At 39.3% G+C, this 48,806-nt stretch carries 38 protein-coding genes, 1 tRNA gene, 1 other RNA gene and 2 pseudogenes (1 of these 42 cut by a window edge); 33 read left to right on the top strand and 9 right to left on the bottom strand.

Annotated features, from left to right (window positions below; translation table 11 throughout):
• Positions 1-162: 162 nt before the first annotated feature.
• Both ACTNDS_RS06360 and ACTNDS_RS06355 read right to left on the bottom strand, forming a co-directional pair.
• On the bottom strand, positions 163-498 hold the full coding sequence (locus tag ACTNDS_RS06360; protein ID WP_441034500.1) for a hypothetical protein: 336 nt from the start codon (positions 496-498) through the stop codon (positions 163-165).
• A gap of 385 nt (positions 499-883) precedes the next feature.
• On the bottom strand, positions 884-1,168 hold the full coding sequence (locus ACTNDS_RS06355) for a helix-turn-helix domain-containing protein (RefSeq protein ID WP_441034499.1): 285 nt from the start codon (positions 1,166-1,168) through the stop codon (positions 884-886).
• Positions 1,169-1,292: 124 nt separating this feature from the next.
• Between ACTNDS_RS06355 and ACTNDS_RS06350 the strand changes: the two genes are divergently transcribed.
• The 3 genes from ACTNDS_RS06350 to ACTNDS_RS06340 all read left to right on the top strand — a co-directional run bounded on the left by ACTNDS_RS06350 (position 1,293) and on the right by ACTNDS_RS06340 (position 3,988).
• Positions 1,293-1,844, top strand: coding sequence for a hypothetical protein (locus tag ACTNDS_RS06350; RefSeq protein WP_441034498.1), 552 nt, complete (start codon positions 1,293-1,295; stop codon positions 1,842-1,844).
• Between the two features lie 15 nt (positions 1,845-1,859).
• Entirely contained in the window at positions 1,860-3,260 is a 1,401-nt protein-coding gene (locus ACTNDS_RS06345) for a hypothetical protein (protein WP_441034497.1), read from the top strand.
• Positions 3,261-3,445: 185 nt separating this feature from the next.
• Positions 3,446-3,988 carry a Uma2 family endonuclease gene (locus ACTNDS_RS06340; protein ID WP_441034496.1) on the top strand — a complete coding sequence of 181 codons (543 nt, stop codon included), beginning with the start codon at positions 3,446-3,448 and terminating at the stop codon, positions 3,986-3,988.
• A 166-nt stretch (positions 3,989-4,154) separates the two neighbouring features.
• Here ACTNDS_RS06340 and ACTNDS_RS06335 read toward each other — a convergent pair whose 3' ends face one another.
• Positions 4,155-4,376 (bottom strand): helix-turn-helix domain-containing protein, encoded by a 222-nt coding sequence (locus ACTNDS_RS06335; RefSeq protein ID WP_441034495.1) that lies wholly within the window; start codon positions 4,374-4,376, stop codon positions 4,155-4,157.
• 367 nt (positions 4,377-4,743) lie between these two features.
• Between ACTNDS_RS06335 and ACTNDS_RS06330 the strand changes: the two genes are divergently transcribed.
• From ACTNDS_RS06330 to ACTNDS_RS06285, 10 genes are all read left to right on the top strand, one after another.
• Positions 4,744-7,350, top strand: coding sequence for a hypothetical protein (locus ACTNDS_RS06330; RefSeq protein ID WP_441034494.1), 2,607 nt, complete (start codon positions 4,744-4,746; stop codon positions 7,348-7,350).
• 575 nt (positions 7,351-7,925) lie between these two features.
• A complete protein-coding gene (locus ACTNDS_RS06325) occupies positions 7,926-10,109 on the top strand; it encodes a Z1 domain-containing protein (protein ID WP_441034493.1) in 2,184 nt (727 codons plus the stop codon).
• Between the two features lie 46 nt (positions 10,110-10,155).
• Positions 10,156-11,238: a zf-TFIIB domain-containing protein gene (locus ACTNDS_RS06320; protein ID WP_441034492.1), complete on the top strand. Its 1,083-nt coding sequence runs from the start codon at positions 10,156-10,158 to the stop codon at positions 11,236-11,238.
• A 233-nt stretch (positions 11,239-11,471) separates the two neighbouring features.
• Positions 11,472-11,834 carry a DUF3848 domain-containing protein gene (locus ACTNDS_RS06315; protein ID WP_441034491.1) on the top strand — a complete coding sequence of 121 codons (363 nt, stop codon included), beginning with the start codon at positions 11,472-11,474 and terminating at the stop codon, positions 11,832-11,834.
• Positions 11,831-12,304: a JAB domain-containing protein gene (locus ACTNDS_RS06310; protein WP_441034490.1), complete on the top strand. Its 474-nt coding sequence runs from the start codon at positions 11,831-11,833 to the stop codon at positions 12,302-12,304. The genes ACTNDS_RS06315 and ACTNDS_RS06310 overlap by 4 nt, the downstream gene beginning before the upstream one ends.
• A 32-nt stretch (positions 12,305-12,336) precedes the next feature.
• Positions 12,337-13,269, top strand: a complete 933-nt coding sequence (locus ACTNDS_RS06305; RefSeq protein ID WP_441034489.1) for a DUF932 domain-containing protein — start codon at positions 12,337-12,339, stop codon at positions 13,267-13,269.
• 47 nt (positions 13,270-13,316) lie between these two features.
• Positions 13,317-14,252 carry a YqaJ viral recombinase family protein gene (locus ACTNDS_RS06300; RefSeq protein ID WP_441034488.1) on the top strand — a complete coding sequence of 312 codons (936 nt, stop codon included), beginning with the start codon at positions 13,317-13,319 and terminating at the stop codon, positions 14,250-14,252.
• A gap of 24 nt (positions 14,253-14,276) precedes the next feature.
• Entirely contained in the window at positions 14,277-15,008 is a 732-nt protein-coding gene (locus tag ACTNDS_RS06295; RefSeq protein ID WP_441034487.1) for a hypothetical protein, read from the top strand.
• A 25-nt stretch (positions 15,009-15,033) separates the two neighbouring features.
• Entirely contained in the window at positions 15,034-15,951 is a 918-nt protein-coding gene (locus ACTNDS_RS06290; RefSeq protein ID WP_441034486.1) for a DUF5688 family protein, read from the top strand.
• Between the two features lie 246 nt (positions 15,952-16,197).
• Positions 16,198-16,392 carry a hypothetical protein gene (locus ACTNDS_RS06285; protein WP_320813874.1) on the top strand — a complete coding sequence of 65 codons (195 nt, stop codon included), beginning with the start codon at positions 16,198-16,200 and terminating at the stop codon, positions 16,390-16,392.
• A 97-nt stretch (positions 16,393-16,489) separates the two neighbouring features.
• Here the strand turns inward: ACTNDS_RS06285 and ACTNDS_RS06280 are convergent, their stop codons facing one another.
• Both ACTNDS_RS06280 and ACTNDS_RS06275 read right to left on the bottom strand, forming a co-directional pair.
• Positions 16,490-18,037 carry an ASKHA domain-containing protein gene (locus ACTNDS_RS06280; RefSeq protein ID WP_441034485.1) on the bottom strand — a complete coding sequence of 516 codons (1,548 nt, stop codon included), beginning with the start codon at positions 18,035-18,037 and terminating at the stop codon, positions 16,490-16,492.
• A 44-nt stretch (positions 18,038-18,081) separates the two neighbouring features.
• A complete protein-coding gene (locus tag ACTNDS_RS06275) occupies positions 18,082-18,255 on the bottom strand; it encodes a hypothetical protein (RefSeq protein WP_441034483.1) in 174 nt (57 codons plus the stop codon).
• 358 nt (positions 18,256-18,613) lie between these two features.
• Between ACTNDS_RS06275 and ACTNDS_RS06270 the strand changes: the two are divergent.
• A pseudogene (locus tag ACTNDS_RS06270) lies at positions 18,614-20,117 on the top strand (IS1182 family transposase).
• 361 nt (positions 20,118-20,478) lie between these two features.
• Positions 20,479-21,078, top strand: coding sequence for a recombinase family protein (locus ACTNDS_RS06265; RefSeq protein ID WP_441034481.1), 600 nt, complete (start codon positions 20,479-20,481; stop codon positions 21,076-21,078).
• Positions 21,079-21,273: 195 nt separating this feature from the next.
• Here ACTNDS_RS06265 and ACTNDS_RS06260 read toward each other — a convergent pair whose 3' ends face one another.
• A complete protein-coding gene (locus ACTNDS_RS06260) occupies positions 21,274-22,965 on the bottom strand; it encodes a hypothetical protein (protein WP_441034479.1) in 1,692 nt (563 codons plus the stop codon).
• A gap of 157 nt (positions 22,966-23,122) precedes the next feature.
• On the opposite strand from ACTNDS_RS06260, the gene ACTNDS_RS06255 reads away from it, so the two are divergent.
• The 6 genes and pseudogenes from ACTNDS_RS06255 (at position 23,123) to ACTNDS_RS06230 (ending at position 31,623) form a co-directional block, all read left to right on the top strand.
• Positions 23,123-24,802: a hypothetical protein gene (locus ACTNDS_RS06255; protein WP_441034477.1), complete on the top strand. Its 1,680-nt coding sequence runs from the start codon at positions 23,123-23,125 to the stop codon at positions 24,800-24,802.
• Positions 24,792-25,838 (top strand): ATP-binding protein, encoded by a 1,047-nt coding sequence (locus tag ACTNDS_RS06250; RefSeq protein ID WP_441034475.1) that lies wholly within the window; start codon positions 24,792-24,794, stop codon positions 25,836-25,838. Before ACTNDS_RS06255 ends, ACTNDS_RS06250 begins: the two co-directional genes overlap by 11 nt.
• Positions 25,831-26,064 carry a hypothetical protein gene (locus ACTNDS_RS06245; protein ID WP_320813859.1) on the top strand — a complete coding sequence of 78 codons (234 nt, stop codon included), beginning with the start codon at positions 25,831-25,833 and terminating at the stop codon, positions 26,062-26,064. The genes ACTNDS_RS06250 and ACTNDS_RS06245 overlap by 8 nt, the downstream gene beginning before the upstream one ends.
• 56 nt (positions 26,065-26,120) lie before the next feature.
• On the top strand, positions 26,121-27,803 hold the full coding sequence (locus tag ACTNDS_RS06240) for a recombinase family protein (RefSeq protein ID WP_441034472.1): 1,683 nt from the start codon (positions 26,121-26,123) through the stop codon (positions 27,801-27,803).
• A pseudogene (locus ACTNDS_RS06235) lies at positions 27,793-28,383 on the top strand (peptidoglycan-binding protein); the annotation flags it as partial. The gene ACTNDS_RS06240 and the pseudogene ACTNDS_RS06235, both read left to right, overlap by 11 nt.
• A gap of 312 nt (positions 28,384-28,695) precedes the next feature.
• The gene (locus ACTNDS_RS06230) at positions 28,696-31,623 is read left to right on the top strand and encodes an EAL domain-containing protein (RefSeq protein WP_441034470.1); all 2,928 of its coding nucleotides are present in this window, start codon (positions 28,696-28,698) and stop codon (positions 31,621-31,623) included.
• Between the two features lie 128 nt (positions 31,624-31,751).
• On the opposite strand, the gene ACTNDS_RS06225 is transcribed toward ACTNDS_RS06230, so the two are convergent.
• A tRNA-Leu gene (locus tag ACTNDS_RS06225) sits at positions 31,752-31,836 on the bottom strand.
• 202 nt (positions 31,837-32,038) lie between these two features.
• Between ACTNDS_RS06225 and ACTNDS_RS06220 the strand changes: the two genes are divergently transcribed.
• The 7 genes from ACTNDS_RS06220 (at position 32,039) to rnpB (ending at position 39,685) form a co-directional block, all read left to right on the top strand.
• Positions 32,039-33,046, top strand: coding sequence for a deoxyguanosinetriphosphate triphosphohydrolase (locus ACTNDS_RS06220; RefSeq protein ID WP_441034468.1), 1,008 nt, complete (start codon positions 32,039-32,041; stop codon positions 33,044-33,046).
• Between the two features lie 15 nt (positions 33,047-33,061).
• Positions 33,062-34,855, top strand: coding sequence for a DNA primase (dnaG, locus tag ACTNDS_RS06215; protein WP_441034466.1), 1,794 nt, complete (start codon positions 33,062-33,064; stop codon positions 34,853-34,855).
• A 39-nt stretch (positions 34,856-34,894) separates the two neighbouring features.
• Positions 34,895-36,022: an RNA polymerase sigma factor RpoD gene (gene rpoD, locus ACTNDS_RS06210; RefSeq protein WP_173743864.1), complete on the top strand. Its 1,128-nt coding sequence runs from the start codon at positions 34,895-34,897 to the stop codon at positions 36,020-36,022.
• A gap of 10 nt (positions 36,023-36,032) precedes the next feature.
• Positions 36,033-36,740, top strand: a complete 708-nt coding sequence (locus ACTNDS_RS06205; RefSeq protein WP_441034463.1) for a tRNA (adenine(22)-N(1))-methyltransferase — start codon at positions 36,033-36,035, stop codon at positions 36,738-36,740.
• A complete protein-coding gene (locus ACTNDS_RS06200) occupies positions 36,727-37,509 on the top strand; it encodes a Nif3-like dinuclear metal center hexameric protein (protein ID WP_303242388.1) in 783 nt (260 codons plus the stop codon). The genes ACTNDS_RS06205 and ACTNDS_RS06200 overlap by 14 nt, the downstream gene beginning before the upstream one ends.
• A 109-nt stretch (positions 37,510-37,618) precedes the next feature.
• On the top strand, positions 37,619-39,286 hold the full coding sequence (locus ACTNDS_RS06195) for a nucleoside kinase (RefSeq protein WP_441034460.1): 1,668 nt from the start codon (positions 37,619-37,621) through the stop codon (positions 39,284-39,286).
• A gap of 48 nt (positions 39,287-39,334) precedes the next feature.
• Positions 39,335-39,685, top strand: an RNA gene (gene rnpB / locus ACTNDS_RS06190) — RNase P RNA component class A.
• Positions 39,686-39,770: 85 nt separating this feature from the next.
• Here the strand turns inward: rnpB and ACTNDS_RS06185 are convergent.
• Together ACTNDS_RS06185 and pyrB are read right to left on the bottom strand one after the other, a co-directional pair.
• Positions 39,771-40,208: an aspartate carbamoyltransferase regulatory subunit gene (locus tag ACTNDS_RS06185; RefSeq protein WP_173743860.1), complete on the bottom strand. Its 438-nt coding sequence runs from the start codon at positions 40,206-40,208 to the stop codon at positions 39,771-39,773.
• Positions 40,202-41,125, bottom strand: a complete 924-nt coding sequence (gene pyrB, locus ACTNDS_RS06180) for an aspartate carbamoyltransferase (protein WP_186994433.1) — start codon at positions 41,123-41,125, stop codon at positions 40,202-40,204. The genes ACTNDS_RS06185 and pyrB overlap by 7 nt, the downstream gene beginning before the upstream one ends.
• A gap of 266 nt (positions 41,126-41,391) precedes the next feature.
• On the opposite strand from pyrB, the gene ACTNDS_RS06175 reads away from it, so the two are divergent.
• The 5 genes in view from ACTNDS_RS06175 to ACTNDS_RS06155 are tightly spaced (at most 32 nt apart) and all read left to right on the top strand, a layout consistent with a single transcriptional unit that may run on beyond the window.
• Positions 41,392-42,705, top strand: a complete 1,314-nt coding sequence (locus ACTNDS_RS06175) for a bifunctional folylpolyglutamate synthase/dihydrofolate synthase (RefSeq protein ID WP_441034457.1) — start codon at positions 41,392-41,394, stop codon at positions 42,703-42,705.
• A complete protein-coding gene (gene pheA / locus ACTNDS_RS06170; RefSeq protein WP_441034455.1) occupies positions 42,698-43,828 on the top strand; it encodes a prephenate dehydratase in 1,131 nt (376 codons plus the stop codon). Before ACTNDS_RS06175 ends, pheA begins: the two co-directional genes overlap by 8 nt.
• A gap of 26 nt (positions 43,829-43,854) precedes the next feature.
• The gene (locus ACTNDS_RS06165; protein ID WP_173743856.1) at positions 43,855-45,162 is read left to right on the top strand and encodes an ATP-binding protein; all 1,308 of its coding nucleotides are present in this window, start codon (positions 43,855-43,857) and stop codon (positions 45,160-45,162) included.
• A gap of 32 nt (positions 45,163-45,194) precedes the next feature.
• On the top strand, positions 45,195-46,733 hold the full coding sequence (locus ACTNDS_RS06160; protein ID WP_441034453.1) for a Ppx/GppA phosphatase family protein: 1,539 nt from the start codon (positions 45,195-45,197) through the stop codon (positions 46,731-46,733).
• Positions 46,734-46,745: 12 nt separating this feature from the next.
• Positions 46,746-48,806 carry the 5' portion of an RNA degradosome polyphosphate kinase gene (locus ACTNDS_RS06155; protein ID WP_441034451.1) on the top strand. It continues 87 nt past the right edge of the window, so the window shows 2,061 of its 2,148 coding nt (coding positions 1-2,061); the start codon lies at positions 46,746-46,748; its stop codon lies beyond the right edge, outside the window.

Genomic DNA, 48,806 nt, shown 5'->3' with positions numbered 1-48,806 from the left:
GCATAATCATTAATTCGACAGCAAAATTTTACATATCTATTTCTTATCAGAAAGATTTACTTTCCATAGACACAAGAATTTTTACACCCTCAAAATGACAGGAGGAAAGGCAGATACCTTTCCTCCTGTTGTCGTCATACATATTTTATTTTTTGAAGTTTATTAGCAAATGACAAGTCCCAATGCCTTGAAAAAACGGTATGAATCTATAAATGCTGCAAGATACAATACGGCATGAGATTCATCATCTATTTCCGTAGATAAATCAATAAAATGATCTACAGCATTTCTGGTTTCCACAGACATCTCTTGTTGGTTCAGCTTTTTCTCGGCTTCATCTGTTTTAGTAAGAAGCGATTGATAATATTTATCTCTATTAAGCAAAGAATAATAGGTTTTCTTCATGGCCTCTCCATAGATTGACCTGACAAGTTCGTAAATTTCCTCATTTGTAGCACCGCTTTTAATAGCGTCAACCAGTAGTTCATTAGATAACATTGGCTTACCTCCTCGAATTTTTTATGAAGTTGATGCCACGTCTACTACATTCATTTATAATAGTAAGATTATTTTTATGCCGCTTTAATAAAAGAGACATATGGTTTTGTTCAAAATATGTGAATATATTTCCGAGACACATGCACAGGCATGATTTATTTAAGTATTGTTTATAAGGGTATTATATAAACGTAAGGCACCAAGTTATCTTTTGTAGGGTATATAGCTATAATACTTATAAGAACTTACAGTTCTATTATAAAAGATTTTGATGGATTTTGCAAGGAAGAAGAAAATCGAATGTTCTCGAATTGTTATGATTTCGAATAAATTTTTATGATGCTATGCGAAACATATCGTAATACATATTGCAAAATCTGACATATTATTGCTTTTCAGAAGAATCTTCAGCAGGAATATATTCGATCAGATCATGCAGATCGCAGTCGAGGACATAGCATAAACGTTTCAGTATATCAATATCAAGTCGCTGGATTTTATTGTCTCTATAGTTTCTTAACTGAGTACGCTGCATTTCAGCTCTGAAGGACAATTGATTCAGAGAAATATTGCGTTCTTCTAATATTTCTTTCAAATGAATCCTGATTTCACCATAGTCACTAGAATTAACAGGAAGCTGGCGTAAAGGGTTTTCTTTTTTTACTCTCATTAAATGGCTACCTCCTTATATTCTGATTATATTTTTATTATCAGTATATTGTAAGGCGTATTAATATATGGTATATTTATATATAGAGTAGATATATACTCATATCTAAAGGAGGAAATATTCTATGGGTGATTATATTACAAAAAAATCAGATATGAAATTTCAGAGTCAGGAAGCATTGAAATCAGTTCAGTCAGTTATTGATGATGCAGATGCTGCATTACATGATAAGTCAAGAAGAATTGAGGATTCTCCGATTGGAGATGCAGTTGCAGGCGCTGTTGGAGTCGGCGTAGGAGCTGGCATTGGATTTGCCGGATTATATTTAGGTGGTTCTGTTGTTGGCTTAAGTGCAGCCGGGATTACTAGTGGTTTAGCTGCAGCTGGTGGAATTATTGGAGGCGGAATGGCAGCTGGTGTTGCCGTTTTAGCTGCACCTGCTGTTTTGTTGGGAGGAGCTGGTTTATTAATGGCTTCTCATAGTAGAAATGAAAAATTGCGCAGGTCTAAAGAATTATTATATAAAAATGCAATTGCTAAACAGACGGCAATTATTAAGGCTTTGAAAGAAGAGAGTAATGCGGATAAAGAGAGAATAGATTATCTAAATGGATTGAATATATTATTACAGGCGGCTATAAAAGATCTGCAGCATGATCTGGGCATTGCTGCATAATGTGGAGAGAATGATATGAGCAGGTTTAAGTATTCAAGTGATGAACTGGATATTAATAAGGTTCTGAAAATGAATAAAGATGTTTCTAAATCATTGCTTGGGGACAGTGAGTTAAAAAAAACAAGAAATTCTGCTGATAAAAATATAGACTCTTCGTTAGAACTGCTTCGTTCCTTGGGAAAGAATAAAGATATACTTAAGCTTTCTACAGAGATAGAAGCATCTAATAAGAATAGATCTTTGGAACATAAACCGAAACTTGAATCATGGGAGAAAATTGTAGAACAGGCAAATTTGTATGAACCAGATACTGTTGTTTTGGAAGATATTATGACAGAAAGTGAAATACAAAGTGCTTTTGATGAACTAGAAAAAATTAACAATCAGTTTTCAAGAAAAACAAGTATTGTTAATAAAACAGATTTATCATTTCTTGCAATAGCTACTGCACTTCAAGTGGCAAAAACACTTATATTTCCTTATGTGGCAGAAAAATTTAATTATGGTAAGAGTTTTGATCCATCAGAACGTTTAGATCATACTGATAAATCTATAAAAAAGGCGCATAAAGAAGCAAATGATAATTTTAGAGATAAGCATATGGAAAGACATGGAACTGGTCAGTGGATAAATATTTTATATCAAAGCGTTCCATATGATATTGTAGGAAAAAGTATGAGTGGAAAAAACCATCGGCTGCATACTCTTGGACATGATCCTATATTAGGGTGGATTTTTGGAACTGCCAATATCTTAACAGACTGTATTACTTTCAATGATTTTCATACGAATAGGATAAGCAGGATAGATCCGATTACAGGTGGGAGAAAAATGGTTATTACTCCAGAAACTGTATTCGCAGGGCAGATGTTTAAAGAATGCTATGACATGATAAGAGCAGATTTTTTAAATTTGCCGGCGGCATTGTTTGCACAAGCACAGCATCTTAAATCTGATGAATATACTAAATTAGGTCTTCCTGTACCTTTACTTTCAAGTATAAATGAGAATTTTGCAAGTAAGTTATACAGTGAAAATTATGATGCGTTGTGCTTGGCAAGGGATACTAAGATAATTGGAGCATCATTTGTTGTAACAAAAATAGTTGATATTATTATATCATTAGCACATGGATTGTTCAGAAAAAACGATGAAGATAAGGATTTGTATGAGGTAAGAACTCGAAAAATTTTATTAATATCAAATTCCATAGCGTCAACTAGTACAATAATCAACACTGCTATAACAAAGAATCCGAAAAACTTAGATATAGGAAGTTTGCTAAATACGATAACGCATTTATTTTCAGATGTCCGTTTCATTATGAGAATAAAAAAAGAATTTGTTGAAAGTGAAATTTCCAATAAACTTATGAAAGAAGTTGCAGATATAGATGATTTGTATGAATCCATATAAATATCTTTGAAAAGAAATGGCTGTTTAGTGTGAGGTATAATTTTGAGCCTGTGGAAAGTTTCAGATATTATATTGTAAATAAAGAACCGGATTGAGTAGAACAGTTCAATCCGGTTTTTTCGTTGATTATTCTAAGGCAATCGACTATAATACAACTATAGAAAGCAGGAAGGGAGCGTGATAACATGGCTTTACCAAAAGAGCATACTTATACAATAGCTGATATTTATGCACTTCCGGATGGCGAACGTGCAGAGCTGATTAATGGACAGATTTATTATATGGCACCACCGAGCAGAAAACATCAGGATTTATCCATGGAGCTTTCCGGTACTATCAGAGAGTATATACGTTCCCATAAAGGCAGTTGCAAGGTATATGCGGCTCCATTTGCAGTATATCTGGATGAAACATCTGATACCTATGTTGAACCGGATATTTCCGTTATCTGTGATAAGAATAAGCTGGATGATCGGGGATGCAAGGGTGCTCCAGACTGGATTATCGAGATTGTTTCTCCGTCCAGTAAACAGCTTGATTATCTTGTAAAATTACTGAAATATCAGGCATCAGGTGTCAGGGAATACTGGATTGTAGATCCGATGAAGAATCGGATAATTGTATATAACTTTGAGCATAACAGTATTGATGAATATTCTTTTGAAGATACTGTACCGACAGCAATATACAAGGATTTGTCTATTGATTTTAAAAATTTGGATTTATGAGCATTATGACAGATTACAATAATGCTTATCTAAATTGGATACACATGAAAAATAATGGCCGTAGAGACATGCTATCTCTACGGCAGTATTATATGGAAAATGGTAGCAATAAAAAATGATACCGGATTGAGCATGATAAAACTCAATCCGGTATTTTGCGTTACTATTACAATCCTGATGCTTCTCTAATATAAGCTTCTAATGCCAGTTTACTGATCTTCCAGGTAGATCCCATTCGGAATCCTTTAATAGTTCCCTTGTTAAGTAATTCATAAATACGGTTCTTCCCGACACCGAGAAATGCAGCAACTTCAGCAACAGTCATAATGTCTATTGGATCACTGCAGGAATCAGAGGTGCTTTTATAGAATGGAAATGAATTTGTCAAGATTTCGTCCTCCCTTATTTTCTGCTATTTTTTATGAATATGTTTCTTGGTTATATATTTTTTACATTTATAGAAAAAAACACAGAGCTAAACAAAGCTGTAAAAAATATAAGAGATAAATATACAAGTTGAAAAAGTTTTTGCAAGTAAAAGAGTGCTGTTCGACACAGATACGTTTTCTGGAGAGTCTGGCAAAGAAAAAACGAAGTGTAAAAGTTTGAATTGTATATAATAAGCGTGTGGAACACACGCATTATATACAATTCTAACAAAATCACAAAAACTTCGTTTTTTGCCACAAAAGTATCTCAGATAATGTATTTTGCATGCCTGACAAATAAATTTGTGTATTTATAGAAAGAGGCATATGATGGACAAATTTGAGATTAATATTGACAAGCACCAAATAAGAAAGAAACCACCGAAAGGTGATAGGATTTTTGGAAGAATCAGTAATCGTGTTGCAAAAAATAAAGAGGTACTTTCGATAGAAGAGATCATATATGAAGTGGGAGAACATTATAAAGCATTTACCAGAGCTAATATGTGTAATAACACGCGAAATGATAACAGTTTTGAGAAGCAGATATTTTTAGTGCTGGATTTTGATGAGCATCCTAACTATGAAAAATTTAAAGAAAAATGTCAAAAATATGGACTTAATTATACATTTACATACCGTTCATTGAGATGGTCAAAAGAAAATCCAAAATTCCGGGCAGTATTTGTGTTAGATGACTGGATAAAGGACAGTCGTATCGCAGATGCGGTAAATAGACTGCTTTTAATAATGTTTGATGACACCGATGGGAACGATTTAAAGGCAGATCAGAAATGCAAGGAACTTAGCAGAATGTTTCTTGGAGGGAAAAAGGTGATCGAAGCATTTCCTGAAAACAGAATATCCATAAGGGGTGTCTGTTATGCATTCCATGAATATCTCAGAGAAAAAAAGAGAGATAACTACGGTGCAAGGTTGAAAACGGTTGCCAAGGATCTGAATGTTGCAATTATTAATAATAAACTGGCGATTTATGAGGCAGCACAGGCAAATGCTATGCAGATTGATCTGGAAAGAGTAGAAGATGGTAACATTGTAATGTTTCTTCCGAAAAACAATAAAAAAATAATTAACCATAAGAACAAAACCGGAAAAAATAATACTGAAGCTTCAACATTAAGAACTATTACGATTAATAAAGAAACACTAATGGAAATGTGTCTGTTGTTTAAAGAATTTACAGAAGAAACAAGAGATCTGGAACATGACGAGAAATTTATTCTTGCAACGAATCTGAGATTCATAAAAGGTGGGAAAACATGGTTTTTTGAAGCATTGCCAGAGCATCATTCAAAATGGAAAAGTGATTGGAAGTATAACGTGGACAATGATTATATGCCTTCTGGGTGTAATAAGGGATGTCCATATGCAGAGCAATGTGGCAGTTCAACTATTTATTCAAAATGTGGATCAAAAATCAGAAAGCTTTCCAATCTCGATACATATTTGCCATTGGCTAATTGCCAGGAACAGTTAAAAACTTGTTTACGTGAAGCTGTAGATGCAGAAGATGATAATATCTATGTAATCAAGGCCCAGACAGCACTTGGAAAAACGGAGGCTTATTGTAATATCATACAGGAAAGCCCAGACAAACAGTTCATTATTGCAGTTCCAACCTGTAAATTACAGGCAGAAGTGGTCCAAAGACTTAAATATAAAGGAATCGAGTGTACGCAGACAGAAAGCGTTTATGAAACTATTAAAAAACTTGACCTGCCAGATTTGGAAGAAATGGTAAAAAAACTTTATGAAAATGGATATGGTCGATTTGTGGTAAAGCAGATCAGGACATATAAGAACGAAAATTATAATAAGTTAACAAAATACCAGTGCCAGGAATTAGATCATCTGACGGGAAAAAAGCAGGGACTGGAAACATCAAGATGTATCGTGACAACTCATGCTTATTTTCAGATGATGAATATGGATACATTAAAGGATTATGAGATCATTATAGATGAAGATTTTCTGATAACCCTGTTTAAACGAAACTGGTCTCTGTCATTAGGAGATGTAAAGAAAATTATCGAAAAGAATATGCTTTCTTCAAATGACAGAGAAAAATTGAAGTTAATCCTTGAGATGGAAGATCAGGAAACAAAGCAGATTTCATTTACGAAACCTAATATCTGTAAACTGGAAAAACTCTATAAACGTGCTGATGAAATAAGCGGACCTTTGCCAATGCTTCTGGAAAGTTCGTGTGTAGTCATGGATCGTGTACATGAGGAAATCATGTTCTGTAAAAAAATTGAACTTCCTCCAAGAAAGATGATTATTTTGTCAGCTTCTGTTAATGAAAAATTATATGAAGATGTACCGGGTGGAGGTGAGAGGGTACGCTTCTGGAATGTCCCGGATGCAAAATATAAAGGGCATGTTATCCAATATACAGCACACACTATGAGCCGCAAGTGTATAAAAACTGCAGGAACTGAAAAGGTTCAGGAGAAAGTTAAAGAAATTGCAGGCGATGTGCCTGTTATATCTTTTAAGATGATAGATACTGATCTGGATATCCATTTTGGCAAGACAGAAGGCTTTGACAATCTGAAAGGTAAAGATATTGCAATTGTGGGTACACCACATAACAGACCTGCTCTGTATAAGTTGTTGGGTGAAGCACTGGGTTATAATACTGCAGGAAACATCACCAATCATAGAGTAGAGCGAAACAATTACGAATTTCGCATCATGACGTTTGCTGATAAATCCATGCGGAATCTCCAGTTATTCCTTATCGAAACAGAACTAGAACAGGCTATTGGAAGAGCAAGAGTATTAAGAGAGGACTGTACTGTTTATGTGTTTTCTAATTATCCCTGCAAGCAGGCAGAACTGAATATGGAGCCTTATCTTGATATTACAGTGGAAGAAGAAACCGAAGATGAGGAGGAGATTAAAGAATAATAAGAGAGTAACATATATGTGACGGAAGCTTCTGGAAGCTAACAGAAGCTTTCGCCACATCCTAATTTTTTTTAATTTACTAAAGTCGCAGGACAGAAAGAGGTGGGAATTGCAAAAATATCCCTTTAAAATTAATGAATGTATGCGTAATGAGAATGATAGAGAATATATGAAATTAGGAATGTACACCCAGGGTGCAGATATCGGATAAAACCGGCTGATATCTGCACAAGCTGGATATTATTGCTTTAGAAAAACAGTAATATCCAGCTGGGTGGGAATCCGTGTTTTACTGAATGGTAGAAAAAACACGGATTGTTGCATTATCTGAAAATTAACAGGTAATGCAAGGGTGGTGTATATTATTTGCATAACGAATACGGTTATCCTCAAATGCTATTTTAAGGCATTTGAGGATAAAATGTAATATATAAAAAGATGAATAATAATGTGTTTAGGATGTATTTCGCATTTTTTTTGATTATTATCAGATTAGATATTAAATTCAGGGAAAATGTGATACAATATATGGTATGTAAAGATGTAGCTTATACAAAGAAAGGAGCCGCAGACTTATGGAAAAGAATGGGAAATTTTATAGTTTTAAAAAGAAACAAGGCGCTGGCTATAATAATGAATTAAGGGAATGTATAGAAAATACGTGTCAATATTGTATAGAAAGTACAAATAAAAATAGTGAAGATAAAATTAATAAACCAGTTATGATGCTTGGGAAAATCCAGAGTGGGAAAACTAGAGCTTATACAGGACTTATTGCTCTAGCATTTGATAATGGATTTGATATGGTATTTATATTGTCTAAAAATAGTAAAGCATTAATAAACCAAACTGTTTCAAGAATGAAAAAAGAGTTTCAAGAATTTATATATAATTATGAAGTAGTCGTATCAGATATTATGAAATTTAATACACGGATTAGTGGTTATCAATTAGAACAAAAAAATATTATTATTGCAAAAAAAGAACAAAATAATATTAATAGATTGATAGATTTTATTAATAGTTATTCTATTAACGAAAAGAAATGTTTAATTATTGATGATGAAGCTGATACAACAGGAATTGGATATAATAAAGTAAAAGGAAAAGATGAATATACTTTGCGTATGGTTTCCTCAAAGGTAAATGAAATGAGAGGAACGCTTGATGGCTGTGTATTTGTAGAGGTAACGGCGACACCGTATGCATTATATTTGCAACCTGAATTTAAAGAAAATGATGAAATCCATCCGATTAAGCCATTAAATACTATATTGGTTCCATGGGGAGAAGATTATATTGGTGGGGATTATTATTTTATCAAAAGTAAGGATATAAATCATCCCGCATCAATGTTGTTTGAACCAGTGGGAATAAAGGAACATGAAATTGTTTCGAATCAAAAGAGAAAAGGAAAAAAGTCTAAAATAGAAGATAAACGGATATTTAGAATAGAAGAAATTTTATCTGATGAAGATAAAATTCCAATGTTTAAAAGGGGAATAGTAAATTTTTTGGTTGGTGTAATCGTATTAAAATATAAAGAAGAAAAAAATACACATTATGCATACGTTATTCATACCGCGACACAGAAAGAAAATCATTTTAGTTTACAGAATGTAGCAGAAGTCTTTTTGGAAAAAATAAAAAACAGAAATAGAGACGAGGAAAATATTATTGAAAAAATGTTGATGCAATCGTATGAAGATATAAAAAAATCAGTGCTTGCATATGGTAAGTTTATGCCATCTTATGACTATATAAAGACACAGTTCTATTTGGTAATAGATAAACGGTATTATAGTATTGATACTGTAAATAGTGATAATGATGTAGAAGCTTTATTAAATGAAGAAGGGGAACTTAGATTAACCACTCCATTTTCAATTTTTGTAGGGGGACAAGTACTGGATAGAGGAGTAACAATTCCTAATATGATAGGATTCTATTATGGGAGAAATCCTAAAACAATGCAACAGGATACAGTTTTACAGCATTCACGAATGTTTGGATATAGAAAGCATTTATTACCGGTAACTAGATTTTATACGACAGAAAGAATTTATAGCAATATGGAAAAAATAACAGAAATTGATATTGCTCTTAGAGAAGATATAGAAAGTAAAAAACAGGGTAATGGAGTATATTTTATAACTAAAAAAGATCAGAGTATAAGACCATGTTCACCAGATAAAATTCGTGTTTCAGATATTGTTTTTTTAAAAGGGTATAAACGTTTACTACCAGTAGGCTTTTCTCCAGTTTGTAAAACAATGTATGATAAAGCAAGTGGAAAGATTGAAAGAATATTGAATACGGGAAAAAGTATAAATGAAAATACATATTTGTTTAAAACAAAACAAGTAGAAGAGCTAATACTGGAAGTGTACAAAACATTTGAAGAAGATAGAGAAACAAGTAGATTTATCACTGCAGATGAAATGATTACATCATTGAGATATTTTTCAAAAAGTGATAAAGTTTTTTGCGTAGTTTATAAAAATGTAGATGTTGGAAAATATAAAAATAATGAATTGAAATTGCAGGATTCTCCTGATACAGGACAGTCACATTTGAAGAGAGCAAAAGAATTGGCAATAGAAAATCCATGTTTGATGTTATTCCAGGAAAAAGGAACAAAAGAAGGGTGGAATGGAAGAGCTTTTTGGTGGCCGGTTTTGGTAGCGCCTAAAAATGTTCCTAAAACAATATATGCATCTAAAACTGTAAATGAGAGAATTATTGCTGCAAATTCTTAAAACTAATACAAGAGAAAAAATTAATACGAGGAGATAAGTGATAAATATGGGGAAAATAAAAAAAATGAATTTTTATTATGGGGCAATTTTAACTTCTATTTTACAAAATAATCCGGATGCATCACCAACGTTAATTTTAAATGATGAAGAAACAAGACAGGCGTATAAAATACTTACCAATACATCAAATCAAGAGAATATATTGTTTTTTAAATATGCTTCGAGTAAACAAAAAATGGATGCAGATGAAGATAAACAGTATACAAGTTGGTTGTTTTCTTTTTCATCAGACGATAAAGAAAAGTTAAAAATGTATTATGAAAAAACAGGATTGCCAGTTTTTATATGTTTACTATGCTTACGGAGCAAATTACATAATAGTGAAATTGCTATTTTAAAATATGAAGAATATAAAATGGTTTCACAAAATCAAACAGTAACTATCGGGTTAGATCCTGGAAAACATAACTTTTATCTTTTTTTAGGAAATTCGAAGTCTAAAAGTATGGCATACAAAATACCGACTACGCGTATTAATAGAACATTTGATGAGTTAGCCAAAGAAGTATTACAAGTTGATTTAAAACATAATGAAATTCAGAGTATTTTAGCATCTGAAGAAATTCCAGAGTATGAAAATAGTAAAATATGTCCCATGTGCAAGAGCATACTTGAAAATATAAAAATTTCTGATGAAAAAACAATTTTTGATGCAAAAAGATGTATGCACTGCGGTAGAGTATTTTTATCCCGAAAACAATATGAAATAATATGCAAAAAGACAGGTGCAAAACATTTAAAAGAAAATGTTCTGTTAATGGATTTTAAATCCCAACTATCCGACGCTGAAGAAATTGAACAAAGAAAATTGAAACCGTTATTAATTGATGAAAATACAATTTTTGTAATAGATTATGAGGGGACAGTATGCCCTATTCATAAAATAAAGTTTCAAACTAAAGTAATAAATTTAGGAAAAAGAAAAAGGGATACGGTTTTATATTGTAGCCAATGTAAGAAAATGATCATTGGAGAAGAACATAAAAAAAGTTTTATAAATCTAATGAATAGCCAAAAATGTTTCAAAAATTATAATTTTAAACCTTTAAATACTGAGTTAAGTCATTAAAAACTCATTTTCATAGAAAGTGAGCAATATTATAAAAATAAATATTTTGAATTATATATTATCATAGTGAAAGAGAGAAGTAGTTATAACGGACTGCTTCTCTTTTTTAATCTTAGGAAAGGAGAAAATCTGCGAATGAACTGGATAGAAAGTCTATTTAAGATTGCCGGTGAAGTTTTCCGTATGATCGGCGAAGCAATCAATGAAAACAGAAATGAGTGAGGGGTGAACGAATGGTGGAGAATGCACAGTCTACAGAGAAAAAGGAACTGACGGAGATCTTCTGCCTGCGTCTGAATCTGGAACAGAAGCGCTACAAGAAGAGAATGCTGAAAATGAATCCTGAAGCGGTGTTTGGTAAGGCATATGAGATCAACTGTATGCTTTCCATTTATGAAACGCTGATCGAGAAGTCAGAGAAGATGGAAACAGATATCCTGAAATGCCTGTTGGCGATTCCGGATATCCTGCATTTCTTTTACCGCAGGTGGATGAAAACAGAGGATTCGTTTCAGATGGAACTGGAAAGCAGCATGGAGCAGGGATTGAAAGAAATTGAAGCTATGTTAAATACCACAGAGGAGAAGGCTGCATGAAAAAGCGTGTCATTTGTGTACGGACCTGTATAGTGAGGGAAGGCTCTGTATTATATGGGAGTAAGGATGGAAAGAGAACAATCACATCACCAGAAGAGGCGGCTGAATTTGCTGCCTCTTTTTTCAAAGACTCGGATAAGGAAATGATCTATGCGTGTACTTTGAACGGGCATGATGAGCCGGTGGCAATGGAAATGGTTGCAAAAGGCGGTGTGAATTACTGCCATGTAGATATGGCACAGATTTACAAGACTGCGATCATCAGCAATGCTGCAGGTATCATCTGTTTTCATAACCATCCGTCGGGCAGTATAGAGCCAAGCAGGGAGGACAGACTGCTTACGGAAAAAATGAAAACAGCAGGAAGATATCTGGACATCCCATTGCGGGATCACATCATTATTGGCGGGAATGGAGCATTTTACAGCTTCAATGAAAATGAAGAAGAAACAGAAAACAGTTATGAATAAATACAAGATCAGAAAAACAGGAGGAAAAGATTATGGCAGCTAATATTGAAACAATGTTTTATGTAAGAGAAACCCCATGGCATGGATTAGGAACAAGAGTACTTACAGCACCAGCATCTAAAGAAGCTCTGGAAGTAGCAGGGCTGAACTGGAAGGTAATCCAGGAACCGGTATATACCGAAGCGAATGAACTGATTGAGGGATACAAGGCAAATGTAAGGGACAGTGACCGCAAGGTGCTGGGAGTGGTAACGAACCGATATAAGGTCATCCAGAATGAAGAAGCATTCAGCTTTACAGACGGTCTGCTTGGTGAAGGTGTACGTTACGAGACAGCAGGTTCCCTGCAGGGAGGAAAAAAGGTATGGCTCCTTGCCAGAATGCCACAGGATTACATTATCACGGGGGAAAGAATCAGTCCGTATCTGGTATTTTCCAATACCCATGATGGTTCCGGTGCGATCAAGGTGGCACTGACACCGATCAGAGTCGTATGCAACAACACGCTGAACCTTGCGTTATCAACTGCAAAACGTTCCTGGTCTATGATTCATACCGGAGATATACAGGGAAAACTGGAAGAAGCCAAAGATACGCTATTTAAGGCAGAATCTTATATGGATGAGCTTGGAAAGGAAATTGAGGACCTGAGAATGAAGAGAATGTCAGATCAGCAGGTGCTTGATTATATTGAGATTTTACTGCCACTGGATGAGAATATGACAGCACAGCAGAAGAAAAACATTATCCGTTTGCAGGAAGATATGAAGATACGTTATTTCGATGCCCCGGATTTAAAGGGTGTAGGAAAGAATGCCTACCGTTTTATCAATGCAGTATCCGATTTTGCCACACATGCAGCCCCTTTGAGAAAGACAGCGAATTATAAGGAAAATGTATTTTCAAGAACAGTGGAAGGCAATCCGTTGATTGACAAAGCGTACCAGATGGTATGTGCCGCATAGGGAGAATGTTATTAGAATAAAAGAAGAGAATCAGGAGGAACAGGATTATGAAACGGAATACAATACCAACAGCAAAAATGACAAGGGAAGAATGGTTACAGCTTAGAAGAAAAGGAATCGGAGGTTCGGATGCTTCGGTCATTATGGGGAAGAATCCATACAGAAGCATCTTGCAGCTCTGGGAAGAGAAGACTGGGAAACTGCCAGTCACAGATGATGGGAATGAGTATACCTACTGGGGAAATGTGATGGAGCCGATCATCCGTAAGGAATTTATGAACCGTACCGGATTGAAGGTACGTCAGAAACATGCAATGATCTTTCATAAAGATTATCCATATCTGTTTGCAGATGTAGATGGGATTGTTACGGATGAACGTGGCGAGAAATGTATCTTTGAAGCAAAGACAGCAAGCCAGTATAAGGCAGAACAGTGGGAAGACAGGGTACCGGAAGAATACATCTTACAGGTACAGCACTATCTGGAAGTGTGTGGGATGGACAAAGCATACATTGCAGCACTGATCGGCGGCAATAAGTTTGTGTTTCATACTATTTACAGGGACGATGAACTGATAAGGAACCTTGTCAGCAGGGAAAAAGATTTCTGGGAAGGCTGTGTGCTTACAGGTACGGAGCCTGTCATGGATGACTCCGATGCTACCAGGGATTATCTGAATCAAAAATATAGTGATCCCATTGAGGGTTCTATCCAGCTGCAGGAAGATATGAAGTCTGTGCTGGCTGAATATCAGGATGTTGACTGTAAGGTAAAAGAGCTGGAAAAGCAGAAAACAGGTCTTGCAAACCAGATCAAGGCGGCAATGGGAGAATATGAAACCGGGGAGGTGGATGGAACTGTTGTTTTATGGAAGAAGATCAGCAGGGAATCTCTGGACAGCAAAAGACTGCGCAAAGAACAGCCGGAGGTATTTGCAGAGTACAGTAATATCAGTTTTTATAGAAAGCTTTCAATCGCATAAAAAGAAAATCAGGAGGAAGGCATTATGGCAGAAAAAAAGATCAGGAATCTAAATCCTGAAGAGATAGAATGCCGCGTGGGAACCGTCATGGAGCAGGGGATTACTCTGCTCCTTTATAAAAATGCCAGGGTAGATCAGACAATACTGGATGAGGTATTTGGAATCTGCGGATGGCAGAGGAGACATAACATGATCGGCAGTGAGCTGTACTGCATCCTCAGTATCTGGGATGCTGAGAAACAGCAGTGGGTGCAAAAAGAGGATGTGGGAACAGAAAGTGATTACGAGAAAGCAAAAGGTGCGGCATCAGATTCATTTAAGAGGGCCTGCTTTAATATCGGGATTGGAAGGGAGCTGTATTCAGCTCCTTTTATTTATATTCCCATAAATAAAATTCTGGTGGGTGATAAAAATGGGAAGAAGTATGTAAAGGACAGATTTTCTGTGAAGAATATACACACTACTGCAGATAAGACGATCACAGATCTGGAGATCGTAAACCAGAGAGGGGAAACAGTATATACATATCGGACAGCTTCCGCATCCCGGCAGTCAATAGAAACAGACCAGAAGGAAGAGCAGGCAGAGCTGATATCAGATCAGGATATCCAGAACCTGTATGCAGAACTGGGAAGGACCGGAGTGACAGTACAGAAGATACTGAGCAGATATGGGATCACAAGTGTAAAGGAAATGGACCAGAATACCTATAAAAGAGCACTTAGTGGATTAAGGAGAACAAAAACAGCAGCATAAAGAAAAAGAAGTGGAGGAACAGAACATGATGGAGTATAGAGAGTTTGTAGAAGAGTTAATGACAGAGATCAAAGAAGAGACAGGATTAAAGGCAGAGTTTCATGAATCAGATGAGAAAATGCCACAGGACAGTATCTGGGTATATATGAGTGAAGATGATGGCAGTTCCAATATTGTGCGGTTGTTTACAGCAGAATCTTATAACTGGTGGACACAGAAAAAAACAACATTCCCGGCGCTTGTAAGGAGTGTAAAGAAGTCAGTAGAAAACTTTGACAATATGTGCGTGCCGGATAAGCTGAAGAAATTAAAAGATTATGAGCAGGTAAAAGAAAACCTGTTTATCCGACTGATCAATTTTGAGAAGAATAAAACTGAGCTGGAAAAGGCTTTTTATAAGCGAAATGGAGATATTGCACTCACCCTGTATATGAAAATTTTTGATGAAGATGGGATGATGACCATCCTTAAAGTACCATTACAATGTGTGGAAAGATGGGATTTGGAGAATGAGGATGTTTTTATGGCTGCCTTAAAGAATACTGCATCAATGATGCCGCCAAAAGTATATGACATGATGAAGATGCTCCTGAATCCTGAATATGATGGGGAAGATATTGATGCTCCTGATTATATCCCGTTTCAGGATGAAATGGGAAACTGCCTGAGTACAGGACAGAAAACAAATGGAGCGGTGGCAATATTCTATCCGGGTGTTGCAAGATTATTCTGCGATAAAATAAATACAGATGAACTGTATCTGGTATTCACGAGTATACATGAGGTGATGGTACATAATGCAAGGATGATAGAACCAGAAGATCTGGCATCAGTGCTGAACGATACCATAAAGGAAGCAACTCCGGAAGGTGATGTGCTTACTAAGCATATTTATTATTATAATGCAAAGACAGATCAGATTGAGATGTTATTAAGAGAATAATAATTTCTAATAGTGATTAGGGACAAGGGGGAGCACCCCCTTGCACCCCCCTTTTTTAGATAACAATAAAGAATATTATTGGCAAGATTCCGAAATATATTCTAATATATAGTAGGATATGAAAAATATCGTTGATTATATTGCAGTGTTACTATTGTGAAATGAAAGCAAGATATAATATAAGTGGTATAAGAACATTGGAACACTGGAACATTGGAACATAAAACATGAGGAAGGAGAAGGTGGTTGCTGAAAATTTTATACGATACAGAACAATATAGTTCTGTATCGCATCAGACTGTAGACAAAGTCTATTTTGGCAAAGATTCCAAGAAGCAGTTCTCCTGGCCTTTTTTGAACGCAAAGATTTTTTGGATTTCTTTCTGTCAGAAAAGTCAGCTCGGTATGATTCTGGACACAGGCTGCGGTCTGGTTTCCTGATTCAGGTGCTTTGCAGCGCATCTATCTGTCAATCCGCGCCTGACACCGGTCACTTCCATGAGCTTGCATGACTGATTCTGAGTATCCATCGCTATAATCAGGAAGAGAGATTCCGACAGGATGCTTCCACCGTCGGGTAGCGCTTTATGTCCGTATGCGGGATGAATTTTGCTGCCTGCATGCGAATCAGAAAATCCGGAATGGATGCAAATTGTACGCAGTAAAGATTTTCTGTAAAATATTGAATATCGTCCATTCTGGTGCGGTCAAGCAGCAGAATACGGGCACCGTCCAGAGAGGCGTTGGAGATACAGGTGTATTTCTCACGGGGCTGATCCGGAAAGATGCCGATCGTGATGGCGGATTCCAGATTAGAATGAGCACTAAAAGCACCAGACAGATAAAAATGGGAAATATCTGTCTCCAGACATCCTGCTGACTCAAGCAGACAGTCCATCATGGTGTAGGCAGCGGCTTTGGTATCCAAATATTGTTTAATATCCGTCTGTGAGAAATACAGTGGTTCTCCGCTCCCGGACTCTTCGGCAGTGGCATAGACGGCGGCATACTCCTGTTCCTCCTCCAGATATATGATCCGCGGAGTGACATCTGGATTCAATGTGCCCGCAATATTGATCCATCCATGAAGTCTCATTTGGGCCAGTAGATCGATAATGCCGGAACCGCAGATGCCCACCGGGCGGCTTCCGTCGATCGTGGTAAAGGTCAGGTCTTTGCCGTGGATCGTCACTGTATCTATGGCACCCTTCCCGGCCTGCATACCGAAACGGCTGATATAGCCTTCCAGAGCCGGACCTGCGGCACCAGCGCCGGCTAACATCCATTCGCGGTTGCCGATAACGAGTTCTCCGTTGGTACCGATGTCGAAGAACAGGAGGGTGTCTTCACTTTGGCGGATATCCAGATTCAGAAGTCCGCTTACAATATCTCCCCCCACATAATTGGAGGCAGAGGGGATGATGTAGAGCATTCCGGAAAAATCAAGTCCCAGTTCGCTTCCCCATAACCATCCGGGCTCTGTAGTGACCGGCGCGAAGGGAGAGGAAAATACGGTCCATGCATTCAGCTTTAGAAGAAAATGAATCATGGTCGTGTTGCCGGAGACGATCATGATCGGACAGCTGCGGACTTTGATGTCGGTCTGCGAAGCCAGCTGTCCGATCAGAGACTGAAAGGTTTCAACCGTGACTTTCTGAAGGTCATCCGCATGTCCGGAATCCTCCATGGTATACGTGATGCGAGTGAGAATATCGGTTCCGTAGGTGCGCTGCTCGTTGGTGCCGCGTACCTGTGCAACGACAGCCCCGGTATTTAAGTCGACCAGCTGCATGACAATAGTGGTGGAACCGTAGTCCACAGCAAGTCCATAGTGCATCTGCCGTGTGTCTCCGGCCTCCACATCGGTCACGATCCAGTCCTTTTCCCTGTATACCAGCGTTACTGTGATGTGATAATCACATTCTCTGCACAGGGGGTAAAGCTTTTGCAATATGTGAAGAGGGATTTTGGCATTCTTATATCCAACGTCGGACAACGTCTGACAGATCCTATGCTGGTCACTTTTCGTATCTTCTTCCGTGGGAGGAGTGATCTCAAGATATACTTTTTCACTGAAACATTTCATTTTCATGCCTCCTATGTTAATCGATGCGCCGTTTTGGCAGGTTATCAGAAATACCACCGGCCATTATCGATAGCTGGTCTCTTAATCAATAATTTGCATTTGAAATGGATATCATTCTCTTTTACAGGAATATTCTTTCCTTCTTTACATTCTGGGCATTGAACAATTTTTCCATTTTTCAAGTCTTTGAGCATGCCACCAATGGTTTCCTTTTTCATCGTACTTCTTCCATGATTGTTGGGGATTTTGTTCTATCACGGAATTATTATACTCCTTAAATCATCACTGGTCAATGTCCTCCCTTTTATGCGGAATAATAAAGATCGTCGCTTTTTAAGGAGAAAATGAGAAGTAGGAAGCGGATTTGTGAGAAAACCCAATCATATGGAGCAGGGGATACGTGGTTGGTTAAATGCACCAATACTACGTCGGAAATGATCTAAGGAAAAAGAAAAACATCGCTGCCATGACAGCGATGTTTCAGACTGTAGACAAAGTCCCGGCGAAAGCCGGGCTTTTCTATGTTTACGACCGTTTTTCTGGTATAATACAAATATCAGAAGGGCGGTGTTTTTTATGATGACAAAAAATTCAGATAAAAAAAGGGAACAGATGATAATGCTCTGTATGGATGATATGGTTCCCCAAAACCATATGCTGCGTTTAAATGATAAAGCCATTGACTGGACTTTTATATATGAGCTTGTAGAAGAAAAATACTGCCCTGATAACGGAAGGCCCAGTATGGACCCTGTCATGCTGATTAAGATTCCCTTCATTCAATATCTTTATGGAATCAAAAGTATGAGGCAGACCATCAAAGAGATAGAAGTAAACGTTGCTTACAGATGGTTCCTCGGATTAGACATGCTGGACCCTGGCCCTCATTTTTCAACCTTTGGGAAAAACTACACCCGCCGTTTTAAGGACACAGATCTTTTTGAGCAGATCTTTGCGAAAATATTAGAAGACTGCATGAAATTTAAACTGGTGGACACCGATCAGATCTTTGTGGATTCTACTCATGTGAAAGCATGTGCAAACAGCAAAAAAATGCGAAAAAGAGTTGCACATGAACAGGCCCTTTGGTATGAAGAAAAATTACAGAAGGAAATATCCAGAGATCGTGAAGCGCACGGGAAAAAACCTTTAAAGGAAAAAGACAGAAATGATCCCCCATCCGGCGGCGGGAGCGATAATAATACAAAGGAAGAAGAAATTACAGAAGGGATTAAAACGCAGAAATGCAGTACCAGTGATCCGGAAAGCGGCTGGTTCCGTAAAGGCGAGCATAAACATGTTTTCGCCTATGCAGTGGAAACAGCTTGTGATAAACACGGCTGGATCCTGGGATACAGCATTCATCCGGGGAATGAACATGACAGCCGGACATTCAAAACACTTTATGACAAGATAAAGATCTATTCACCGGCTATGATCATTGCAGATGCCGGTTACCGTACACCAGCAATCGCCCATGAATTGTTAGAAGATGGTATCGAGCCTCTGTTCCCATACAAGAGGCAAATGACAAAGGAAGGGTTTTTCCGAAAATATGAGTATGCATATGATGAGTACTATGACTGCTACATATGTCCGGAAAACCATATATTATCCTATCAAACGACAAACAGAGAGGGGTATAGGGAATACGTAAGCTGCGGAGAAATATGTGCCAGTTGCCCCAATCTTCATAGATGTACGGAAAGTAAAGAACACATAAAAGTGGTTACCCGCCATGTGTGGGAAGAATATATGGAGAAAGCGGAGGATATCAGGCATACACTTGGCACTAAACAGATATATGACCTAAGAAAGGAAACAATCGAGAGGATTTTCGGAACAGCCAAGGAACAACATGGATTTCGTTATACACAATACATAGGGAGAGCCCGGATGGAAATGAAAGCGGGGCTTACTTTTGCATGTATGAACCTGAAAAAACTGGCCAGGATACTGGACAAAAGGGAAGAAAGAATATCGACTATCCATAATATTGAGCGGTTATTAAAGGAAAAGACATTTTAAAAAAAAGTGGTGCTGGAGATTATCTCCAGCACCAACTTTGTCTACAGTCTGATACGATACAGAAAAATATAGTTCTGTATCGCATAATAGCATTATAAATGTGTATTTTTTATCATGTGGTGTTCATTAAAATGTATGGAATATGTTTGATGAGAATATTGCATAGAGGATAATAAGAATTTTTTTGCAGATTAAAAGTATTTGAAAAGAAGCAACGAATATATGTATTGAAAATGCAGAGAATATCAATAGTATTGGGACTTATTATATTTCAGATAATGGATTGCTCATGGAAAATGGAAAGTATAAATGGTAAAGGAAATATGAAAATGTAATAGGATAGATTTTTTTCAATACTGTAAACGATAGTGGAAAAGAATATATTCGGGGTTTATAATGAAAGTAGGAAAATTATGGATTATGGATATGCTCGTGTGAGTAGCACAGAACAGAATCTCGACAGGCAGATTCTGGCTTTGAAAGAGTTTGTTTCAGATGAGAATATTGTAGTAGATAAGGCAAGTGGAAAGAATATACATCGTGAGGGCTACCAGGCATTAAAGGGAATATTTGGGCTGAGAGAAGGAGATACATTGTATGTGACTTCACTGGATCGTTTGTCTAGAAATAAGGAAGATATTAAGCAGGAACTGCAATGGTTCAAAGAGAAGAAAATCAGATTGAAAATCCTTGATCTGCCGACATCATTGGTGGAAGTTCCAGAGGGACAACAATGGATTTTGGAAATGATACAGAATGTTCTGATAGAAGTCTTGTCAAGTATCGCGGAGCAGGAAAGACTGACAATACATAAACGACAGAGAGAGGGAATAGACGCTGCAAAGAAAGCAGGGAAGCATCTTGGCAGACCGGTATTATCTGTCCCAGATAACTTTGCTGAAGTGTATTTTCGATGGAAAAAAGGAGACATAACGGCACGAAAAGCGATGGAGATATTGGGAATGAAAAGTTCCAGTTTCTATCGGAAAGTGAGAGAATTTGAAAAAAAGTGAATCAAAATCTCAGCCTTTTTTGGCACATGTTTCAAAAGAAAAATATGACCTTATGGCACACTGTAACCGATATGGAAACGAGTGTGCCATAAGGTAGAGGTTAATGGAGATTAAGTCTGTTGTCCCTTTTTTGAAAAAAATTACAAGTTTATGCATCAATCGCAGGGAATTGGTGCATAAATGGAGAAAAAATTTTTAAAAAGGGACATTCGGATTATGTTGTTCAAGAAAGTCGAATACATTGTTAAGGTATTGTTTCTGAAATAATTCATACTCTTTTTTGTAAGAACAGGTGCTTTCAGTTTCTGATGATTGAGCTAAAATGATTTCGTCAATGCTATGAAGTGGATGATTTCCTGAGTTACATTTACACCGAACAAGAAACGAAAGCATACCTAATATATTACGTTGATATGGTAAATTTGGCAGATATATATTGGGAGTTTTTTCTAATCTCAGATGCGAAAATACTTTACTATATTTGGCTGAAAAACTAAATCTTTCAAATTTAAAAACATCATTCCATATTTTGGCAAAAGGAATATCTTTAGCAAAAATAGATGAATAGTCAGCTGTTATCTGTTTGTAATATTTCTCTATGAACTGAACGTAACAACTGTAATCTAAGGGAATTGTATCATACAGTTCAGCGGTTATTACATCCCAGAGATCTTCCAGTAATGGAATTGTACAATAGTTAAGCATACGAAAAAAATTGCTTATACACTGCGTTGCATCTGTGGCAAATTTATCCGTTGATTGTTCTACGGAAGAAAAACGTTCTCCTAAAGAACTAAATGGCTGAGGCGGATAAGGAACATCTTGTAGATTGCGACTATTTAATGCAGCATAACACGTGTAATCTAAAAAGATTGATCGGTTATATGTAATGGGTAATGTGAAAATATAGTTGCTTATGATTTCAATAAGAGCCTGACTTTCTAATGCATGAGCAGAGCTGTCTGTATTCTGTATCTGTGATAAAAAAATTTCCAAATTGTTTAAAAGTTTGAAACCATAACAGGATTCGAGAACTATATCAAATAAGACAGAATCGCAATGGTTACATTCGCTCTTGTGTTTACACTTACTGCAATCATTGTGTTCGCTGCAATCATCGAAAAAATGTTCGAAGTGAGTATTTTTCCATTCTTCTGATTCCTTGGCTAATAATAAATACCTGTTAATGAGGTTCCTTTTTGATGAGGAATGTAATGCTTTGTCAAGTGGAACAGTGTTGTTGCTTTTGAATAAAAAAAGAAAAGGTGTACTTTCATATACAGGCACAGCTAATTTCCCTGTGTATGAATTATATGAGTTTTCTATTAACAGATAATGGGAATATCCAGTTCTGTTTTTTGCAAAACGATTATAATAAGTAGATTTATATTTTTGATAAATGGCAGGATCTTTATTCTCTTCACATTTTTTTTGTCGATTCAATGAAGCAAAGAAGCCATACTCAATATCCCTGTCGTTTGCTCCGGTCAGAGCGATAGAGTTTGGGTTATGGTTAAATTTTACCTTGACCTTATCATTTCTGAGTATGGCAGCAGATAATTGATTCTGAAATCCGTGTAATATACAGTGATGAAATAAGCTGGCCTGGCATAAAAAGACTAATGTGCTGGCTTGGGCTCTTACAATATCTTTTGGATAGTAATCATTAAAAAATGATGTGCTTGGAAGATAATCGTTGGATAATATATATTCTGAAAAAAGTTTGCATGCAGGTATCATTTCATTAAAGATTGTCTGGAATGTTTGGGTCGTATCAAAGCTGGAAGATAACTTTTCCTTTAGTTTGTTAACGATGGTGTGTGAATCTATATGATAAAAGTATTTTAGCCTGTAATACTTTTCACTAATTTCTGTATTACACTTCATAAATTCTCCTCCTAACGATTTATATTTTTCTAAATTATACAATAAATAATATAAAAAGTAAATTATAAATCAATATATGCAATGCTGCATAAACAATATTAATTTATGTTTTTCAGGACTATAATAAGGCTGTAAAAAATACAAGGAGGAAAATAAGATGTGTGATTTTTTCAATCCTAATTTAGGATTAAATGTAATTCCTGTAAATCAGAGAGCTGCACCATTTAAAAAGAGAAAGCGAGTGTCACTTGAACTTGCCGAAAGGCAGGATAATCTGCTTGCTCTTAGAAATTACGATGACGGCAGTAAAGAATGTGTTAAATTTTTTACTAATGTGGTGGGAACTGGTAAAATTATAAGATATATTTTTGCAGAGGAATACGATATTCCGGAAGTCGTGGATATTGAATTTCCTTACTGGAATAAAGTGATAGCAGTTCCGTTTCCGGTAAATGGCAGAAAATTATACAGAGCGTTATGTGATGAAGGTATCTGCTTCAATAGGGAGATGCTTTCTGAAACTGAAATCGTGCATTTGTTGGAACAGTATTATATGCCGAAAATTAAAAATGCTCCACGAGAAATGGCAAATGCTCTTTGCGGATGGAATTGCGGAAAATATGCCACTGGAAAGACACTTGAATTTTATGGAAATGATGCAAAGACGTTGTTTCCAACACTTCCGAGATTGAATAAATATCTTTGCGAAGATAATGTGACTGTAAGCGATATGCAGGAATACATTTACATTCTTAATATGGTAAAGAATACCGAACTGCGTTTATTGCTTCTTGTACATCCAATGGCTGCAATGTTATCTAGTATTTCTGAGAGAGCAGCTCCGGTAATTAACTTTATCGCTGAGGGTAAGATCAGATATGCATTAGCTTATATGACACAAGTTTTTGAGCGCTATAAACCCATCATACATACAACATCGCAGACCCAGAAAGAAATTGACAAAATATTATCCAGAGTTCGTGATGAAACCGTTGCTTTTAACGCGGATTTTGAAAGACACATGTCTGCATATGAGCAGAATAAAATGGAGCGAAATGTTGATGAAGTAGTCGATGTTATGTCAGGTGTAAAAATATTACCCGCACCCTACATGAGAAAAGTCACGGCAGGAGGCTGTATTTTCAGCAATTATGAGATTTCTGACAAACGTGTAATCACGGAATATATTGATGAAGAAGACTTCGCGGAGTCCTTTATGAACTATGCAAGCTGGGAAAATAAGGATATTCCTGGAAAAGTGTTTGCAGCATTTGTGATGTATGTTGAAGAGAATATACAGGAAGTCACAAAATACTTGCAGGCAACTAAAAGTGAAGAACCACTGCAAATTTATTGCGTTGTGATTAAATTTCTTGTGGATTTGTTTGAAAAGTATGATATTTCAATGCTAAAAGAGTTGCACCTTGAAAACTACATAAGTATTGTTTCGCACTTGAATAAAAATCAGGAAAATGGAGACATAACGGAAACATTCCGTGAAATTATGCGCAAGGAAATTCAAAAAATCATGACAGCCGAAAAAGGAGAAGTTACACGTGCAAATCAGCAAATGGTGTACTACAATGATGAATTTATTTGGATTCCGTCGGAACTGTTGAAACAAATTCTGAAAAAAAGAAATCTATTACCTGCAAGAAAGAAATTACTTACTAAATTACGAGAACGCAAAGTTCTGGTAACAGACGTAGGTTTTACAAAAAAACTCATGGTTGCAAATCAAAGATTTGAAACTTTGCAGATTAAGCGAGGATTTTTTACAAAAATTGGTGAGGCAGATATAGTTGAACTTGGAAAGGAGTATGATGATGGTTTTTGAGAAATCTTCAGGAGCGACTATTCATTTACAGAATACATTCAATGCGCATGAATTATATCTTGGTAAGTCCGGAAGTGGAAAGACTTGGGCGATATGCAGACGTGTAGAGGAACTTTACAGTTTTGGTAAAAAGATTTTAATCTTAGATTATTCTGGTAGTTACACAGTAGAAGAACTGGAGAAAAGTGGACTTTCTACAGAGTATTTGCATGTGATTGATCTTATTTCACAAAAAGTGGCATTTCCGATTATGGATGGAAGCAACACTGACGCGGATAGAATTGTTTCACTCGGAGACAATGTACTGGGGATTAACGGTCCATTACAGAAAAAGATACTTTCCGATGTAGCTGCAGAAGTCTGCAAAGGGACAAACGCATCTTTTGGAGAAATCCAGAGAGTTCTCGAAAAACGGCGAGAAAATGCCATAAATAATGAGGACCATGAGTATGCCGATCGTGTAGAAAAGGTTATGGATCGTTGGCAGCTTTTAGCTGAACAAGAGAAAATAAATGTCTGGAATACTGATGGAATGGTACCTGATAGCCGCAAAATAGTAATATTACAAATGTCAAAGCTTCCTGCTAATCAAAGGAAAATTTATATGAATACTGTATTGTGGATTCTTTGGCAGTTATTGGTACAGAGAGAAGCAGGATTTGATGTAGCTGTTATAGATGAAGCTCAGCATATAAATTTTAATGCCGAAATACCATCACAGATGATGCGTGAAGGCAGAAAACTGGAAATTGGATTATTGTTATCTACACAGTTTATAAGTGGACTGGATAAAGAGTCTATAGCTACTATTTTGCAGGTGGAAAATGCATTTTACTTTCAGCCAGATGCGAGTAACATGAAATGGACTGCAAGTCAAATTGATCCTGAAAAGTATTACAAATGGTTGCCAATTTTACGTAACTTAAATGTTGGTGAAGCAATTTTGTGTGGAAAATACACCATTAATTGTAATCACAAATTACTGGAACGGCCAATTATAGTTAAACACAGAAGAAGGAGGTATAAAAATGTCTAATACATATGTTGAGAATAACAATAGTATTAATATTAAAAGAATGATTTCCATGGGTGCTTCAATGGAAAACAAAAAATATGACACAGTTAAAATCAAACGCAACGGCATGCAGATCAGCTTTGAATTTCCACCAAAGTCAGCGAGAGATGAACTGATCGAGCAGGAAGTGAAAGATATCATTTCAGGAGAACTGAAAGAGAAATCCCGCAAGATTTACATCAGTTAAGGCCAACGGGGCAGGGAATTTTCCTGCCCCTGTATTTTTTTAGGAGGATAAATCCAATGAAGAGAGTCAGAATGCTTCTTCGTGTAAGCTCCAACCAGCAGCTGGAAGCGGACGGAGATTTAAGTGTGCAGAGACAGCTTGTGAAAGATTACATATTCAGCCAGTCTGACTGGCAGCTGGATGAAAAGGAATATTTCGAGGGCAGTAACAGTGGTTACAAGAATGCAGTGGCAGACAGAAATATTCTGCAGGAAGCGCTGCAGGATGCAAAAGCGAAAGAATATGATATCCTGGTTGTATACAAGGATGACCGTATCGGCAGGCGTATGTGGGAAATCGGCGCATATGTTATGAGCTTGAAAAGTTTTGGCGTGGATATTTATACAGTTAAAGATGGCTGCATTTCCCCGGAATCTGATGATATCATGGGTCAGATGATGCTGGCATTGAGATATGGAAACGCCCAGAAAAGCAGTTCCGATACAGGAATGCGTGTAAAGGATACCGCACAGAAGCTGGTGCAGAAAGGGAAGTTCATGGGTGGAAAGGCTCCATACGGATATAAGCTGGAACTTTCCGGGGAAGTCAGCAAACATGGCCGTGCCTTGCATCATTTGGTAGTTGTGCCGGAGCAGGCAGAAGTGGTAAAATATATTTATGAACTTTCTTTACATAAAGAATTTGGAGCGGCGAAGATTGCCAGGATTCTGAATGAACATGAGGTTTATAAGAACAGAGCACCCAGAGATGTCTGGAAGTGTGGTACGATTGTCAGCATTCTTACAAATCCAATTTATGCAGGTTATACAGCTTATAAGCGGAGAGAACGGATTGATGGCAGATATCACAAGCTGGAAAGCAGGGACTGGATATATGCCGAGAAGCCTGATCCTGAAATTACGATTATAGATGAGAATATGTGGAACCGAACACAAGATACCAGAAAACAGAGAGGTGACAAATATATTAAATCTCCGGAGAATAAGGATGTCACTATAATAAGAAGAAACAGTGGGATGCTTGCACTGATTGATGTTCTTCACTGTGGTTACTGTGGACGAAAAATGACAAATGGCAGCAGATATAATTACTGGACGATTAAGGATACAGGAGAAAGGCGTACCAGTAAGGTAGCTATTTATAAATGCCAGAATGCCTGGAGCGGGGTTCCCCATAACAAAACCAGTCAGTATCGCGCAGATCAGATTGAACCTATGGTATTTGAGGCACTTGCTGAATATATCGGAAAGCTTCAGGAGAATGAGAATGTATTTACTCAGATTGAGGAAAATCAGAACCGGCAGAAAGTAATCAAGCAGTCGGAACTGGACAGGGAGCAGAGTGAACTGAAAAATATCCAGAATAAGATTGCAGTTATGGAGAGCAACATTCCAAATGCCATGACAGGAGATTATCCTTTAAGTCTGGAGGAACTGGCAGATATCATCAGGAAGCATAGGGAACTGGAAAAGAAGCATAAAAGGATTGTAGAAGAAAAGGAAGCAGAACTGGACGCAATGAAAGTTTCCATGGATGACTGGGAGAACATCAGAAGCAGGATTCCCACATGGCAGGATGTGTTCTGGAATGCAGATACAACAACAAAGAGAGTGCTTGTAGATAAGCTGATCGAGAGAATTGATATTACCAGAGATAATATCAATATCCGCTTCAAAATCAATCTGAATGACTTCTTCACGCTACCCCGAATTACTGACTATCACGACGTACCGGAATAAAGGCAAGGATTATACCATTACTTCGTCTACTGCCTATGATCATAAATGGATTCGTGGCAGGAATATATTTGACAGCATTGACCGGATCGTGGATGAGCTTTTTGAAAATTATCTTTCCAGACCAAATGTAAGGCAGCCGATTCTGACACAGTATTGTGATGGAAAACAGGTTCAGTGCCGTAACAGAGGATGGATGACGCAATGGGGAAGTAAAGCACTGGGGGATCAGGGATATTCTGCTATCGAAATACTGAGAGCATTTTATGGGAATGATATGTATATCAATGTGGCAGAAGCTGTTTCGGGTGTTCCTTCATCCTGGCCGGGATTTGATCTGACTTTGGGCGTATCTGGCAGCAAGGTGATACAAATCCAGGAACAGCTGAATGTGATAGCGGATGCTTATCCGGCACTTCCCAAAGTGATGGTGGATGGAATATACGGTAAGGAAACCCAAAATGCAGTTCGTATTTTTCAGGACATTTTTGGTTTGGGAGAAACAGGGATTGTAGATTATCCCACCTGGTATAAAATTCAGGAAATCTATGTGGCAGTAAGCAGGATTGCCGAACTTAACTGAATCAAGTAAGTCCCCTGCGGGGGTGCGAAAAGCAATAAGCAGTGGGTGGGGACTTGCTTGTATCAGAAGGAGTGCAAGCTCCTTCTGATAAACTGCGGAGCAGTTATTCAGTTATGAGCAAGTAGCGAAGCAGATTGCGAATATCCGCTTGACCTGAATCAAGTAAGTCCCCTGCTTCAATTGCGAATATCCGCTTGACATGAGTCATGGGTATGGGAGTCCGGGAAAATAAAAAAGGAAAATTCGTAGCAGAGACAGATGGCTTTTTCCAGTTTGTTATGTTATAATCGACTGAGATGCGAGGTACGATAGATGAGTGGTAAGAAGAAAAATATAATGATGATCGTGCTGCTGTTTGCGTTGCTTCTGGGGCTGACCGTTCCGGCCTGGGCACAGTCGAAAACTGGAACAAAGACAATACGGGTGGCATATCGTGAGGATGCTGATTTTATTAATAAAAGCGGCAGCGGAGTTTACAAAGGATATGGAGTAGAATATCTGAATAAGATATCTCAGTATACCGGCTGGAAGTATGAATATATCAATGAATTCTGGGAAGATCAGCTGGAGGATCTGAAATGTGGTAAGATAGATCTGATCTGTAATGCACAGAAAACAGAGGACAGGGAAAAAGACTATGATTTCTCCTGTATACCTATCGGCACAGAACAGGCAGTGCTTTATACATCTGAGGACAATGAAGATATTTATTTTCAGGATTATGAGCATATGAATGGCAAAAAAGTAGGGCTGCTGAGAGACAGCTACCAGAACGAAGAGCTTGAACAGCGTCAGAGTGAAAAAGAATTCCGTTGTCTGGAGAAATACTATGAATCTGAACAGGAGCAGATAGAGGCCCTTGAGCAGAAGAAAGTGGATATGATCCTGATGGGAAGTATCTCCAAACACGATTCACTTAAGATTGTGGACAAATTTGGGGATGCACCTATGTATATCATGACAACAAAGGGAAATACAGAGGTCATGGATGGGGTAAATAATGCTCTTGAACAGTTGGAGTCAGAAGTGCCGGATCTTAGGGAGCAGCTTACAGAACAGTATTATATGGATAAAAACAGGAATTCCAAGCCTCTTTTTACCAGGGAAGAAACGGAATATATTAAAAACGTCAGAACACCGATAAAAATAGGTTGTATCGGTGATCAGCCGCCATTAGTGTATACAGATAAAGAAACAGGAAAGCTGGACGGAATTTATATAGCACTTCTGGAAAAATTCAGTGAAATCAGCGGGATACCTTTTGAGTTTAAAAGTCTTTCTGTTGATACAGATCCGATAGAGGCAGCACAAAGTGGAAACTATGATTTTATAGCCGGAATTACTGCTTGTCAGGAAATGATCGATGATCCTGAAGTTCATCTTACAGGCAACTTTTTTACAAGAGAATTTCAGATTGTAGCAGAACGGGGAGCGGATATCAATACATTGGAGATGCCGATCGTTTCTATAAACAGTATATTTAAGAAATATAAAAGCCTGAGACCAGAGAGGGGATTTTCTCATAAAGCGATTTATTGTGATTCTCCCCAGGCGATTTTGGATGCGGTGGTAAATAAAAAGGCAGACATGGCCGTTGTGGACAGCTATGCAGCATCTTACTATCTGCAGGATGAAAAGTACCATAATCTTGCATTGTCAGGAATTGTTTATACCAAGGCAGAAACCTGTATGATATATGCAGATAATGTAGATCCTAATCTTGTTTCTGTCATTAATAAGAGCATTGGAAGCCTGAGTAGCCAGGATGAGGAGAATATTATCAGGCAGTATTCCATAAATCTGATGAAAACTTTTTCTATATGGGAATTACTGGGGAAATATAAATATCAGATGATATGTATCCTGATTTTTCTAGTGGCATTGACTGTGATTGTAATTGCCAATAATCGGCACAGAACCCAGATGCAGGTGGAGGCTGCAGCGCAGGAAGCATACCGCAGCAGGATGGAGACGGATGAACTGACGGGACTTCTGAATAAGGAAGGATTTTACCGGAGAGGCAGTGAATTTCTGGAGGAACATTCGGAGGCAGATGCCAGAATTCTCTATATCAATATTGAGAATTTTAAGCTGGTCAATGATTTGTTTGGTGAGGATGCAGGCGATGAGTTTCTGAAGTTCATCGGCCGGGAGCTGGAGAAGAATTTTGGAAGAATAGATACTATCAGCTGCAGATATGAGGCAGATCATTTTGTGATCCTGACATTGGAGAGTGAGGGCAGGATACAGGCACAGATGAATCGTCTTTGTGATCGGATCAGGGATTATTACCTGAAGACTACAGTGGAGATTTCTGCCGGGATTTATGAAATACGGGACAGATCTAAGAGTCTGAGAATCATGTGTGACCGGGCTCATCTGGCAGCGGAGAGTATTAAGAAGAATCATATGGCTCAGATTGCTGTATATGATGATACGCACAGAAAAAAATTGATTCAGGAACAGATGATCATTAATGAACTGGGTGATGCTCTTAAGGAAAAGCAGTTTAAGGCATTTTTTCAGCCAAAGTATGATATGCGTACTGACCGTATTATCGGGGCGGAGGCATTGGTTCGCTGGGAGCATCCGGAAAAGGGATTGCTTTCTCCGGGGATTTTTATTCCGGTATTGGAGAAAAACGGATATATTGCAAAAGTGGATCTCTACATTTATGAGGAAACCTGTATTTTTCTGAAAAAATGTATGGATGAGGGGATTCCTCTGTATCCTGTGTCTGTAAATTTATCCAGGGTAGGGTTCTATAACCCGAAATTGTTTCAGACTCTTTGCGAAATTGCAGAACGCTATCACATTCCAAAAAAATATCTGGAGCTGGAGATAACAGAGACTGCATATGCCACTGACTCAGAAATGATCTTTTCAGTTGTGGAAAAGCTTCGCCAGGGAGGATTCCGTGTTCTCATGGATGATTTTGGAAGTGGATATTCTTCTCTGAATATGCTGAAAGAAGCTCCTATTGATGAGATCAAACTGGATATGCGTTTTTTAAGTGCGGCAGATCCATATGAAAGAGCAGAAGAAATTCTGCATATGATCATTACTATGGGGAATCATATGAAGCTTTCCATTATTGCGGAAGGTGTGGAGACGGAACATCAGAAAGCAATGCTTCAAGGGTTCGGCTGCAATAAGGCCCAGGGATATTTTTATGCCAGACCTATGAGGGAAGAAGAGTATACAGAATTGCTCAGAAAAGAAACAAAAGAAAATTTATAAACGGACAGAAGAACAAAAAATCCTGTCAGCAGGAAATGCAACAGAGCTTTCTGCTGACAGGATTTTTATTTTTAAATACTTTTACAAAAAAATAAAGAACTGTATATCCTACAGTTCTTTGCTCAAAATGCGGAAGATGGGACTTGAACCCACACGAGCGCAATGCTCACAAGATCCTTAGTCTTGCTCGTCTGCCAGTTCCGACACTTCCGCATATCGCATTCATGGGATTTTTGTACTCTCCCTCGCGACATCTGATACTATATCAAATGAAATGCATCATGTCAACACCTTTTATTAAAAAAATAAAAAAATTTCAATATTTTTTTGAAAAAAAGAGGAATTTGAAATTTTGTGTAGAATATACTTAATAAGAGGTATTTTGTCATTGCTGTTATTGGTGGAGGAATTGCCGATGAATATCAGAGAGAGCATGGAACAAAGAGAACTGAAACAGCTAAGTCCTTATGCTGCCCACAGCCTTCATTCCAAAGGCAGGGAACGGCAGGAAGAGGAATGTGATGTACGAACCGTTTATCAAAGAGACAGGGACAGAATCCTGCATTGTAAGGCTTTTCGCAGGATGAAGGATAAGACACAGGTTTTTCTGGCACCTCAGGGGGATCATTACAGAACCAGGATGACTCATACCCTGGAGGTGTCACAGATTGCCAGAACTATAGCAAAAGCATTAAGTCTGAATGAGGACCTTGTGGAAGCCATTGCGCTTGGTCATGATCTTGGTCATACTCCTTTCGGACATGCCGGTGAGAGGGCACTCAATAAGGTGAATCCTGATGGTTTTGCCCATTATAAACAGAGTGTTCGTGTGGCACAGGTGTTAGAGAAAAACGGAGAAGGGCTGAACCTTACCTGGGAGGTAATTGATGGAATCCTGAATCATCGCACCAGTGGGAATCCCTTTACTCTGGAAGGACAGATTGTGCGTCTTTCTGACAAAATTGCGTATATTCATCATGATATGGATGACGCACAGAGAGCTGGGATCATATCGGAAGATGATATTCCGATTACCTTACGGATGCTTCTCGGATATACTACCAGAGAGAGGCTGAATACCTTTGTTCATGATATAATTGATAATAGTTTTGAACAGGATATGATCAGAATGTCGGCAGAGATCTATGAGGCTATGATGGCACTTAGAGCGATCATGTTTGCCAATGTATATGAGAATCCTCTTGCCAGAAAGGAAGAGGAAAAGGTAGTAAAAATGTTGACAGAATTATATGAATATTATATCGAACATCCGGAAGCTATGTCAGCAGAATACAGAGAAATGATCGCAAAAGGGGAGAAAAAAACACAGGTCGTATGTGATTATCTCTCGGGAATGACAGATCAGTATTCTATGGATAAATTCCGGGAGATTTACATACCAAAATCATGGGAAGTCTATTAAAAAGGAGGACGAAGCTTGCGTTATTCGGATGATATCATTGAAGAAGTAAGAATGAAAAATGATATTGTAGACGTTGTATCCCAATATGTAAAGCTAAATAGGAGAGGCAATACTTATTTTGGCTTATGTCCTTTTCATAATGAGAAGACACCGTCCTTTTCTGTCACACCGTCTAAGCAGATGTATTACTGTTTTGGATGTGGGGCAGGAGGAAATGTTTATAATTTTGTAATGGAATATGAGAATTATACTTTTGGAGAGGCACTGCAGCATCTGGCAGACAGGGCGGGAGTGCAGCTTCCAAAGATCGAATATTCCAGAGAGGCCAAGGAGAAAGCTGAGAAAAGAGCTACTCTTCTGGAGATCAATAAGCTGGCAGCAAGCTATTTTTATTACCAGCTGCGCAGGGAAAACGGCAGTCAGGCTTATGCATATCTGATTAACAGAGGGGTAAGTGAGGATACAATTAAAAAATTCGGCCTGGGTTATTCAGATAAATACAGTGATGATCTGTATAAGTTTCTGAAGTCGAAAAATTACAGCGATGATCTGCTCAGGGAGTCTGGATTGTTTAATGTAGATGAGCGGCATGGGATGTATGATAAATTTTGGAACCGGGTTATTTTCCCAATCATGGATGTGAATAACCGGGTGATCGGATTCGGAGGACGTGTGATGGGCGATGGAAAGCCAAAATACCTGAATTCTCCGGAAACGAAGATTTTTGACAAGAGCAGGAATTTGTATGGTTTGAATATAGCCAGAACTACCAGGAAGAATTATCTGATCCTGTGTGAAGGCTACATGGATGTGATCTCCATGCACCAGGCAGGCTTTACCAATGCGGTGGCTTCGCTGGGAACGGCTCTTACGTCAGGACATGCCAGTCTGCTGAAAAGATACACCCAAGAGGTTTTACTGTTGTATGACAGTGATGATGCCGGCGTCAGAGCTGCTCTTCGTGCAATTCCTATTCTGAGGGAAGCTGGGATTACGTCCAGGGTGGTCAGCCTGAAACCCCATAAGGACCCGGATGAATTTATTAAAGCCCTTGGCGGAGAGGAATTCGAGAAACGGTTGGAACGGGCTATGGACAGCTTTATGTTTCGGATTCATATGGCTCAGAAGGAGTTCGCAATGGAGGAACCCCAGGGACAGAACCGTTTCTTTGAGCGGTGTGCACAGATGCTTCTGGAGCTTTCGGATGAACTGGAGCGGAATCTGTACATAGAAGCAATTGTAAAGGATTACAGAGGATACGGAATCAGCGTGGAGGATCTGAGAAAGCGTGTGAATACTCTGGCATTAAAGGGAACTCCTGCAGAACAGCGGGTACAGCCCAAAACTACAGGAGCACAGCCGAAGAAAAGGGACAGTGCCAGCGAGAAGGCGCAGAAACTGATGTTGACCTGGCTGGTCACTTATCCGGGTATTTTTGATACTGTGGTCAGGTATATTCAGCCATCGGACTTCGTAGTGCCTCTTTACAGACAGGTGGCAGAGATGCTTTATCAGCAGCATGAGGAGGGAGATGTGAATCCTGCCAGACTGATGAATGCTTTTATTGACAGCGAGGAGCAGAGGGAGGTTTCTTCTCTTTTCAATGCTACGATTCATCTCGAGACACCTGAGGAGCAGAACAGGGCTTTTTCAGATGCGGTACTCCGTATCAGAGATGAGAGTCTGAAGGAGAAGAACAAAACATTGGACCCTGCGGATATGAAAGGTCTGCAGGAGCTTGTAAAAGCCAAAAAGGATCTTGAGGATCTGCGAAGAAAGCGGCAGCAATTGCATATTTCTTTTGAATAAGGATAAAATATAAACACTATATGGAGGTATAGAGCACATATGGAAATGAATATGGGTAAATTCAGCGAGAAACTGGTAGAACTTCTGGAACTGGCAAAAAAGAAAAAGAATGTTCTGGAATATCAGGAGATCAGCGACTTTTTTAAGGATCAGCCTTTGGAAGTAGAGCAGATGGAAAAGGTTTTTGATTTTCTGGAAGCCAGCGGTGTGGATGTGCTTAGGATTACAGACGGTAATGCGGATGACATGATCCTGGATGATGACGGTGATATGGATAAGCTGGACGGGGAAGATGAGATCGAACTGGACAAGATTGACCTTTCTGTTCCGGAAGGTGTCAGTATTGAGGATCCGGTCCGCATGTATCTGAAGGAAATTGGTAAAGTGCCTCTTCTTTCTGCAGAGGAAGAAATTGAACTGGCCAAGAGAATGGAAAACGGAGATGAGGCTGCAAAAAAACGTCTGGCAGAGGCCAACTTACGTCTGGTAGTCAGCATTGCCAAAAGATATGTGGGACGTGGAATGCTGTTCCTGGATCTGATCCAGGAGGGAAATCTGGGTCTGATCAAAGCAGTTGAGAAGTTTGATTATCGTAAGGGATATAAGTTCAGTACTTATGCTACATGGTGGATCCGTCAGGCGATCACAAGAGCGATTGCAGACCAGGCACGTACGATCCGTATTCCGGTTCATATGGTCGAGACCATCAACAAGCTGATCCGTGTTTCCCGTCAGCTGCTTCAGGAGCTTGGACGTGAACCTACGCCGGAGGAAATTGCGGACAAGATGGATATGTCTGTAGAGAGAGTTCGTGAGATCCTGAAGATTTCTCAGGAACCGGTATCTCTGGAAACACCTATCGGTGAAGAGGAAGACAGCCATCTGGGAGATTTTATTCAGGATGATAATGTTCCGGTACCTGCAGACGCCGCAGCGTTTACTTTATTGAAGGAGCAGCTGGTAGAGGTTTTAAGTACTCTTACAGACAGAGAACAGAAGGTGCTCCGTCTGCGTTTTGGTCTTGATGATGGACGTGCCAGAACACTGGAAGAGGTTGGAAAGGAATTTAATGTAACAAGAGAACGTATCCGACAGATTGAGGCAAAGGCTCTGAGAAAACTTCGCCATCCAAGCCGCAGCCGCAAGCTGAAGGATTACCTGGATTAAGGAGCCTGTTATGCAGCTTTCGAAACGTTTGTCTGCAGTGGCAGGCCTGGTGACCAGGGGAAAAAGACTGGTAGATGTTGGATGTGACCATGGATATTTGCCCGTATATTTATATTTGAATCATATGATTCCCAGTGCGATTGCCATGGATGTGAGACCGGGGCCTCTTTCCAGGGCGGAGGAACATATTGCGCAATATGGATTAGGAGAATACATAGAGACCAGACTTTCGGATGGTCTTGCAGCTCTTGGAACGGATGAGGGCGATACTCTGGTGATTGCCGGGATGGGAGGACCACTGATGGAGCGGATTCTCACAGAAGGCAGAACTGTACGGGAAAGTTTTCAGGAGATGATACTTCAGCCACAGTCGGATATCCCCCATTTTCGGAGATTTTTGAAGATGGAAGGCTGGAGGATCCAAGAGGAAAGAATTATCCGGGAAGATGGAAAGTTTTATCCTATGATGAAAGCAGTTCACGGAGAAAAAGAGAATTTCCTGACTGGTACACCCTACACGTTGTCAGAATGGTTTGGCGGAATGCTCCTGGAGCGTCGGGATCCTGTTCTTGGAGAATATCTGAAAAGAGAACTTCGGATTCGGGACAGGATTCTGGAAAAGCTGCAGAATGCACCGGATCCGGGACAGCGACTGGAAGAAGTAAGAGAGGAAAAGCGGGTGATTTTAACCGCATTGGAGAAATATGAAAGCATATGAACTGATCTCCTGGCTGGAGAAAAAATATCCTGCAGACGCAGCAGAAGACTGGGATAATGTAGGACTTCTTACAGGAGATGATAATACAGAGGTCAGCCATGTTTTTCTGGCTCTGGATCTGACAGAGGAAACATTGGCTGAGGCTATAGAAAATGGGGCGGATATGATTCTTACTCATCACCCTATGATTTTTTCAGGAATAAAAAAGATAAATAATCATAGCTTTACAGGGAGAAGGATTCTTACACTGATCAGGAAGGGCATTGTATATTATGCTATGCATACCAATTACGATGTGCTGGGAATGGCAGATTTAAGTGCAGATTATATGAAGCTGGAGAACCCTTCTGTACTTTCTGTGACAGAAGAGAGAGAAGGAGAGATTCAGGGATTTGGCAGAGTAGGGGATCTTCCTGACAGAATGACTTTGCGGGAATATGCGCAGCTTGTGAAGAAGTCACTGAAATTAAAGGATGTAAAGGTCTATGGAAATCTGGACAGCGAAGTAGACCGGGCAGCAGTCTGCACAGGCTCCGGAAAAAGTATGATTCAGGATGCCATTGCAGCAGGTGCAGAGGTTTATGTGACCGGAGATATTGATCATCATACAGGCATTGATACGGTTGCTCAGGGGCTTGCTTTGATAGATGCCGGACATTACGGTACGGAGTATATTTTTATGGATGCCGTAAAGAAAGAACTGAATCAGGCATTCCCGGAACTGACTGTTTCCTGCGCTGGAGTGAAGAGTCCCTATGCTATTCTGTAGAGAGAATTTCTGACTCTGGTATCATTCATTATTTGGAATTTATTTGAAACTTGTTGAGACAGGGAGACTGCAGACGCAGTCTCCTGTGTGAATTTTGGAGGCTTGTACAATGGAACAAAGGACAGTTAAAGTTACCATAAATGGAGAGGCAAAAGAATATCCTTGTAAAATAACCTACGGGGAGATTGTAAAAGATTATGAAAATACTGCAGAAGCCCCCATTATCCTGGTGATGGTAAATGGAAAACTGAGAGAGCTTCATAAGCACTTAAAGGCAGACTGTACGATTCAGTTTATCACGACCCGGGATGCCATAGGAAACCAGACTTATAAAAGGAGCGCATGCCTGATCCTGTTGAAAGCGATTTATGATGTGGCAGGGCAGGATAACACGGATAAAGTAGTGATCCATTACTCTGTGGGTCATGGATACTATTTTACCATGAAGGGCGGAACTGCCCTTACCCAGGAGTTTATTGACCGTGTAAAAGAGAGAATGCATGAAATCGCAGATGCCAACCTGCCTATTATGAAGCGAAGTGTGAATACAGATGAGGCAATTGCCCTGTTTCACAAACATCATATGTATGATAAGGAGAGGCTCTTTAATTACCGCCGGGTGTCCAGAGTAAACCTTTACAGTATTGAAAGTTTTGAAGATTATTTTTATGGATTTATGGCAAACTATACAGGATATATCAAATATTTTGATCTGTTTCTGTATGAGGGAGGATTTGTTCTGCAGCTTCCGGATATGACAGAACCAGATAAGGTTCCGGAGTTTAAACCCAGAGAAAAGATTTTTCATGTGCAGAAAGAATCCCAGGAATGGAGTGATAAGCTGGAAATTTCTACAGTGGGAGATTTGAATGATAAGATTACCAGGGAGGGAATCCAGGATATTCTCCTGATCCAGGAGGCTATGCAGGAAGCCAGAATTTCGGAGATCGCCTCTCAAATCGCAAAAGCCGGAAATAAGAAGATTGTAATGATTGCAGGTCCTTCATCTTCCGGAAAAACCACCTTTTCCCATAGATTGTCTATTCAACTGTCAGCACATGGAATGAAACCACATCCAATTGCAGTGGATAATTATTTTGTAGACAGAGAAAAGACACCGCGAGATGAAAACGGAAAATTTGACTTTGAATGTCTGGAAGCCATTGATGTGGAAAGGTTTAATAAAGATATGCTGGCACTTCTGGATGGGAAAAGAGTGGAACTTCCTGTGTTTAATTTTAAAACCGGATTAAGGGAGTATAGAGGTGATTTTCTTCAGCTTGCCCAGGATGATATTCTGGTGATTGAGGGAATTCATGGCTTGAATGATAAACTGAGCTATGCGCTTCCGAAGGAGAGTAAGTTTAAGATTTATATCAGCGCCCTGACACAGCTTAATATTGATGAACATAATCGGATTCCTACAACAGACGGAAGACTGATCCGCAGGATTGTCCGGGATGCCAGAACCAGAGGCTCTTCTGCTAAGGATACCATAGCTATGTGGCCTTCTGTAAGAAGAGGGGAGGAGCGGAATATTTTTCCCTATCAGGAAGAAGCAGATGCCATGTTTAATTCGGCATTGATCTATGAACTGGCATGTCTGAAGGTTTATGCAGAACCTCTTTTGTTTGGAATAGACAAAAATGAACCGGAGTATGTGGAGGCCAAACGATTGTTGAAATTTTTTGATTATTTTGTGCCGGTGCCCAGTGAGGCGGTTCCCTATAATTCTATTCTCCGAGAGTTTATTGGAGGAAGCTGCTTTAATGTTTGATTTATTTTCTTTACAAGTGTGAAAAATCGTGTTAGAATAGCAATTGTGCAACCAGGCCAGGTGATCGCGGCTGAGCAGACGAAAGGGTTCAGACGAGGAAAGTCCGGGCTTCGCAGGGCAGGATGCCGGATAACGTCCGGTGGAGGTGACTCCCAGACCAGTGCAACAGAAATAAACCGCCTCACATGTTGAGGTAAGGGTGGAAAGGCAGTGTAAGAGACTACCGCCGTCCTGGTAACAGGGCGGGCACATGTAAACTCCATTTGAAGCAAGACCGAACAGAAAGCGATACGGCTGCCCGTCGTGCTTTCAGGTGGGTCGCTTGAGCCTTATGGCAACGTAAGGCCTAGATAGATGATCACCCAATGACATAACCCGGCTTATCGGTCTGATTGCGCATAAAAGAATAGTGATTAATGATGATTAAAAAGCTCTCCCTTCTGTAGAACTGAAACAGAACGGAGAGCTTTTTGCAAGTATATATTTATTTGTTGAGTTTTCCTGTATACTTTTCGTCACAGTATTTACATCTGTAGACTTCTTTTTCTTCATCTGCCAGAACGAAGATTTGATCCAGACCCTGTTCAATAGATGTGATACAACGGGGATTTTTACATTTGATCACGTTAACTACCTGTTTTGGAAGCTTTAATTCCTGTTTTGCAACAATTTTTCCATCTTTGATAATATTTACGGTGATGTTGTGGTCAATGAATCCCAGAATATCCAGATCCAGATTCTCAATGGGGCATTCTACTTTTATAATATCTTTTTTGCCCATTTTATTGCTGCGGGCATTTTTGATGATTGCAACAGTGCAGTCAAGCTTGTCAAGCTTCAGATCATGATAGATGGTCATAGCTTTTCCGGCTTTGATGTGGTCTAATACATAGCCTTCGCGAAGTGCGCCTACATTTAACATGGTAATTTTACCTCCAGTAATGTGAGAATCAATGCCATACGTACATATACTCCGTACTGAACCTGCCTGAAGTAAGCAGCTCTCGGATCGGAATCCACTTCAGTTGAGATTTCATTTACACGTGGAAGTGGATGGAGAATGTACATATCCTTCTTTGCAAGTTCCATTTTCTGTTTATCCAGAATATAGAAATCCTTCATACGTACATAATCTTCCTCGTTGAAGAAACGTTCCTTCTGTACACGGGTCATATAAAGAATGTCAAGATCCGGAAGGGCATCTTCCAGTCTTTCCACTTCCTGAAAATCAATATTATTTTTTATCAGCACATCTTCACGGATATAACTTGGGATGCGAAGCTCCTCAGGAGAAATCAGTATGAATCTTACATTAGGATAACGTACAAGAGCTTCAATCAGAGAATGAACAGTACGTCCGAATTTAAGGTCTCCGCACAGACCGATGGTGATATTATCCAGACGTCCCTTCAGGGAGCGGATAGTGAGAAGATCGGTTAAGGTCTGGGTGGGGTGCTGGTGACCTCCGTCTCCGGCGTTGATCACTGGAATAGAAGAAGCCATGGAAGCTACTAACGGAGCACCTTCTTTGGGATGACGCATAGCACAGATGTCTGCGTAACAGGATACAACACGGATAGTATCTGCAACGCTTTCACCTTTGGATGCAGAACTGGAATCAGCGGATGAAAAGCCAAGAACTTTACCGCCCAGATTCATCATTGCTGCTTCGAAACTAAGGCGTGTACGGGTACTTGGCTCATAAAATAAGGTGGCAAGTCTCTTATCATCACAGACATGCGCATATTTATCGGGATGTTTCTCAATATCGCTGGCCAGATCCAGGATAGAGTTAAGCTCTTCTACAGATAAATCCAGCGGACTCATTAAGTGTCTCATATTATACCTCCATATTTTATTGATGAAGAATACATCATTCGCCTATTATGATATAATACTCAGGTGCTTTTTTCAAGATGCTTTTACAAGTATTTTTCATAAGCAGGAACCGTTTTCTTTACATAAATTTAATCTGTTTCTGATATTGCCCGCCTTGAAAAAAACATGGGTGTAGGCTATAATAAAGTGAATTGTGAAAATAGATTTTCGTGTGCTGCAGATTTGCAGTGTAAAAATAGAAAAATAAAAATTTAGGAGTAGAAGCAATGAATTATCAGGAAAGCCGTGAATACATAGACAGGGTAACGAGGGAGATTCCCAGTGTGCTGGGACTGGAGCATATGCGGGAATTAATGAAAAGACTGGGAAACCCTCAGGAAGATCTGAAATATGTTCATATAGCAGGTACCAATGGGAAGGGCTCAGTAATTGCTTTTCTATATTCTGCACTGTCTCAGGCAGGCTATTGTGTGGGAAGGTATGTTTCCCCCACTTTATATTCTTACAGAGGAAGAATTGCTGTGGCAGGACAGATGATTGACAGAGACAGTTTTGCCCTGTATCTCACCCAGGTGGCAGATGCGATTCAAGTTATGACAGCAGATGGTTTTCCTCATCCTACAGCTTTTGAAATAGAGACAGCTGTGGCGTTTTTGTATTTTAAAAACAAAGGCTGTGATCTTGTGCTTCTTGAAGTGGGAATGGGTGGAAACCTTGATGCCACCAATATTATCAACAATACTCTTCTTGCAGTTCTGGTATCTATCAGTATGGATCATATGTCTTTTCTTGGAAATACCCTTTCTGAAATTGCAGAGAAAAAGGCCGGAATTATTAAAGAGGGCAGTCATGTGGTAACAGTACAGCAGAAAACGGAGGTTATGGAGGTTATCTGTGAAAAATGCAGAAGCAATCATGCGGAATGTACTGTAGCAGATGCAGCACAGGCACAGGTAGTAGAGGAAGGCGTTGAAGGCCAGACAATTATTTACGAAAAGGAATGTTACAGAATTCCTCTGGCAGGAATTTACCAGAAGGAAAATGCGGTGGCTGCTCTGAATGCACTGAAAGTATTGGATGGACTGGGATTTCCCACTACTGCAGAACAGAAAAAAGAAGGGCTGGAGAAGGTGTCCTGGAATGGAAGATTTACAGTTCTGGATACAGAACCCCTCTTTGTGGTGGACGGGGCACATAATCCGGCAGCAGCAGATATGTTGGTACAATCCATAGAGCATTATTTTAAAGGGAAAAGACTGATTTATATTATGGGAGTTTTCTCAGATAAGGATTATCAGAGTGTGATCCGAAAGACGGCACCCCTTGCAGATCAGATATTTACCATACAGACACCGAATAATGTGCGGGCTCTTCCTGCGCAGAAACTGGCAGAGGCCATAGAGAAGATAAACCCTCATGTAGAAGCAGTAGAGAGCGTGGAAGCAGCAGTGGAAAAGGCATATGGTCTTGCTGAGGATAAAGATGTGATCCTGGCTTTTGGTTCGTTGTCCTTTATCGGTATTATGACAGAAGCTGTTGAGGAAGAAAAGAAGAAACGAAAGGAACAGCAGAATGATTGATTTACTGGAAAGCAGAGATAAAATTGATAAGATTGATATGGAGATTGTCCGGCTCTTTGAGGAAAGAATGAAGATATGTGAGGATGTGGCAGAATATAAGATCGCTACAGGCAAAAAGGTGCTGGATGCAGAAAGAGAGAGACAGAAACTGAAGGCTCTGCGTGGCAGAGCCCATGGGGAATTTAATCAGTTGGGTACTCAGGAACTGTTTGAGCAGATTATGGCCATCAGCCGGAAGCGGCAGTATCAGCTTTTGACAGAGCATGGTGTAGAGGATGAAGAAAAACTGGAAATGGTGGATTTTCTTCCGTTGAACAATGTTACAGTTGTTTTTCAGGGGGTAGAGGGAGCTTACAGTTATGCTGCCATGCGGGAATACTTCGATGATGATATTAAAAGCTTTCATGTGAAAACATGGAGAGATGCTATGGAAGCTGTAGTGGAGGGGAAGGCAGACTATGGGGTACTCCCTATCGAAAATTCCACTGCAGGTATTGTGGCAGGAATTTATGATCTTCTTACAGAATATGATCTGAATATTGTGGGAGAGCAGATCATCAGTCCTCGTCATGTATTGCTGGGACTGCCGGAGGCTTCGCTGGAGGATATCCGTTGTGTATATTCCCATTCTCAGGCACTGGCTCAGTGTTCTAAATATCTGGAAGCCCATCCCGAATGGAGAACACAGGAGATGGAAAATACTGCTGGTTCTGCAAAAAAAGTGAGAGAAGACGGTGATATTACCCAGGCTTCCATTGCAAGCAGACAGGCAGGAGAGCTTTATGGTTTAAAGGTTCTGGCAGAAAATATTTGTAGCAATGATAAAAATGCAACCCGATTTGTGATTGTAAGTAAGAAACCTATATATGTGAAGGATGCAAATAAGATCAGCGTTTTCTTTGAACTGTATCATGAAAGCGGAACGCTTTATCATATGCTTTCCCATATTATTTATAACGGATTGAACATGACCAAGATTGAATCCAGGCCTATTCCGGGTAAAAACTGGCAATATCGGTTTTTTGTGGATTTCGAGGGGAATCTGCAGGACAGTGCTGTGAAAAATGCTCTCCGCGGAATTGAGGCAGAAGCTGACAGAATGCGCATTTTGGGAAATTACTAAAAATTAGTTTAGGAGAAATAAATAAAATGGCTAGATTAAATGAATGTATTTTGTATCGTGACTTTGAACATGGAGATCTTCTGGCTAAAATGGCAGAAATTATGACTTTATGGGAGAAGGATGCGGCAGATTTAAAATCAAAGGAGGGACAGTTCTTTGAATGTGTCAATGGTTTGGTGGAAATGGCAGGTTTATATGGATTTTCAGGAAACCTGTGGCATTGCTATCTGACCTTCCTGCTGGTTAACAAGGAAAATGCTTTCAGTACAGCAAGCGAAATCAGAGGTGCTGTAAAAGGAAGCATCAATGAACTGGTTTTAAATGATTTTGAGATTTTCAAAGAGCTTTATGATTTTGACCTGAATGTGCTGGATGAAGCTTTCGGGATTTCCTGCTGTAAAGTTATCTGTGATTATATAAATACAGGAAGCAACAGCAAGATGTTTAATTCAAGGATCCGTGACCGTATCTGCGAGATGAGCAGGACTCTGGCCGGGGCAGAGACTACCGAGGAATTTATGGCAGATATGGTGCAGTTTTATAAGGATTTTGGTGTAGGAAAGCTTGGTCTGCATAAGGCTTTCCGTGTAGGCCGCGATGAGAATGATAAGGTGGAGATTCAGCCCATTACCAGAATTGCGCATGTGAAATTGGAGGATCTTATCGGATATGAGATTCCTAAACAGAAGCTGATTGAGAATACAGAGGCCTTTGTCAGAGGCAGAAAGGCAAATAACTGTCTGCTTTTTGGTGATGCAGGTACAGGCAAGTCTTCCAGCATTAAGGGAATCCTTAACCGATATTATGATGAAGGTCTGCGTATTATTGAGGTGTATAAACATCAGTTCCAGGATCTGAATGATGTGATTGCGCAGATCAAAAACAGAAATTATAAATTTATTATTTATATGGATGACCTTTCTTTTGAAGAATTTGAAATTGAATATAAATACCTGAAAGCTGTGATCGAGGGTGGACTGGAAAAGAAACCGGATAATATTCTGATCTACGCAACAAGCAATCGGAGACATCTGGTGAGAGAACGGGCAGGAGACAAGCTGGAGGTCATGGACGATGATGATCTGCACTCTTCAGATACTGTACAGGAGAAGCTGTCCCTGGTATACAGGTTCGGTGTCCGTATTTATTTTGGAGCGCCGGGTAAAAAAGAATTCCAGACAATTGTCAAAGCTCTGGCTGAAAGAAATGGTATCAAGATGCCGGAGGATGAACTTTTGCTTGAAGCGAATAAATGGGAGCTGTCTCATGGAGGATTGACAGGAAGAACAGCACAGCAGTTTATTGATCATCTGCTGGGTATTCAGGAAGAATAGCTGAAAGACACCGGACAGGAAGGAGAAAAAATATGGCAGTGATGACTTTTGCGGCGATAGATATTGGTTCCTATGAAGTAAGCATGAAGATTTTTGAATTGTCAAAAAAAATTGGATTCAGGGAATTAAATGATGTAAGGTACAGTCTGGAATTGGGAAAGGGCGTATATTCCAATGGAAAGCTGGATACACAGATGCTGGATGTTCTGTGTGAGACTTTAAATGATTTTAAAAGGATGATGCAGGATTTTGGGGTAGTGGAATATCGTGCATGTGGAACAAGTGCGCTGAGGGAACTTGCAAATCCGCTGATTATTGTAGAACAGATTTATCGCAGAACAGGTTTTAAAGTAGAGATATTAAGTAATGCGGAACAGCATTTTCTGGGCTATAAATCAATTGCTGCCATTGAAAGAGGCTTTAAGAAAATGATCCAGAAGGGAACTGCCATTCTGGATGTGGGAGGAGGAAGCCTGCAGGTTTCTCTTTTTGATAAGGATGCCCTGGTTACTACCCAGAGCCTTAAAATGGGAAGCCTGAGAATCCGTCAGCGTCTTCAGGAACTGGAAAAAACCACCATTCATTATGATAAACTGGTGGAGGAATTTATCCGTAATGACCTGACAAATTTTCAGCGTCTGTATCTGAAGGACAGAGATATTAAAAATGTTATCCTTATGGGAGATTTTATCACCGATATGATCTTTCAGGAGGAGATGAAGGATAAGATCATTACCAGGAATGAATTTATGAAGCGTTATGAGGATACGGTAGATAAGACAGAGGATGTGCTTGCACAGGAGATGGAGATCGATCCGGAATATGCTTCTCTGGTTGTGCCTACCATGGTAGTGTGCAGAAGCTTTATTGATATTTTTCAGGCAGAGGCTCTGTGGGCTCCCGGTGTATCTCTTCTGGATGGTATTGCTTATGACTATGCAGAAAAGAAAAAATTTATAAGAAGTGTACATAATTTTGAAAATGATATTCTGGTGACTTCTAAAAATATTGCAAAGCGGTATTCCAGCAGTAAAAGTCATATTCAGGGAACCATGAATCTGTGCCTGAACATTTTTGACAGTATGAAGAAAGTGCATGGAATGGGAAAGCGGGAAAGACTTCTCATTCAGATTGCGGCTTTACTTCATGATTGCGGTAAATATATAAGCATGGGAAATGTTTCTGAGTGTTCCTATCAGATTATTATGTCTACAGAAATTATTGGCCTGTCTTCTCTGGAAAGAAAGATGATTGCTTATGCTGTCAGATATAATACAACAGCTTTTGTCTATTACGATGAAATTCAGATGCTGGGAGCCGGAATTGACAGGGAGAGTTATATAAAGATCGCTAAAATGACAGCGATCCTGCGGCTGGCTAATGCCATGGACAGAAGCCACTGTCAGAAGGTAAAGGGAATCAAAACTGTGCTGAAGGACAGAGAACTGCAGATGGTTATGGATTCCAGCCAGGATATTTCCCTGGAATTGGGACTTTTGCAGGATAAGGTTGCATTTTTTGAAGAGGTTTTTGGTATCCGCCTTGTGATCAGAGGAAAAGGAAGGGCGTAAAGGAGGAAAATAATGGAACTTGAGAAATTTGAAAAAAGTGAATATTTTGTGAACCGGGAACTGAGCTGGCTAAAATTTGATGAACGTGTTCTCAGTGAGGCCAGAGACAAAACACTTCCTTTATTTGACAGACTGAAATTTTTAAGTATTACAGCTTCCAATCTGGACGAGTTTTTTATGGTTCGTGTAGCATCTCTGAAGGATCAGGTGCATGCGGGCTATCATAAGACAGATATTGCCGGGATGACAGCTAAAGAGCAGTTGAAGGAGATCAGTCTGCGTACCCATGAATTGGTTCATGTGCAGTATAATACGCTGAACCGTTCTCTGATTCCTGCGCTGGAGAAGGCAGGGCTTCATCTGGTAGGAGCCCATGAGAATCTTACAGAGGAACAGAAGGCTTATGTGGACAGATATTTTGAGGATAATGTTTATCCTGTGCTTACGCCTATGGCTATGGATTCTTCCAGACCATTTCCTCTTATTCGAAATAAAACACTAAATATCGGTGCATTGATTTCCAAAAAAGGAAAAAAGGAAAAAGAAGAGCCTATGTTTGCAACTGTACAGGTTCCTTCTGTGCTTCCGAGAGTAGTGAGGATTCCTTCTATGAAAGAGGGAGATACTTCGGTGATTCTTCTGGAAGAGATTATTGAAAAAAATATTGATAAGCTGTTTCTGAGTTATGATGTAGTCTGTGCACATCCTTATCGTATTATGCGTAATGCAGATCTTACTATTGATGAAGATGAGGCAGAGGATCTGTTGGTAGAGATTCAGAAACAGTTAAAGAAACGTCAGTGGGGAGAGGTCATCCGTCTGGAGATAGAAGACAAAATGGATGAGAGACTGCTGGATATCCTGAAAATGGAGTTTGATATCAAAGAAGCGGATATTTTCAAGATCAATGGACCTCTGGATCTGACCATGCTGATGAAGGTATATGGGGCAGAGGGCTTTGACCGGTATAAGACCCCAAGATACCAGCCGGCTCCTGTGCCTGCTTTCCAGAATGATAAGGATATTTTTCAGGTGATCCGTGAGGGTGATGTATTTCTTCATCATCCATATATGAGCTTTGATCCTGTTGTTAATTTTGTGCGTCAGGCTGCAAAGGATCCGGATGTGTTGGCAATCAAGCAGACCTTGTATCGCGTCAGTGGTAATTCCCCTATTATTGCAGCTCTTGCTCAGGCAGCAGAGAATGGCAAGCAGGTTTCTGTTCTGGTAGAATTGAAAGCTCGTTTTGATGAGGAAAATAATATTGTCTGGGCCAAGAAACTGGAAAAAGCAGGATGTCATGTTATCTATGGTCTGGTTGGGCTGAAAACACACAGCAAGATTACCCTTGTGGTGCGCAGGGAAGAGACCGGAATCCGCCGCTATGTGCATCTGGCTACAGGTAACTATAATGATTCAACAGCAAAACTTTACACAGACTGCGGTATATTTACCTGTGATGAAAGATTTGGCGAGGATGCTACAGCTGTGTTTAATATGTTGTCAGGCTATTCGGAACCGAAGCGTTGGAATAAACTGATCGTGGCTCCTATCTGGATGAAGGACAGATTTGTAAGTCTGATAGAGAGAGAAGCTGAAAATGTAAAGAAGGGACTGCCGGCGCTGATCCGTGCAAAGATGAATTCTCTTTGCGATCCCAAGATTATGGCTGCCCTTTATTATGCATCTTCCTGTGGAGTACAGGTAGAGCTTCTGGTAAGAGGTATCTGCTGCCTGAAGGTAGGACTGCCGGGAATCAGCGAAAATATCCATGTGCGTTCTATTGTAGGCGAATTTCTGGAGCATAGCCGTATTTTCTATTTTGAAAACGGTGGAAATCCTGAAATTTATATGGGAAGTGCTGACTGGATGCCAAGAAATCTGGACAGACGTGTGGAAATTGTTTTCCCTGTGGAGGATGAAAAAATCAAAAAAGAACTGGAGCATGTGCTGGATCTGGAATTCAGGGATAATGTAAAGGCTCATATCCTTCAGCCTGATGGAATTTATGTCAAACCGGATAAACGTGGAAAGGTACAGCTGAATTCCCAGATGGAATTTTGTATGGAGGCT

The sequence above is a fragment of the Blautia sp. HCP3S3_C12 genome, from assembly GCF_052064155.1.
Taxonomy (GTDB): Bacteria; Bacillota; Clostridia; order Lachnospirales; family Lachnospiraceae; genus Blautia_A.
The sequence above is the reverse complement of the archived record's forward strand: the minus strand, read 5'-3'. Positions and strand labels throughout refer to the sequence as shown.

Excerpts from the sequence above, each read along its gene's own strand:
- ACTNDS_RS06290 (WP_441034486.1), top strand. The coding sequence starts at position 15,034 with ATGATGGAGTATAGAGAGTTTGTAGAAGAGTTAATGACAGAGATCAAA.
- ACTNDS_RS06325 (WP_441034493.1), top strand. The coding sequence starts at position 7,926 with ATGGAAAAGAATGGGAAATTTTATAGTTTTAAAAAGAAACAAGGCGCT.
- ACTNDS_RS06165 (WP_173743856.1), top strand. The coding sequence starts at position 43,855 with ATGGCTAGATTAAATGAATGTATTTTGTATCGTGACTTTGAACATGGA.
- ACTNDS_RS06175 (WP_441034457.1), top strand. The coding sequence starts at position 41,392 with ATGAATTATCAGGAAAGCCGTGAATACATAGACAGGGTAACGAGGGAG.
- ACTNDS_RS06240 (WP_441034472.1), top strand. The coding sequence starts at position 26,121 with ATGAAGAGAGTCAGAATGCTTCTTCGTGTAAGCTCCAACCAGCAGCTG.
- ACTNDS_RS06250 (WP_441034475.1), top strand. The coding sequence starts at position 24,792 with ATGGTTTTTGAGAAATCTTCAGGAGCGACTATTCATTTACAGAATACA.
- ACTNDS_RS06310 (WP_441034490.1), top strand. The coding sequence starts at position 11,831 with ATGAAAAAGCGTGTCATTTGTGTACGGACCTGTATAGTGAGGGAAGGC.
- ACTNDS_RS06330 (WP_441034494.1), top strand. The coding sequence starts at position 4,744 with ATGATGGACAAATTTGAGATTAATATTGACAAGCACCAAATAAGAAAG.
- ACTNDS_RS06260 (WP_441034479.1), bottom strand. The coding sequence starts at position 22,965 with ATGAAGTGTAATACAGAAATTAGTGAAAAGTATTACAGGCTAAAATAC.
- ACTNDS_RS06355 (WP_441034499.1), bottom strand. The coding sequence starts at position 1,168 with ATGAGAGTAAAAAAAGAAAACCCTTTACGCCAGCTTCCTGTTAATTCT.
- ACTNDS_RS06245 (WP_320813859.1), top strand. The coding sequence starts at position 25,831 with ATGTCTAATACATATGTTGAGAATAACAATAGTATTAATATTAAAAGA.
- ACTNDS_RS06350 (WP_441034498.1), top strand. The coding sequence starts at position 1,293 with ATGGGTGATTATATTACAAAAAAATCAGATATGAAATTTCAGAGTCAG.
- ACTNDS_RS06275 (WP_441034483.1), bottom strand. The coding sequence starts at position 18,255 with ATGAAAAAGGAAACCATTGGTGGCATGCTCAAAGACTTGAAAAATGGA.
- ACTNDS_RS06160 (WP_441034453.1), top strand. The coding sequence starts at position 45,195 with ATGGCAGTGATGACTTTTGCGGCGATAGATATTGGTTCCTATGAAGTA.
- ACTNDS_RS06300 (WP_441034488.1), top strand. The coding sequence starts at position 13,317 with ATGAAACGGAATACAATACCAACAGCAAAAATGACAAGGGAAGAATGG.
- ACTNDS_RS06220 (WP_441034468.1), top strand. The coding sequence starts at position 32,039 with ATGAATATCAGAGAGAGCATGGAACAAAGAGAACTGAAACAGCTAAGT.
- ACTNDS_RS06295 (WP_441034487.1), top strand. The coding sequence starts at position 14,277 with ATGGCAGAAAAAAAGATCAGGAATCTAAATCCTGAAGAGATAGAATGC.
- ACTNDS_RS06280 (WP_441034485.1), bottom strand. The coding sequence starts at position 18,037 with ATGAAATGTTTCAGTGAAAAAGTATATCTTGAGATCACTCCTCCCACG.
- pheA (WP_441034455.1), top strand. The coding sequence starts at position 42,698 with ATGATTGATTTACTGGAAAGCAGAGATAAAATTGATAAGATTGATATG.
- ACTNDS_RS06230 (WP_441034470.1), top strand. The coding sequence starts at position 28,696 with ATGAGTGGTAAGAAGAAAAATATAATGATGATCGTGCTGCTGTTTGCG.
- ACTNDS_RS06340 (WP_441034496.1), top strand. The coding sequence starts at position 3,446 with ATGGCTTTACCAAAAGAGCATACTTATACAATAGCTGATATTTATGCA.
- ACTNDS_RS06315 (WP_441034491.1), top strand. The coding sequence starts at position 11,472 with ATGGTGGAGAATGCACAGTCTACAGAGAAAAAGGAACTGACGGAGATC.
- ACTNDS_RS06320 (WP_441034492.1), top strand. The coding sequence starts at position 10,156 with ATGGGGAAAATAAAAAAAATGAATTTTTATTATGGGGCAATTTTAACT.
- ACTNDS_RS06255 (WP_441034477.1), top strand. The coding sequence starts at position 23,123 with ATGTGTGATTTTTTCAATCCTAATTTAGGATTAAATGTAATTCCTGTA.
- ACTNDS_RS06195 (WP_441034460.1), top strand. The coding sequence starts at position 37,619 with ATGGAACAAAGGACAGTTAAAGTTACCATAAATGGAGAGGCAAAAGAA.
- ACTNDS_RS06200 (WP_303242388.1), top strand. The coding sequence starts at position 36,727 with ATGAAAGCATATGAACTGATCTCCTGGCTGGAGAAAAAATATCCTGCA.
- ACTNDS_RS06205 (WP_441034463.1), top strand. The coding sequence starts at position 36,033 with ATGCAGCTTTCGAAACGTTTGTCTGCAGTGGCAGGCCTGGTGACCAGG.
- ACTNDS_RS06345 (WP_441034497.1), top strand. The coding sequence starts at position 1,860 with ATGAGCAGGTTTAAGTATTCAAGTGATGAACTGGATATTAATAAGGTT.
- rpoD (WP_173743864.1), top strand. The coding sequence starts at position 34,895 with ATGGAAATGAATATGGGTAAATTCAGCGAGAAACTGGTAGAACTTCTG.
- ACTNDS_RS06360 (WP_441034500.1), bottom strand. The coding sequence starts at position 498 with ATGTTATCTAATGAACTACTGGTTGACGCTATTAAAAGCGGTGCTACA.
- ACTNDS_RS06185 (WP_173743860.1), bottom strand. The coding sequence starts at position 40,208 with ATGTTAAATGTAGGCGCACTTCGCGAAGGCTATGTATTAGACCACATC.
- ACTNDS_RS06265 (WP_441034481.1), top strand. The coding sequence starts at position 20,479 with ATGGATTATGGATATGCTCGTGTGAGTAGCACAGAACAGAATCTCGAC.
- pyrB (WP_186994433.1), bottom strand. The coding sequence starts at position 41,125 with ATGAGACACTTAATGAGTCCGCTGGATTTATCTGTAGAAGAGCTTAAC.
- ACTNDS_RS06305 (WP_441034489.1), top strand. The coding sequence starts at position 12,337 with ATGGCAGCTAATATTGAAACAATGTTTTATGTAAGAGAAACCCCATGG.